The following is a 53,114-nucleotide window of genomic DNA, read 5'->3' as shown; positions in this document are numbered from 1 at the left end:
GAAAACAACTTGTACTGGCGTTGAAATGTTCCGCAAACTGCTGGACGAAGGCCGTGCGGGTGAGAACGTTGGTGTTCTGCTGCGTGGTACTAAGCGTGACGAAATCGAACGTGGTCAGGTACTGGCTAAACCAGGTTCAATCAAGCCACACACTACTTTCGAATCTGAAGTGTATATCCTGAGCAAAGATGAAGGTGGCCGTCATACTCCATTCTTCAAAGGTTACCGTCCACAGTTCTACTTCCGTACAACTGACGTAACCGGTACTATCGAACTGCCAGAAGGCGTTGAGATGGTAATGCCAGGTGACAACATCAATATGATCGTTACTCTGATTGCTCCAATCGCAATGGACGAAGGTCTGCGTTTCGCAATCCGTGAAGGCGGCCGTACTGTAGGTGCTGGTGTTGTTGCTAAAGTGATCGCATAATTTTTTTAATGTGTTCATTTTGGAAGGGCATCGATAGATGCCCTTTTTATACGTTGTCTTAAGAAGAACCTATCTCATCAATAGTTGTCGATGGGTACATCAAATAACTGTACTGAATTATTGGTGAGATAGGCTCTGATACAACGGATAGGCTTTGGTATCCACCTGTTTTCAGACAAGCAGCTTTAAGAGAACTCTTCTTAATAAGTTCGTTTTCGGGCAAACGGATACAAAAAGTCCTGCTGAATTATGACGCCGAGTCAGATACAATTACAATTATTTTTGGGTTCGGTCTGATTTGTTTTGCTCTTGCGAGGCAAGCTGGCTATCTATTTACATCATAGTTACTTACATATAGTTACAGGTTGGTTTATGAGTGCGAATAGCAATGCTCAAGAAAGCGGGCGTGGTCTTGATATAGCAAAATGGCTATTGGTAGCAGTGCTGCTGGTGGTTGCTATTGTGGGTAATTACTATTACCGGGAGTATAACCTGCCCCTGCGCGCGATAGCCGTTGTTGCTATTGTTGCCCTTGCAGGAGCAGTTGCATTGTTGACTGCGAAAGGTAAAGCTGCATTAGCATTTGCCCGCGAATCTCGCGTCGAAATGCGTAAAGTCATTTGGCCAACTCGCCAGGAAGCCCTGCATACAACACTGATTGTTGCAGCAGTAACGGCTGTCATGTCGCTGATTTTGTGGGGGCTTGATGGTATTCTGGTGCGTTTAGTTTCATTTATTACAGGCCTGAGGTTTTAAGAATGTCTGAATCCCCAAAAAAGCGTTGGTATGTCATACAGGCATTTTCTGGGTTTGAAGGTCGCGTAGCCCAATCTCTGCGTGAACATATCAAATTACACGATATGGAAGACTCTTTCGGTGAAGTTATGGTGCCGACAGAAGAAGTTGTTGAGATCCGCAGTGGCCAGCGTCGTAAAAGCGAGCGTAAATTCTTCCCGGGCTATGTCTTGGTACAAATGGTAATGAACGATGCAACATGGCATCTGGTTCGCAGTGTACCTCGCGTAATGGGTTTTATTGGCGGTACATCTGACCGTCCTGCACCAATCAGTGATAAAGAAGTCGATGCGATTATGAATCGTCTTCAGCAGGTTGGTGATAAACCACGTCCAAAAACTTTGTTCGAACCAGGCGAAATGGTCCGCGTCAGCGATGGTCCATTTGCAGACTTCAATGGTGTTGTAGAAGAAGTCGATTACGAGAAGAGCCGCCTGAAAGTTTCGGTTTCTATCTTTGGTCGTGCTACGCCAGTTGAGCTGGATTTCAGTCAAGTCGAGAAAGCTTGATTTGATGCTTAATTGAGCTATTTTGCTTGCAAAGGGTGTGAAATTAGCATACAATTTCGCGCCTTTTGTTTTTGTTCGGGGGCTATTTTAGTTTATCCGAATAGGCAATAAGTCTGATGACAGACATAATTTTTGTGGTTTTGCCTGATTTAGTTATTAGGCGGGGCCTGAAACGTTAGGGGAGCCTCTTTCCAGAGGCGATAATACCCATATAGAGGAAATATAGATGGCTAAGAAAGTACAAGCCTACGTTAAGCTGCAAGTTGCAGCGGGTATGGCTAACCCAAGCCCACCAGTTGGTCCAGCACTGGGTCAGCAGGGTGTTAACATCATGGAATTCTGTAAAGCGTTCAATGCTAAAACTGAAAGCATTGAAAAAGGCCTGCCAATTCCAGTTGTTATTACTGTTTATGCAGACCGTTCTTTCACTTTCGTTACCAAAACCCCACCAGCGGCCGTTCTGCTGAAAAAAGCAGCTGGCGTTAAATCTGGTTCCGGCAAACCGAACAAAGACAAAGTTGGTAAAGTAACCAGCGCTCAGATTCGTGAAATTGCTGAAACTAAAGCTGCGGATATGACTGGTGCTGACGTTGACGCGATGATGCGTTCAATCGAAGGTACTGCTCGTTCCATGGGCCTGGTAGTGGAGGGTTAATCAATGGCTAAACTGACTAAGCGCATGCGCACTATTCGTGAAAAAGTTGATGCAACTAAGCAATACGACATCAACGAAGCCGTTGCTCTGCTGAAAGAACTGGCTACTGCTAAGTTCGTAGAAAGCGTTGACGTAGCTGTTAATCTTGGCATCGATGCTCGTAAATCTGACCAGAACGTTCGTGGCGCAACTGTACTGCCACACGGTACCGGTCGTTCAGTACGTGTTGCTGTATTTACCCAGGGTGCAAACGCTGAAGCGGCTAAAGCTGCTGGCGCAGAACTGGTAGGTATGGAAGATCTGGCTGAACAGATTAAGAAAGGCGAGATGGACTTCGACGTAGTTATCGCATCTCCAGATGCAATGCGCGTTGTTGGCCAGCTGGGTCAAATCCTGGGCCCACGTGGTCTGATGCCAAACCCGAAAGTTGGTACTGTAACTCCTAACGTTGCTGAAGCTGTACAGAACGCTAAAGCTGGTCAGGTTCGTTACCGTAATGACAAGAACGGTATCATCCACACTACCATCGGTAAAGTTGACTTTGACGCTGACAAACTGAAAGAAAACCTGGAAGCTCTGCTGGTTGCGCTGAAAAAAGCGAAGCCATCTTCAGCTAAAGGCGTTTACGTTAAGAAAGTTAGCCTGTCCACTACCATGGGCGCAGGTGTTGCGATTGACCAGTCTGGTCTGAACACCGTAACAGCTTAATAATTTAGGCTGAAAGCGAATAACGCTTTACCTCAGCGTCAGATTTGTCTAAAATCTGACGCTTCGAATTTGACTGAACAGATTTATAACAATTTATAATAATTGGTACATAAAATTTGTTCAGGGCAAATCACAGTTTTCGGTTGGAGCTTGGCCTAATCCAAGCCCCGTCCAAGACCGCAGGCGTAAGTACGTAGATAAATTACTTACTTAATATCCTGCGTAGACGGTGACAGAGCCAAATGAAATTTAATTTCTGGATTCTGCTCACCGTGTTTCAGCGCTCAGGCATATTTCATGTTCTGAGTGAAGTGAGTCCCGGGTTTGCCCGGTTAATCCAGGAGCAAGAAGCTAATGGCACTAAATCTTCAAGACAAACAAGCGATTGTTGCTGAAGTCAGCGAAGTAGCCAAAGGCGCGCTGTCTGCGGTTGTTGCGGATTCTCGCGGCGTTACTGTAGATAAAATGACTGAACTGCGTAAAGCAGGTCGCGAAGCTGGCGTTTACATGCGTGTTGTTCGTAACACTCTGATGCGTCGTGCTGTTGAAGGTACTGAGTATGAGTGCCTGAAAGAAGCGTTTGTTGGTCCAACCTTGATTGCTTTTTCTAACGAACATCCGGGCGCAGCTGCTCGTCTGTTCAAAGATTTCGCGAAAGCGAACCCAGCATTCGAGATTAAAGCAGCAGCCTTTGAAGGTGAGTTTATCCCAGGTTCGGACATCGATCGTCTGGCTACACTCCCAACTTACGAAGAAGCAATCGCACGCCTGATGTCAACCATGAAAGAAGCCGCTGCAGGCAAACTGGTTCGCACTCTGGCTGCGCTACGCGATCAGAAAGAAGCTGCTTAATTGCTTATTTCCTTCGTTGCTTTTTAACGTATAAATTATTTCTGAATTTTAGGAACACTTGTTATGTCTATCACTAAAGAACAAATTCTGGACGCAGTTGCAGAAATGTCTGTAATGGACGTTGTTGAACTGATCAGCATGATGGAAGAAAAATTCGGCGTTTCTGCTGCTGCAGCTGTTGCTGTAGTTGGTGGTGCTGCTGAAGCAGTTGAAGAAAAAACTGAATTCGACGTAATCCTGACTGGCGCTGGCGCTAACAAAGTTGCTGTAATCAAAGCAGTACGTGGCGCAACTGGCCTGGGTCTGAAAGAAGCTAAAGACCTGGTTGAAAGCGCACCAGCAGCACTGAAAGAAGGCATCAGCAAAGACGACGCTGAAGCTCTGAAAAAATCTCTGGAAGAAGCAGGTGCTTCTGTTGAGATCAAGTAAGATCAGTTTGAAGTTCGCAGCCTGATTTTCAAGGCTGGCGGCTGGCGATTTTTTAATCGCCAGCCTTTTTGCGCTGTAAGGCAGCTTGTCGTTTTGTAAGGACTTTGTTTTACAAGGATTACTTTACAAAAAGATTGCCTTACAGAGCACATGCAGGGTGTTAGTAGCATTTCACACTGTTTGGCTACTCATCAACCCAAAATACTCCTTCCTATTGACGACTTAATATACTGTGTTCTCAGCTACGATCCACTCGGGTAGCTCGGTAGTAAGGTAACGCAATGAAATGATTTAAGAGTAATAGCAATGAGTATTACGGAAAATATTCTATTTTCTGTTCGAAAAAATAGTGTTGCAGAGTGCTGTCCTTAAGGGCGGACAGAGTGGGTCACTTATCAGCGAGCTGAGGAACCCTATGGTTTACTCCTATACCGAGAAAAAACGTATTCGTAAGGATTTTGGTAAACGTCCACAAGTTTTGGATGTACCATACCTTCTTTCTATCCAACTTGACTCGTTCCAGAAGTTTATCGAGCAAGATCCTGAAGGCCAGAATGGACTGGAAGCGGCCTTCCGTTCTGTGTTCCCAATTCAGAGCTACAGCGGCAGTTCTGAACTGCAATATGTAAGCTACCGTCTTGGCGAACCTGTTTTTGATGTTCAAGAGTGTCAGATCCGTGGCGTGACTTATTCCGCTCCACTGCGCGTTAAACTGCGTCTGGTGATTTATGAGCGTGAAGCGCCTGAAGGCACAGTAAAAGACATCAAAGAACAAGAAGTCTACATGGGTGAAATTCCACTCATGACTGATAACGGTACTTTCGTTATCAACGGTACTGAGCGCGTAATCGTATCTCAGTTACATCGTAGCCCAGGCGTTTTCTTTGACAGCGATAAGGGTAAAACCCATTCATCCGGTAAGGTACTGTATAATGCACGTATCATTCCTTACCGTGGTTCATGGCTGGATTTCGAATTCGATCCTAAAGATAACCTGTTTGTGCGTATCGACCGCCGTCGTAAATTACCGGCTTCGATTATTCTGCGCGCGATGGATTACACGAGCGAAGACATTCTGAATCTGTTCTTCGACAAGACCACGTTCGAAATTCGCGACAACAAATTGCAGATGACTCTGGTACCAGAACGTCTGCGTGGTGAGACAGCTTCATTTGATATTGAAGCGAACGGCAAACTTTATGTTGAAAAAGGCCGTCGTATCACTGCACGTCATATCCGCCAGTTAGAAAAAGATCAGGTAGACCGCATTGAGGTGCCTGTTGAATATATCGCGGGTAAAGTTGTTGCAAGAGATTACATCGATCAGAATACGGGTGAAATCATCTGTGCTGCTAACATGGAACTCTCTTTGGATCTGTTGGCACGTTTGAGCCAATCTGGTCATAAAACCATTGAGACCCTGTTCACCAACGACTTGGACCACGGTGCATACATCTCCGAGACTCTGCGTATTGATCCAACCAACGACCGCCTGAGCGCATTGGTTGAAATCTACCGCATGATGCGTCCGGGTGAACCACCAACACGTGAAGCAGCAGAAAACCTGTTTGAGAACTTGTTCTTCTCTGAAGATCGTTATGATCTGTCTGCTGTTGGCCGTATGAAGTTCAACCGTTCACTGGATCGTGAAGAGATTGAAGGTTCCGGTATCCTGAGCAAAGCTGACATCATTGATGTCATGAAGAAGCTTATCGATATCCGTAACGGTAAAGGCGAAGTGGATGATATCGACCACTTGGGCAACCGTCGTATCCGCTCCGTTGGTGAAATGGCTGAAAACCAGTTCCGTGTAGGTCTGGTACGTGTAGAGCGTGCGGTGAAAGAGCGTCTGTCTCTGGGCGATCTGGATACCCTGATGCCTCAGGATATGATCAACGCTAAGCCAATTTCAGCAGCAGTGAAAGAGTTCTTTGGTTCCAGCCAGCTGTCTCAGTTTATGGACCAGAACAACCCACTGTCTGAAATCACTCATAAACGTCGTATTTCTGCTTTGGGCCCGGGCGGTCTGACCCGTGAACGTGCAGGCTTTGAAGTTCGAGACGTACACCCGACTCACTATGGTCGTGTATGTCCAATCGAAACGCCTGAAGGTCCAAACATCGGTCTGATTAACTCCCTGTCCGTTTATGCTCGTACCAACGAATATGGTTTCCTTGAAACCCCTTATCGTTTAGTACGTGATGGCGTGGTAACAGATGAGATTCATTACCTGTCAGCGATTGAAGAAGGTAACTACGTTATTGCGCAGGCTAACTCCGCACTGGACGAAGAAGGCCACTTCATCGAAGAACTGGTAACTTGCCGTCATTATGACGAATCCAGCTTGTTCAGCCGTGATCAGGTTCAGTACATGGACGTTTCGACACAACAGATCGTGTCCGTAGGTGCTTCCCTGATCCCATTCCTTGAACACGATGACGCCAACCGTGCATTGATGGGTGCGAACATGCAACGTCAGGCGGTTCCAACTCTGCGTGCAGACAAGCCGCTGGTCGGAACAGGTATGGAGCGTGCGGTAGCAGTTGACTCTGGTGTAACCTCCGTTGCTAAACGTGGCGGTGTGGTTCAGTACGTTGACGCATCCCGTATCGTGATTAAGGTTAATGAAGATGAAATGTACGCTGGTGAAGCGGGCATTGATATCTATAACCTGACCAAGTACACCCGTTCTAACCAGAATACCTGTATCAACCAGATGCCATGTGTATCTCTGGGCGAAATGGTAGAACGTGGTGACGTTCTGGCTGATGGTCCATCCACCGATTTGGGTGAGCTGGCACTGGGTCAGAACATGCGCGTGGCGTTCATGCCATGGAATGGTTATAACTTCGAGGACTCCATCCTCGTATCTGAACGTGTTGTTCAGGAAGACCGTTTCACTACTATTCATATTCAGGAACTGGCTTGTGTATCCCGTGATACTAAACTGGGGCCTGAAGAGATCACTGCTGACATCCCTAACGTAGGTGAAGCAGCGCTGTCTAAACTGGACGAATCCGGTATCGTTTATATCGGTGCGGAAGTGAAAGGTGGCGACATTCTGGTCGGTAAAGTGACACCTAAAGGTGAAACTCAGTTAACGCCAGAAGAAAAACTGTTGCGTGCGATCTTTGGTGAAAAAGCGTCTGACGTTAAAGATTCATCACTGCGTGTACCAAACGGTGTTTCCGGTACTGTTATCGATGTACAGGTCTTTACCCGTGATGGCGTAGAAAAAGACAAGCGTGCTCTGGAAATCGAAGAAATGCAGTTGCGTCAGGCGAAGAAAGACCTGACTGAAGAACTGCGTATTTTCGAAGCTGGTCTGTTTGCCCGTATTCGTACCGCACTGGTTGCCGGTGGAATTGAAGCGGAAAAATTAGACAAGCTGCCACGTGAGCGCTGGTTAGAACTGGGTCTGGCTGATGAAGATAAACAGAATCAGTTGGAACAGTTGGCAGAACAGTATGACGAACTGAAAGCTGAGTTCGAGAAAAAACTGGATGCTAAACGCCGTAAGATCACTCAGGGTGATGATTTAGCACCTGGCGTACTGAAAATCGTTAAGGTTTATCTGGCAGTGAAACGTCAGATCCAGCCTGGTGATAAGATGGCAGGTCGTCACGGTAACAAGGGTGTAATCTCTAAGATCAACCCAATCGAAGACATGCCTTACGATGAAAACGGTACTCCTGTTGACATCGTACTGAACCCGCTGGGCGTACCATCACGTATGAACATCGGTCAGATTCTGGAAACTCACCTGGGTATGGCGGCGAAGGGCATTGGTGACAAGATCAATGCAATGCTGAAACAGCAGCAGGAAGTTGCCAAACTGCGTGAATTTATCCAGAAAGCTTATGATCTGGGTGATGACACCCGTCAGAAAGTTGATTTGAATACTTTCACTGACGACGAAGTCATGCGTCTGGCTGAGAACCTGAAAAAAGGTATGCCAATCGCAACGCCAGTCTTCGACGGTGCGAAAGAGACTGAAATCAAAGAGCTGTTGCAACTGGGTGGCCTGCCGACTTCCGGTCAGATCACACTGTTTGACGGCCGTACTGGTGAGCAATTCGAGCGTCAGGTAACCGTTGGTTACATGTACATGCTGAAATTGAACCACTTGGTTGATGACAAGATGCACGCCCGTTCTACCGGTTCTTACAGCTTGGTTACTCAGCAGCCGCTGGGTGGTAAAGCACAGTTCGGTGGTCAGCGTTTCGGGGAGATGGAAGTGTGGGCACTGGAAGCATACGGTGCTGCCTATACTCTGCAAGAAATGCTTACCGTTAAGTCTGATGACGTTAACGGTCGTACCAAGATGTATAAAAACATCGTGGACGGTAACCACCAGATGGAACCAGGTATGCCGGAGTCTTTCAACGTATTGCTGAAAGAAATCCGTTCCTTGGGTATCAACATCGAGCTGGAAGACGAATAATAAATCATCGTTTTCCGCTGGCACTGCCCGCCTTATGTTGAAATAACATAGGATCGGGCAGTCTGCCAGCCAGTGGTTACACTGGTTACAAGGGGGGAGTGGCATGGGCCACTCACCTAACAGGTCTAACTCCGACAGGAGCCATTTCGTGAAAGACTTATTGAAGTTTCTGAAAGCGCAAACCAAGACCGAAGAGTTTGATGCGATCAAAATTGCTCTGGCCTCTCCAGATATGATCCGTTCGTGGTCATTCGGGGAAGTAAAAAAGCCGGAAACCATTAACTACCGTACGTTCAAACCTGAGCGTGACGGTCTTTTCTGTGCGCGTATTTTCGGGCCGGTAAAAGATTACGAATGCTTGTGTGGTAAATACAAGCGCTTAAAACACCGTGGTGTGATTTGTGAGAAGTGTGGTGTTGAAGTCACTCAGACTAAAGTTCGCCGTGAACGTATGGGTCACATTGAACTGGCATCTCCGACTGCTCACATCTGGTTCCTGAAATCACTGCCATCCCGTATCGGCTTGCTGCTGGATATGCCACTGCGCGACATCGAACGCGTACTGTACTTCGAATCCTATGTGGTTGTAGAAGGCGGCATGACCAGTCTTGAGCGCAGTCAGATCCTGACTGAGGAGCAGTATCTGGATGCACTGGAAGAGTTCGGTGATGAGTTCGACGCAAAAATGGGTGCAGAAGCGATCCAATCTTTGTTGAAAAACATCGATCTGGAAAACGAATGTGAAACTCTGCGTGAAGAGCTGAACGAAACTAACTCTGAAACCAAGCGTAAGAAACTGACCAAGCGCATCAAGCTGCTGGAAGCTTTCATTCAGTCTGGTAACAAACCAGAGTGGATGGTTCTGACTGTTCTGCCAGTTCTGCCACCGGATCTGCGTCCATTGGTTCCTCTGGATGGCGGCCGTTTCGCAACGTCTGACCTGAACGATCTGTATCGTCGCGTTATCAACCGTAACAACCGTCTGAAACGCCTGCTGGATCTGGCTGCGCCAGACATCATCGTACGTAACGAAAAACGTATGTTGCAGGAAGCGGTTGATGCATTGCTGGATAACGGTCGTCGTGGTCGCGCAATCACAGGTTCCAACAAACGTCCTCTGAAATCCCTGGCTGACATGATCAAGGGTAAACAGGGTCGTTTCCGTCAGAACCTGTTGGGTAAACGTGTTGACTACTCAGGCCGTTCTGTAATTACCGTAGGTCCATACCTGCGCCTGCATCAGTGTGGTCTTCCTAAGAAGATGGCACTGGAGCTGTTTAAACCATTTATCTACGGCAAGCTGGAACTGCGTGGTCTGGCGACTACCATCAAAGCAGCTAAGAAAATGGTTGAGCGCGAAGAAGCGGTTGTATGGGATATCCTTGATGAGGTTATCCGTGAGCATCCGGTTCTGCTGAACCGTGCACCAACCCTTCACCGTCTGGGTATTCAGGCATTTGAACCGGTTCTGATCGAAGGTAAAGCTATTCAGTTGCACCCATTGGTGTGTGCGGCTTATAACGCCGACTTCGATGGTGACCAGATGGCTGTTCACGTACCGTTGACACTGGAAGCCCAGTTGGAAGCGCGTGCGCTGATGATGTCTACCAACAACATCCTGTCTCCGGCGAGCGGTGAACCAATCATCGTTCCATCTCAGGACGTTGTACTGGGTCTGTACTACATGACCCGTGACTGTGTTAACGCGAAAGGCGAAGGCATGGTTCTGACCGGTCCTAAAGAAGCAGAACGCGTATACCGCGCAGGTCTGGCTTCTCTGCATGCCCGTGTCAAAGTTCGTATCACTGAAGAAGTGAGAGATGGCGAAGGCAACGTTACGGTTAATACAGGTCTGGTTGATACCACTATCGGTCGTGCCATCCTGTGGATGATTGTACCGCGTGGTCTGCCATATTCACTGATTAACCAGCCACTGGGTAAAAAAGCAATCTCTAAGATGCTGAATACCTGTTACCGTGTGCTGGGCCTGAAACCAACCGTTATCTTAGCTGACCAGACCATGTATACCGGTTTTGCTTACGCTGCCCGTTCAGGGGTATCCGTAGGTATTGACGACATGGTTATTCCTGAGAAGAAAGAAGGCATCATCGCGGAAGCAGAAGCTGAAGTTGCTGAAATTCAGGAACAGTTCCAGTCAGGTCTGGTAACTGCGGGCGAACGCTATAACAAAGTTATCGATATCTGGGCGGCGGCAAACGAACGTGTTGCTAAAGCGATGATGGAAAACCTCTCTTCTGAAACTGTGATTAACAGCAAGGGCGAAGAAGAACAACAGGTTTCCTTCAACAACATCTTTATGATGGCCGACTCCGGTGCTCGTGGTTCTGCTGCTCAGATTCGTCAGTTGGCGGGTATGCGTGGTCTGATGGCAACGCCAGATGGCTCCATCATCGAAACCCCAATCACCGCGAACTTCCGTGAAGGTCTGAACGTACTTCAGTACTTCATCTCAACCCACGGTGCTCGTAAAGGTCTTGCGGATACCGCACTGAAAACTGCGAACTCCGGTTATCTGACCCGTCGTCTGGTTGACGTTGCTCAGGATCTGGTTGTTACTGAAGATGACTGTGGTACTCATAATGGCATCATGATGACTCCGGTTATCGAAGGTGGTGACGTTAAAGAACCTCTGCGTGAGCGTGTACTGGGTCGTGTGACTGCGGAAGACGTTCTGAAACCGGGTTCTGCGGACATTCTGGTTCCACGTAACACTCTGCTGAACGAAAAATGGTGTGATCTGTTAGAAGAAAACTCCGTTGACAGCGTGAAAGTACGTTCTGTAGTTAGTTGTGAAACTGACTTCGGTGTCTGTGCGAACTGTTACGGACGTGACCTTGCTCGTGGTCATATCATCAACAAAGGTGAAGCAGTTGGTGTTATCGCGGCACAGTCAATCGGTGAGCCGGGTACACAGCTGACGATGCGTACGTTCCACATCGGTGGTGCGGCATCTCGTGCGGCAGCAGAATCCAGCATTCAGGTACGTAACAAAGGTCAATTGAAACTGACCAACGCGAAATTCGTTACCAACTCAGCGGGCAAACTGGTTATTACTTCCCGTAATACCGAATTGCGCCTGATTGACGATTTCGGTCGTACTAAAGAAAGCTATAAAGTGCCTTACGGCTCCGTATTGTCAAAAGGTGATGGCGAGAAAGTTGCCGGCGGTGAAACCGTTGCTAACTGGGATCCACACACCATGCCAGTCGTGAGTGAAGTGTCCGGTATCATCCAGTTCTCTGACATGGTAGATGGCCAGACCATTACCCGTCAGACAGACGAACTGACCGGCCTTTCATCACTGGTGGTTCTGGACAGTGCAGAGCGTACCGGTAGCGGTAAAGACCTGCGTCCGGCATTGAAAATCGTTGATGCTCAGGGTAACGACGTTCTGATCCCAGGTACAGATATGCCTGCTCAGTACTTCCTACCGGGTAAAGCGATTGTTCAGCTGGAAGATGGCATATCTATCTCTGCGGGTGACACGCTGGCGCGTATTCCTCAGGAATCTGGCGGTACTAAAGATATCACCGGTGGTCTGCCACGCGTTGCAGACCTGTTCGAAGCACGTCGTCCGAAAGAGCCTGCTATCCTGGCAGAAATCAGCGGTATCGTTTCCTTCGGTAAAGAAACCAAAGGTAAACGCCGTCTGGTAATCAGCCCACTGGATGGTAGTGATGCTTACGAAGAGATGATCCCTAAATGGCGTCAGCTCAACGTATTCGAAGGTGAGGTTGTTGAACGTGGTGACGTGATCTCCGATGGCCCAGAATCTCCACACGACATTCTGCGTCTGCGTGGCGTTCATGCCGTTGCTCGTTACATCACTAACGAAGTTCAGGAAGTTTACCGTCTGCAAGGCGTTAAGATTAACGATAAACACATTGAAGTTATCGTTCGTCAGATGCTGCGTAAAGTGACCATTGCAAGCGCGGGAAGCTCTGAATTCCTTGAAGGCGAGCAGGTTGAATACGCACGCGTTAAAGTTGCTAACCGTAAACTGGATCAAGATGGCAAAGTCCCTGCGACCTTCCACCGTGATTTGTTGGGTATTACCAAAGCATCACTGGCAACAGAATCCTTCATCTCTGCGGCGTCGTTCCAGGAAACAACCCGCGTACTGACTGAAGCAGCGGTTGCTGGTAAACGTGATGAATTGCGTGGCCTGAAAGAGAACGTCATTGTGGGTCGTCTGATCCCTGCGGGTACAGGTTATGCTTACCATCAGGATCGTATGCGTCGTCGTCACCAGAACGAAGTGGTTGAAGCACCACAAGTGACTGTTGACGAAGCCACTGCAAACCTTGCTGAATTGTTGAACGCAGGTTTCGGTAGTAGCTCCAACGAGTAATACCATGATGAGTAGGATACATCATTCGTATCACTAATCATAAAATGCCCTCTCTGGTAGAGGGCATTTTTATTTTGGATGGAAAACAGAATGAGACAAATCGTTAATGTTGCTGCCATGATTTTCTTGCTGTCATTCTTCTTTTTCTCTAATCAGGTCGCAGCGTATCAGCCTGATGGGGAAAGCTATCGTTATATGGAGGTAATCAGAGACAGCGAAATTTATGCCTTGATCGGAGAACATGTGATTCAGGTTGGCATCTTCAGGAAAGGGCAGAGCCTGAAAGTAGCTCAGGATGAAGGAGAAGACAGTGATTATTACGTATTTAGGTTTGGTAATGGGAAAGGTTACATTGCTAAAAACCATTTAAAAGAAATAAAAAAAGCCTCATTTCCCCGTGATCCTTTCCCCATCTTCAATAATAAAATCACTCAGGGTTTAGCTACCTTTCAGTCAACGAAGGTTTACAGCACGCTGAAAGCCGATAGTAAGCCAATTGCAGTACTGGCAGCAGATCTCCGTTATCCAATTCAGGATAAGGTACAGGATATTAAGCATAATATCTGGTATGAAATTAATCTGGGAGGACGTCTGGGTTATATTCGTGCTCAGGATGCTGAACAGGATAATGGCATACCCGTGCTGACATACCATCATATCCTTGAGGAGAAAGAGAATAAGCGTTTTCTGCACACATCAACAACCACATCTTTGAACGCCTTCAGTAATCAAATGGATTACTTAAAACAGGCTGGTTATACCACGATTTCACTCTATGAGCTGGAAGGGTACTTGAAAGGAGTAGTTAACCTGCCGGCGAAAGTCGTTGCTTTGACTTTTGATGATGGATTGAAGTCAGTGTATCGGTATGCTTACCCAATACTGAAAAAAAATGAACAAAAGGCGACACTTTTTATCATTTCATCCCGAATCAAACGCCATCCTCAGAAATGGAATCCCAATAACCTACAATTTTTGAGTCTTAATGAATTGTTATCTATGCAGGATGTTTTTGATTTTCAATCCCATACTCATTTCTTGCATCGATTAGGTAAAAATAAGAAGCCCATATTATTCAAGCGTTCATACCGGAATATTCTGTATGATTTCGAACGTTCTCGCCGGGCATTATCACAATTTAACCCCCATGTAATTTATCTTTCCTACCCTTTTGGCGGCTATAATATGTCAGCGATGAAAGCGGCTAGAAATGCAGGTTTTCATTTGGCGGTTACAACTGTGCAGGGAAAAGTTAAATTGGGAGATAATCCTTTTTCCTTGAGACGGTTATATATATTGCGGACAGATTCCATTGAAAAAATGGCGAAAATGATAGCCAATAAACCAAGAGATATTCCTTTTTCTAAGATAAATAGTAAAAAATGATATATTTAGAACGATTATTAAAATAAGTATATAGAACTCACTGTATTAATGGATTTTTATTAGAAATATCACAGTTCGCTATTTTTGATCATGTTTTCATGAAATAATACCCTGTCAGTTTAACTTCAAAATATTATATATTATTGTTTCCATTTAATTATTAAATTATGTGGAGGTGAAAGTGAATATTGACGGTTCTTGTAATGTATTGATAATCTCCTTTGATGGTGTTCCGATGTCCGGAATTGTTGTTGAATCAATTAAACTTGCAGGTTTTTTGAAAAACAGTAAGAAAAGAATTTTCATGGATTTAGGTTATGATATAAAAATTGATAAAGGAAATTTTAATAAGGAATATAAAGATGAGTGCTCATTATTTGGTGAGTTATTAGAATTGGTTAGAGTTGTAAATATTTTTTATCTTCCTGATTATAATATTAATTTTCTTACTGATGTTTTTGATGTCATGATAAGAAATAATAAAGTGATTGAAGATGGTGAATTAAGAAACTTAAAAGAAAGGGTCGAAAAAGTTTCTGATGCGCTTTCGGATTCAATTCTGGAATTCTGGCTGGAAAATCGTATTGGTTATCTCATTGTAGAAAATGGAACTATTCCAGAAAATATTGTTTATACCAAAGCCTTGTATAAAGCTATCGATAAATATGGGCAACAATTTGATCTTGATAAATTTGTTTTTTGGCGTGATCATGATTTGATGTGGAATAGTGAGACATCCGCTGAGAAATATGGCGCACCACCTTACGAATTTGCAATAAAACCTGTTGACTCACCGTATATAAAATACTTTACTTTAAACCAGACTTCAAAATCACATTTATTAGAATGGTGTGGATATGATTTAGATATCAATGTCCTACCTAATAGTTATGACTTTGAACGCCTGACTTCTAGGAAAAATATCAGGCATCGATTTGGTATCAGTAAAAATGATGTGGTTATATCAAGAATCACCAGGATTATTCCACAGAAGAGATTGGACAGAGATATTATCCTGATCAAAGAGCTTAACAGACTATTCAGTCAGGATGATATAAAAATATATTTACTTGTGGCGGGTAATATCAATGAAGATGTATGTCATTATCATCAGTTAAGAGATATGGTGAAAAATTATGATGTAGAAGATTATGTTATCTTTGTCGGTAGCTTATGCCATGATTTTTACCATAATACATCCGAGTTTACAGTTGAGGATCTGATACATTCAGCAGATTTAATATCATTCTTGACTTCATATGATTATGATAGCTACGGGAACCCTATCGGGGAAGCAATCTGTCAAAGTAAATGTTATATCACGACCAGCTATGAATATTATGATGAGGTGTATGGTAATAAGGGTTTCCTTTCTCCAGTGATGAATATCAGCAAAGAAAATGATGGAGTGCCGGATAAAGAGTTTATTAATGAAGTTTATGCATTTCTCAAAGATCCAGTAAATATGAAAAGATATGCGGAGCATAATTACAAATTAGGAAGGGAGTTATTGTCTCATCGTATTCTGGATGACATTTTCTTTTCAGATAAAAGGTGAATATGATGAATGAAGTGATGGAAAAAGATGTCGTTATTTCTGTTGTGTTACCTGTCTTTAATGAAGAGAAAAGATTGAATATTGTATTAACTTCTCTTTTTAACCAATATGATGAATCAGGGGAATTAAATAAGGACACTTATGAGGTTGTTATAGTTGATAATAATTCAACAGACAACTCCCTGAACGTTATTAAAGAATTTAGAGAAGCTAATCCGTTATTGAATCTGTATGTTATAGAAGAAAAAGAGCAGGGGGTTTCTTCCGCCAGAAAATGCGGAATGGATTTTGCCAGTCAGAGGAGTAAAGAGCGGGATAATAAATATCAGCTGGAGCAACGTTTTTATATTCTGTCTGCTGATGCAGATTGTACGGTTGATAACCAATGGATTTATCAGCTCATAAAAAAAATGACGATGGATAAGGCTGATTTGGGGACGTGTAATTATTTCTATGATCCCGAAAAGTTTTTACATCGTCCTGTTTTGTATGAACAGATAAGAAAGACATTACTTTGTCGTGAGTTTTCTTTCTCTCTATTTGGTGGGTTTCCTGATGGTAAAGGTTTTGCTGTTGAAAGGGACTTATACGATAAGGTGGGTGGCATCGAAATTTTTTACCAATTACATGATGGCGCGTTTGTGCAACACCTGTCGGATGACTGGGATTTCGGTATTAAAGTTATTGCTTATGGTGGTAAGCCAACTTATGCGCACTACTCCAGAGTTGAGATTAATAGCAGGCGGGTCGATAATTTGCTGGGTGAAGTGATCATCGGCAAGGCTTATGGGGCTGATGGCATTATAACCATGAAAGATATCCGACCACCGGATGAAAATATACCGTATGGAGATCTCACACCAGAAGAAGGGAAAATGGCATGGGATTATTCTATTAAAGATTATGTACCTAAAAATATTATATTACCTTTATTGCTTAATCCTGATTTATTACAGAAAGACGCCATCATTGATTTTTTTACGGCTCTGGTGGCTCAGAAACTGTATGAACGCATTCATGAAATAAAATCGACCGCCCGTATTATCGATTTTAAACCGATACACGCTTATAAAACGCCATCCTACCGGCTTTATTTCGAATTCAGACAGCAAATATTCGCCAGCCTGCGTAAACATGTGGATCAAAGTATAGGTTATCCGCCGGAGTTACCGCCTTGTCTCGACGCTATTCTGAAGCAGCAGCCAGATAAATTTATTAATTATGTTTACTACTTCTGTGAGGACAGGGAATCAGGAACAGCCCATAACTATTTTGCTAATGGAGGGGTTTTCTGATGATAGAGCAAGCACTGTATTCACTGAATAAGATAGACGAAAAATATCCACGGCCCGATATTATTGATGTACTTTCTGATAAGCGTAATCAATCCCTTCTTTCTTATGTTTATCGTGACCCATTCGGGTGTCATATTTTTCCCGGAGATATTGAAAATTACCCGCATCAACGTTTTCTTGAAGCATTGAATAGTGAACTTTCTACCGGATATCCCATTCATCTCTGGGCCTATATACCTACCTGCCGATATATTTGCCATTTTTGCCAGTTTCCTAAGATTGTGGTCAGGACACACAGAGAAGAGTCATCTCAGGTATTTAAGGAAGTCGTCGACCTCAATATCATGGAAGCCAGAATGTGGTTACAAAAAGTGCCTAATCTGGCGAGTGTGCCAATCGGTGAATTTAATATTTTCGGAGGGACTCCATCGCTATTACCTTTTGATGAATTGGAACGGTTAATGGTGTTTTATCGGGAACACTTTAACTTTAGTCATGCAACACTAAGATTCGAAGGAGAGCCGGGCACTTTAGACAGCCATTATCTGGCTTTTCTGCACAAACTAGGGTTCAGTAAACTGTCTTTTGGTGCTCAGTCTTTCAACGATGATATTATTTATTCTTCTGGCAGGAAGCACTCTTCCTGGGAATGTTTTGAGGTAATAAAAAACGCCAGAGAAACCGGTATTGAGTGGACCAGCGTAGATTTAATTTATGGTTTATTACAACAGAGAGTTGAAGATGTTGAGTATGACATCAGAAAAGCGCTGGAACTGGAGTTGTCTCATATTGTCTGCTCGAAGCTGCATATAAAAGATTTCATGGAAACGCGGACCGGTGTCTCAGAGGAAAAAAAAGCCTTGTGGCAAAAGAAAATGGTGCCAATTGAAATTACACCAGTTGAAACAACATCTGCTGGAACAAACCGTATTGATACCGGAGCCAATAAAGGCAGTAAACTTTCTACAAATATGTTTCCAAGCCTTGGTGAGCAATATCAGATGCGCAATGTTATCGATAATTTATTTGATAGCCATTACTCTGAACATCCGACAATGTATTTTTATCGCAAAGATACAGAGCCAGAAAAGTGGAAAGGCATTATTACTGATCAGGATAAACAACATCCGGAAGTTGCTATTGGATTGGGTGGCAGTTCTAAATGCCGTTCCGCTGAAATGGTGAACCTCACCGATTACAAGTGTTATCGCGAAGCAGTGAATAATCATATTTTGCCTGTTGCTTCTGTGACGGGTATGTCAGCAGAAAGGCAGGAAGCGAATGCTATTAAAATGGCGTTATCGACCTGCCAGCCGGTAGACAATGATATTCACCGGCAAAGATTTGGTCATGCGATAAAAGAAAACAAACGTATTTATAATAAATTATGTGATTTGGCAGAGCGTCAGTTGCTATTTTTTGATGATGACAAAATTAAACTCACGCGTAGTGGTAAAGTACTGGTTGAGTCAATCGTAAATACAGAATTTAATGACTAAATATGATGAGTAATAATGATTAAAGCCATCCGTTTTCTTCCTACTAAACGGGTGGCTTTAATTTGTACCGGTTCAGGTAGATCTTTTACTCTTTATCATTTTGATAAATGTTTCTCGTGCACTTGATGAACCAAGGCGTTCAGCTTCATCTAACAGAGTCAGTGCCTTATTTATATCTCCATTTTTGATCGCTTTCTTGATAGCCTCATTGAAGTGCTGTTCTGTTTCACCGGAAATAGATTTAGGCACCCTATTAGGATTTGGATCTACAAAAGTATGATCAGCTAATACGTTTTCGGTAGTTCGTTCTGACGTCACTTTCAGCGTTAAAATTCCGGTATCAGTATGGCGAGCTATTGGGTCTGGAATATTGGGAACCGCGTTACCTACTCCCTGAGCATAGGCTTTGGCTGGGTCAACCATTTTTGTCGATGTTTGCAGGTCTGCATGGGTAGTGTAAATCAGCAAATATATATTTTTCTGCCCTGATACTGGCGTTATTTTTAATGTTCTTTCAACCCGTTCCCCCGAGAAGATCCCCGGTTGTTGATAGGAAAAAGAATGGCTTGCATAAAGTGCAACAGGCTGAAATTTTTCATCAAATACCAACACGTTAGGTAAATAGACCTGCTTATCTTTTATCAGGCTGCTCAACGTGATTTTCAGGGCACCCTGACTGGCCGGTAAAGCAAGAGTGGCAATTGCTCCCTGAATATTTCCTTCGTTAATCTGAGGTGAAGTCTGACTGAGTACAATTGTGTGCATTGCTGGGAGCTTCATCGGTTTCCATACCTGCTTCTGTAAAACAGAAGCAGGTATGGAATAAGCTACGTTGTTGCTTACTTCCGGGTTAATCATAGTCTTCTCAGAGACAGTACCTGCGGCATAAGCTACTAAGGGGAGGCTTATGCAGGAGAGAATACTGTAATAGAAGAGAGTAATTAGTTTGGTTTTCATCGTTTCACCCTTAACCACAATCACCACCAGGCTTCAAATTGAGCACCAAACGTGAACTCATCATTCTTACCACGGCTGAAATGGTGCTCAGTTGTATCACGATAAGCTAACCCATCGTTATAACCGGGAGTTTTGTTGGCATAACCCCATTTTTCATTCCATTTAGCATAAGTGGTGTACAAACGAATCGCCGGACGGGACCAGATGCTATCGCCTGCCTGCCATTGTTGGGCCAGAGTGATTTTGTACTGGTCGTTAATCGCTTTGGTACGCTGAGATTTGACATTATCGTAGCCAACCTCCATTAACGTACTCATGGTTGGTGTCCATTTGTACATCGGGCGGATACCGGCGGTATACCAAGTGGTGCCGTTACGATTGTCGCGATCAATATTTTGGTACATAGCGACGTACATTAAGTCCCATTTTTCAGCCAGATTGATGGCTCCATGATTTATCACGCGCAGCATATGACCATTATTGTCGGTACTGGCTCCCGCGGAACGACCATTATTATTGGAAGTCATAGAGTCAGTCGCATACTGAACAACAAGTTTATTGAACCCATCCAACATGCTTTGGGTATGTTCAGCCGTCAGCATTATCCCATCTTTAGAAGCGTTTTTGGCCAAATGATAACCCTTACGTGGATTAGCCCGCCCGTAATCAACACCTAATTCGAGTACACCACCGCTGTTGATGGGGAGATCAGCAAGCCGGGCATCAAAAACATCATTAGAGGTTTCGGTATTTTGATTTTTATTATCAACCCAGTGATATGAACCGCCACTTTCAGTATTGCGTGTCACGGCGAGAGAAAGTTTGCCAAAATCAAGGTCAATATTTTCCAAACCGGCTCCGGGACCAGAAATATCCCAATAATAGAAATCGATCATATGTACATCATGACGTTGATAAAAACGCTTACCGGCCCACAGTGTTGAACCTGGCAACCAGTCAATCAGGTTAGTTCCCTGTACATTCACTTCACGGAATACTGGGTTGACCGATTCATTATCGCTTTTCTGAGCCGCGCTGTAGGCCAGATTAGTATCGAAATAGAAGCGTTTATCTTCTTGTTGCCATAGTGCTTGCCCCAATTTTAATTCAGCATAGGTTTCACATTCATTTCCGAGGCGGTATTTACTCTGTGCCCCTGTACTTTGAGCACATTTTTGCTCACCGCCACGTCCTGTCCAGCCGATACCTGAACGGGCATAACCGTGGAAGTCTACCGCAGCGGCCTGCATGGAAAATAATCCAGCAAGCAAAGGTAATGAGAGAGGTAAGATGCGCATAATTGTTCTCCTGTTATTTTTTTATAGCGAGGTTTTAAACCCCTGGTTCTCTGTATAGGCGCCGGCATGCTGTTCCGTCTTCCCGAAACAGATGACAACGATGAGGGGCTAATCCGATAGTGAAGGTCGCCCCTTCTTCTACAAGAACAATATCAGGCTGGAGATAAACGAGATTTTGACGGATGGTTGATATGTGGATATGGATATGAGTTTCACTTCCTAACTGCTCTACTATCTGTACAGTTCCTGTCAGCGTTACGTCAGCGACATCGCTGGGTAAAAGGTGTTCCGGTCGGATACCCAGAGACACATTACTCCCGATGGTAACTCCCTTACTTTCTACCGGAAGCCAGACATGTTGCCCATTAGGCAGGCTGATCTGTACTTGATCAACAGCGGTTGCAGAGACTTTGACTGGTAAGAAATTCATCTTTGGAGAACCCATGAAGCTGGCTACAAAACGGTTAGCCGGGTAGTGATAAATTTCGAGAGGTTTACCAACCTGAGCAATATTGCCGGCATCCAATACAACGATTTTGTCTGCTAATGTCATGGCCTCGGTTTGATCATGGGTGACGTAGATCATGGTGCGTTGTAGACGCTTATGCAGACGTGAAATTTCGATACGCATCTGAACTCGCAGGGCAGCGTCCAGATTGGAGAGAGGTTCGTCCAGTAGAAAAATATTGGGTTCGGCGACCAGAGTACGGCCAATAGCCACTCGCTGACGCTGGCCACCGGATAGTGCTTTTGGACGGCGATCCAATAGATGAGCTAGCTGGAGAGTTTCTGCGACTTTCTCTACCCGTTTTTGAATCTCACTTTTTTTAATACCTGCCAGTTTCAGGCCGAAAGACATGTTATCTGCTACGGATAAATGGGGGTAAAGTGCATAAGATTGAAAAACCATGCCGATACTACGTTTAGCGGGCGGTACATCATTTATTACTTGGCCTGCAATCAGCATTTCACCGGACGTAACATCTTCCAGACCGGCAATCATTCTTAATAAAGTCGATTTTCCACATCCCGATGGACCAACAAAAACCACAAATTCCCCTTCATCAATCTCAAGATTGATATTTCTGGAAATAACATTTTCACCATAAGCCTTAGATACATTACGAAGTGTGACGCTGGACATGTGTTTCCCTCGGAGTTGCCATCCTGGTTTGTAGTGAAAAGTAGATGGCCGGATTGTGTGCAAAATAACAGGAATAAAAATCCTCCATTTTATCGTTTTTTATGGAGGAGGGATTAGGAGGATGAGATTAGTAGGATTACAAAATCCCTTGATATTTCACGAAATAAAATGTGATTTTAGTTCCAGAAATTGGTGCGTTTTTAAGGCTGGTGGCATGGTTTACAGTGCTTTTGTAATCACGTTCACACTCATTTGATGAGAGGCGTAGACAGGGGGAGGATGAGTCTGCTTTCTATTAATTGCACACTGTGAAATATTTTCTGGCGGTGTAGTGAAAAATTCATCTTAAATCAGCAAATACTGAAAAGGACGGAATGATGACAAAAAGAATCTCAAAAATAGGTGCTCGTGCACTGATGCTTTCCGTTTTATCTACATGGGTACTTTCTGTTCCTGCTTTCGCAAAACTGGAAGAAGGTAAGCTGGTAATTTGGATCAATGGGGATAAGGGATATAACGGTCTGGCGCAGGTTGGTGACAGATTTATGCAGGATACGGGAATTTCAGTCAGTGTTGAACATCCTGATAAACTGGAAGAAAAATATCCTCAGATTGCGGCGGTGGGAGATGGTCCGGATATCATTTTCTGGGCACATGACCGCTTTGGGGGCTACGCACAGTCGGGATTACTGGCGGAGGTTACGCCTGATAAGAATTTTATGGACAAACTATTTCCCTTTACCTGGGATGCAGTTCGTTATGAAGGCAAATTGATTGGCTACCCTATTGCGGTTGAAGCTCTTTCTCTTATTTACAATAAAGACTTAGTTAAGTCACCACCCTTAACATGGGAAGAAATTCCTATGTTAGATAACGAGCTAAAAAAGCAGGGGAAAAATGCGATCATGTTCAATCTTCAGGAGCCTTATTTCGTCTGGCCCCTGATTGCTGCTGATGGTGGATATGCTTTTAAGAGGCAGGGGGATACCTACGATATTAAAGATAGCGGGGTAAATCATACTGGTTCTAAAGCCGGTCTGGAATTTTTAGTCAGTCTGGTAAAAAACAAACACCTTAGTGCTGATACCGATTATTCCATTGCTGAAGCTGCCTTTAATAAAGGTACGACAGCAATGACTATTAATGGTCCTTGGTCATGGGGGAACATCGACAAAAGTAAAATTAATTACGGTGTTACTCTGCTGCCGACTTTTAAAGGCCAACCTTCTAAACCTTTTGTTGGCATTTTAAGCGCAGGAATTAACGCAGCCAGCCCCAATAAAGAGCTGGCCAAGGAGTTTTTGGAAAACTACCTGCTGACTAATGATGGCTTAGCAATGATGGATAAAGATAAGCCGCTGGGTGCGGTAGCGTTGAAGTCTTATCAGGATATTCTTGCCAAAGATCCACGCATTGCTGCCACGATGAACAATGCCAAGAAAGGTGAAATCATGCCGAATATTTCACAAATGAGTAGTTTTTGGTACGCCATGCGTAGTGCAGTACTTAATGCAATCAGCAGCCGACAACCTGTAGATGCGGCTCTCAATGATGCAGAGGCTCGAATTGTAAAATAAACGTGCATTAGTCTTCTTCTTTTGAAGGAGGCTTTTTATTTATCGGAGGAAAGATTTTCTCATTGAATCTCAGTAAAACAGGTTCGTGGGAATAGGCTCGCAGGTAATAAATTTCTAGTAACAGGAAGTGCATAATGTCAGCAAGGTTGAACAAAAATGTATGGTGGCCACGTTCTGTCCTGAAATGGTTTGCGGTGGGGCTGAGCCTGTTTTTTACCGGTTATTTGATTGTGTTGATGTACGCACAAGGGGAATACCTGTTTGCGATTCTGATACTGGTATTACTGGGTAGTGGTGTTTATGTTTTCGCTAATAGTAAGTCTTATGCCTGGCGTTATACCTACCCGGGTATTGCTGCGATGTTATTGTTTGTTCTGTTCCCGCTTGTTTGTACCATTACGATTGCTTTTACAAACTATAGCAGTACCAACCAACTTACCCTTGAGCGGGCTCAGGCTGTATTGATGAGTAGACAATATCAAACAGGCCAGTCATTTAATTTCAAACTTTACCCCCAGGATCAACAGTGGATTTTGGTATTAAATGTCGCTGATAGTTCGAATGTATTGGTATCTGAGCCTTTTTCTTTATCTGATAAAGAAAAAATCATTCTACCATTATATGAACAGGTAACCCCCTTTAATCATGACGCTGCCACGTTGCGTACCATTACGCAGAACCGGCAGGCATTAGGGCAAATAACAGTACTTCTGCCGGATAACAGTAGATTGCGCATGAGTTCTTTACGGCAGTTTTCCGGTATACATTCCCTTTATGCTCTGGAGAAAGATGGACACACCCTCATTAATAATCAGACAGGTGTCAAATATCGCCCGAATATGGAGACGGGTTTTTACCAATCCATTGATGCAAAAGGGGAATGGGGTAATGAGACGTTGAGTCCGGGGTTTACGGTTTCCATTGGTTGGAAAAATTTCCTGCGGGTTATTCAGGATGAAGGGATTCAAAAACCTTTTCTCTCCATTTTTGTCTGGACGGTGCTCTTTTCTCTGTTGACGGTAATATTGACTGTGGCACTGGGCATGATTCTGGCTTGCATTGTGCAGTGGGACGCTCTTAAAGGCAGAGCTATTTATCGTGTATTACTTATCTTACCGTATGCTGTACCTTCCTTTATTTCTATCCTGATTTTTAAAGGATTATTTAACCAGAGTTTTGGTGAGGTGAATCTACTGCTCAATGGGCTGTTTGGTTTGAAACCGGATTGGTTTACTGACCCGACTCTGGCCAGGACCATGTTGATTATTGTTAATACATGGCTGGGGTATCCCTACATGATGATCCTTTGTATGGGGCTGCTGAAAGCGATACCTGATGATCTGTACGAAGCCTCCGCGATGGATGGTGCAGGGCCGCTACAGAATTTCCGCTATATCACTTTTCCTTTGTTAATTAAGCCTCTGACACCATTGATGATTGCCAGTTTTGCTTTTAACTTCAATAATTTTGTTCTTATTCAATTGCTTACCAACGGCAGGCCGGATCATGTTGGGACAACGACACCAGCGGGTTATACCGATCTATTAGTCAGCTATACCTATCGTATTGCTTTTGAGGGTGATGGAGGGCAGGACTTTGGATTAGCAGCGGCGATAGCAACGTTAATCTTCTTGTTGGTGGGGGCTTTGGCAATCATTAATCTGAAAACGACACGAATTAAATTTGATTGATTAAGGAGGTAGTGGCATGGCGATGGTCCAATCTAGATCACAGCGGTGGCGAATATGGGCAACGCATATATTCATGCTGATTTTTATCGCCTCGATTTTATTTCCATTACTCATGGTCATTGCTATCTCTTTACGACCGGGGAATTTCGCGACGGGCAGTTTGATCCCTGAGTCGATTTCTTGGGAACACTGGAAACTGGCGCTGGGTTACAGTGTTGAATCCTCTGATGGGCGCATTACTCCTCCTCCGTTCCCAGTAATACTGTGGTTATGGAACTCTGTAAAAGTCGCATTAATTACTGCGACTGGCATTGTTGCGTTGTCAACAACGTGTGCTTATGCTTTTGCTCGTATGCGTTTTCGTGGCAAAAACACCTTATTGAAAGGCATGCTGATTTTTCAAATGTTTCCCGCTGTTTTGTCATTGGTGGCCTTGTATGCTTTGTTTGATCGTTTGGGGGAATATATCCCTTTTCTCGGTCTGAATACCCACGGTGGTGTGATTTTTGCCTATCTGGGAGGAATTGCGCTGCATGTGTGGACGATAAAAGGCTATTTTGAAACGTTAGATCGTTCTTTAGAAGAGGCGGCCATGCTGGATGGTGCTACATCGTGGCAGGTTTTCCGTTTGATATTGTTACCGCTTTCTGTACCGATATTAGCAGTGGTATTTATCCTGTCTTTTATTGGTGCGATTACTGAAGTACCAGTTGCATCGTTATTGTTAAGGGATGTGGATAATTACACATTAGCTGTGGGGATGCAGCAATATCTCCACCCACAAAATTACCTCTGGGGTGACTTTGCCGCCGCCGCTGTACTTTCTGCTATACCTATTACAGTAGTTTTCTTGCTTGCCCAGCGTTGGTTAGTTGGGGGATTGACTGCTGGTGGTGTGAAAGGGTGACGGTCTGTTTGAAATTTATCAAAGAGTAAAGATAAAGCAAAACTTCGTACCTGAATAAAGGGTACGAAGTTCAATATTTTTTGCCTGTTTTGTCTGTTGTTATGACACTCTTCTTCTGTGCTTATCTATTGTTTCCAATAAATTATTTATGTCTGTATTTTTGAACATGTCTTCCAATGTGACGGTTAATTTACGTCTCCAATTAGGATATTCCATAGTTGTACCCGGGACATTGACCGGATTTTCCATACTCAGCCAGTCCTCAGGTTGTAAGCCCAACAAGGCACTGGTACAGCTAGCGAGATAATAGTGTATTCCTTGATTAACGGATGTTGGTATCTGTGATGAAGATATTTTTGGCTGCAATGAGGTAAGCGTGTTTGCTATATTTGCTGATTCGGAGAGATAACCATGATGATTTAAACTCTGTAATAGCTTTTGCTTACAATGTTCGCGTTCATTATATAACTCAGTGAGTAATGCCTTATCAGGATATAACCCAATTGATTCACCCAGTTTCAGATCACCACTTTGCCAAAACCCACCTAATGTCGGTAAATCATGGGTAGTGATAGTTGCCATGGCCTGTGTCTGATATTTCTCAGGTGGTTTAAATTCACCTTGCCCGTCGCGCTCGAAATAAAAAACCTTATAAGAATAGATACCACGGTCACGTAATTTTCCAACAATCTCTTCTGGTACTATTCCTAAATCTTCGCCTATCACCATGCAACAATGGCGCTGGCTTTCCAATGCCAGTATCGCCAGTAAATCATCAACAGGATAATGGACATAAACGCCTTGAGCTGCGGTTTCTCCCTGAGGGATCCACCAAAGCCTGAGCAGTGCCATAACATGATCAATGCGTAATGCTCCACAGTGCCGCATATTACTACGCAGTAATTGAATAAAAGGCTGATAATTCTGAGCCTGTAATATATGAGGATTCATTGGAGGAAGCCCCCAATTTTGCCCTAGTGGTCCCATGATATCAGGCGGCGCACCAATAGATGCTTCCATACAATAGAGTTCCCGGTTACCCCAGGTTTCTGAACCACCTTGCGCCACGCCAACAGCCAGATCACGATAAATACCAATCGGCATAGCATGGTTCTTACTTTCACGTAAACAATCAGCCAGTTGCCTGTCTGCAATCCATTGTAACCAAAGAAAGAACTCCACTTCTTGTGGGTGAGAGTGACAAAACTTCAGTACAGTATCACTATCTGGGTCGCGGTATTTTTCAGGCCAGATGGGCCAACCCCAATAGGTGTGACTTTCACTGTATAGTTTGTAATGTAGAGCATCATAGACAGCCTGAGAGTACAGGCTTTTACCACCTTGATTAATGAATTGACGGAATGAGAGATATAGGGGATCGGTATCATTTCGAGTATTGAATTGTTGATAAGCCAAACGCAACGCTGTCATTTTCAGTGCCATCACACTGGAATAGTCAACCCATTCTGTTTGGCGAACACTCTGAATTCTGTGCTGGGTTTCCGGCATCATCCACCACTCTTGAGCATTGGCACTGGATTGGAAATCTTCTACCTGACTGACATCAATATAAATGATATTCAACCAGTGGCGGGATGAAGGGCTATAAGGGCTGGCGTTTTCAGGCATGACAGGATACATCGCATGTAGCGGGTTTAGGCCAATAAAAGCGCCGCCGCGTTGTGCCAGTTCCCGTAACATTTTTTTCAGATCGCCAAAATCACCCATTCCCCAATTAGTTTCGGATCGCAGGGTATAAAGCTGGATGCAGGCTCCCCACAATTTGCTTCCTTTTATCAGTGATTCTGGTTCGTAACAGCGTTCCGGAGCGATGATGATCTGCATAACATGGCGTTGTACCGCGTCTTTGGGGCTTGATGAAGGGATTAAACTAAGCGTGTGATAACCCAAAGGCAAAGAGGCTGGCAGTGTCAGTTGATATTGGCAATTTCCACGCAGGTTTATCCCTTGTTCTGTCTGTATTTGCCACTGATATTGGGCAGAGGTATTCAGATTAAAAGTGAATGACTGGCCAATAATTAATACTTTCACTGTGGGTAAGGTTGAAACTGATGGATCAGAAACCGGCCTTTTGACCGGTATATTTTCCCCCATGGCTTGCAGGATCCTATGCCTTATCTGAGAAGGAATAGCCTGTGGTTTGCCATAGGCATTAATATATTCAGTGACAATACCAGCTTCTGTTGCTAAATCATCGAGGCTTTTGTTTTCCATTATGATCTTCTATTTTACCTGCTTAACCTGCCAGATACGTTGTTGATAATCCTGAATAGTTCTGTCGGAACTGAATGTTCCCATACGGGCAGTATTAAGGATCGTACGTTGTGTCCAAGACGGGATATTACGGTAGAGTTCATCAATTTGCTGATGTGCGGCACCGTAAGAAGCAAAGTCAGCTAATACTAAATAAGGGTCACCACCATCGATCAGGCTGTGTAGCATTAAATCAAATGCCTGTTTATCTCCATGGCTGAACTCACCGCTGGCGAGAGAATTCAGTATTTGTTGTAATTGCTTATTTTGTTGGAGAATATTTTGGGGGTCATAGCCCTCTCTCAGTAAGGTTTTTGCTTCTTCTACTGTATGTCCAAAGATAAAAATATTGTTGTTGCCAACCTGTTCGGCAATTTCGACATTTGCACCATCCAGAGTTCCAATAGTTAGTGCTCCGTTCAAGGCAAGTTTCATGTTACCAGTACCGGAGGCTTCTTTTCCTGCTGTGGAGATTTGTTCTGATACATCGGCAGCTGGGATCATCAATTCAGCTTTCGAAACATTGTAATCAGGAATAAAGGCAATTTTTATGCGATCGCGTACGATCGGATCATGGTTGATTTTTGCGGCTGCGTGATTGATAGCTGAAATAATATTTTTTGCCAGATAGTAGCCGGGAGCTGCTTTAGCCCCAAACAGGAAAACACGCGGGTAAATATCCAGTGCCGGATTTTCCTGAATCTGTCGATAAAGTGAGAGGATATGCAGCAGGTTCAAATGCTGGCGTTTGTACTCATGCAGCCGTTTGATCTGTACATCGAAAATGGCATGAGGGTCTAGCTTAAGCCCCATTGTTTTATTGATGTAGTTGGAAAGGCGGATTTTATTGTTCTGTTTGACGGTGCGATAAGCCTCACGAAAAGCAGCATCAGCAGAGTAGGGTTCGAGTCTTTTTAGTTCAGTAATATCACTGAGCCATTCATGGCCTAATGTCTGATCAATCAGTGAAGAGAGTGCTGGATTACACTGTCTTAACCAGCGACGAGGTGTAACGCCATTGGTAACGTTATGGAATTTTTGAGGCCACAATTGGTGATATTCAGGGAAGAGATCCGTCACAATTAAAGATGAATGTAATGTGGCAACACCGTTAATCGCAAAGCAGGCTACAACACAAAGATTAGCCATTCTTACCTGATTATCATGGATGACTGCCAGTTTTTCCCATATTTGTTGGTTACCCGGCCAGTTTTGTTCCACCGTTTGACGAAAACGATTGTTTATTTCTTGAATAATACGATGGTGGCGCGGCAGTAATTCGATGATGAGATGTTCATCCCAACGTTCCAAACCTTCCGGTAATAGGGTGTGGTTAGTATAAGCGAAGGTTTGCCCGGTAATGCTCCATGCTGTATCCCAATCTAGTTGGTGATCATCAATCAGCAGACGCATCATTTCAGGAATGGCGATTGTGGGGTGGGTATCATTGAGCTGTATCACTTCGTATTGCGGTAGCGCCTGTATTTTCCGACCAGCCAGCTGGTGACGACGCAGAATATCAGCTACAGCGCAGGCACACTGAAAATATTGCTGCATCAGGCGGAGGCGTTTTCCAGCCTGATGGTTATCATTCGGATAAAGAACTTTGGTCAGGCTGGTGGCTTCTATGCCCTGCTGTTCCGCATGAAGGAACTGCCCATCATTGAACAGTGATAAATCAAAGGGATTATCATATGTTGCTTGCCACAGGCGCAGCGGCTGTATAACACCATTATTATAACCAACGACAGGCAGATCCCACGCTTCCCCGGTCAGGGTAAAAGCCGGTCGCCAGATTTCACCACCATCGGTTGTTGTGACCACTTCACCACCGAAACTCACATTAACGTTTAGTTGTATATTGCGGTAAAACCATGGATAGGTATTGCGCTCCCAGTCATCCGGAGTTTCAATTTGTAACCCTTGTTCGAAGGATTGCCGGAACAGCCCATACTGATAATTAAGGCCGTAGCCGATTGCCGGTTGATTAATTGTCGCCATTGAATCAAGAAAACAAGCGGCCAGACGGCCTAAACCACCATTACCCAAGGCAGGATCAATTTCTTCTTCCAGCACATCACTTAATACCACACCATATTCGGCTAAATACGCCTGAACATCATCATACCAGCCAAGATTCAGCAGGTTGTTACCCGTTAAACGACCGATCAGGAACTCCATTGATATGTAGTTTACATGCCGTTGTTTGCCTTTTGAGCCATCAGGAAGGGGAAGATTATCAATTTGATGGTGATTATTTTGGCGATAAGCAGGCAGTAATTCCAAAAGAGTGGCACTGATAGTTTGCCACCACTGATGTGTTGTTATTCCCTGTGCTAAATCAAGGCCAAAGCGTTGTAACTGTCGGGTCAGCGCAGCCTGGAATTCGGCTTTATCAAGTTGGGGCTTTTTCATGGCGTCTTCATCCTGTCACTGAATAAGGAAAATATGCAGATTATTGAGTCTGATATGCTGAAGGTTCAGTGAACAAGAAACATCATCCTGTCAGGATATTCGCGGGGATGAGTATCAGGGCGTAGCTATTTTTTCGTGCGCTTTCGCAATTTATTCAGGAAAAAGAAACGTTTCAGTTAAAGAATGTGACAGGGTGCAACTTAACACAATCTAATCAATTAACCTAATTGCAAATGGCGCACGTTTCTCTAAATTTGGGTGTTTATTTATGAATGTTACTGATTTGTATTTCTCAATAACATGACAACAAGGTTACAGGGATCAGTTCTACTCATTGCTTGTGAGGGGAGGAAATCAATGCTTATCCCATCGAAACTCAGTCGACCCCTTCGCCTCAATCATATGGTCATGCGTGAGCGCCTGCTGGCGCAGCTCAATGAAGCACAGAATTATCGTTTGGTATTAGTAACCAGTCCGGCAGGATATGGTAAAACTACGCTGATGTCACAGTGGTCGGCAGGGCAGGGTAATCTGGGGTGGTATTCTCTGGATGATAGTGATAATCAGCCGGAGCGTTTTGCCAGTTATCTGATTGCTGCGATTCAACAGGCCACACAGGGGCATTGTGTCAAAAGTGAGGTTTTGGCGCAGAAACACCAGTATGCCAATTTATCGGCGCTGTTCGCACAGTTGTTTATTGAATTGAATGAATGGAAACAGTCATTGTTTCTGGTGATCGATGATTATCACCTGATAATAAATAATCTCATCCATGAAGCCATACGTTTTTTTCTCCGTCATCAGCCGGAAAATCTCACGCTGATTATTCTCTCCCGTCAATTACCGTCTCTGGGAGTTGCTAACTTGCGGGTACGTGAGCAATTACTGGAGTTTGACAGCCAGCAGTTAGCATTTAACTATCAGGAGGCTCAGCAATTTTTTGATAAACGTCTGCCCAGCCCATTGGATGCGGATAATTGCAGGCAGTTATGTCATGACGTGGCCGGTTGGGCAACAGCGTTGCAGTTGATTGCTCTGTCTGCCCGTCAGGCTGGTAATACAGCAGAAATATCGGCCAAACGCCTCTCAGGTATTAATGCTGGCCATTTATCCGATTATTTGGTGGATGAAGTTTTAAACCGTGTTGATCAGGGAACGCGAGAATTTTTATTGCGTAGTTCTATCCTGCGTTCAATGAATGATGGGTTAATTGTTTGTCTGACGGGCATGGAGAATGGTCAGCAACGCCTTGAAGATATTGAGCGTCAGGGGTTATTTATCCAGCGCATGGATGATTTCGGAGAATGGTTTTGTTTTCATCCCTTGTTCGCAACATTTCTTCGGCAGCGTTGTCATTGGGAAATGGCATCTGATTTGCCTAAGCTGCATAGTATGGCGGCAGAAGGCTGGTTGATGCAGGGGTATCCGGGAGAAGCCATTCATCATGCTTTGGCAGCAGGGGATACGAAGTTATTGTGCGATATTTTGCTGCAATATGCATGGGAACTGTTCAACCAGAGTCAACTGTCGCTACTGGAAGAGTGCATGAATGCGTTGCCTTATGAACAGCTCTTGGAAAACCCGCGTCTGGTGCTGTTACAGGCATGGCTGGCGCAGAGTCAGCATCGTCATTATGAGGTTAATGCGTTACTGAATCAGGCAGAGCAATCGTTGAAGCAAAAACAAATAACGATTGAGGCTGAACTACTGGGAGAGTTTGACGCGTTGCGTGCTCAGGTTGCGATTAATGATGGCCGACCGGATGACGCTGATTTACTGGCTGAAAAAGCACTGGCTGCTCTGCTGCCTGATAATGAATATGGCCGTATTGTCGCAATGTCAGTGAAAGGGGAAGTGTTGCACTGTAAGGGGGCGCTGTCTCAGGCATTAGCATTGATGAAGCAGACGGAGCAGTTGGCCCGCCGCTGTCATGTCTACCACTATGCTTTATGGGCATTATTACAGCAAAGTGAAATTTTACTGGCGCAGGGGTATTTACAGGGCGCTTATGAAACCCAAAAACACGCTTTTGATCTGGTTCGTGAACAACATATGGAACAGCTACCGATGCATGAGTTTCTGTTGCGTATTCGCTCCCAGCTTCTGTGGTGTTGGGCACGTATTGATGAATCAGAGGAAGCGGCCCGGCATGGTCTGGAGGTATTGTCTAACTTTCAGCCTCAGCAACAATTGCAATGTCTGTCTCAACTGGTGAAATGTTCGTTAATCCGGGGAGATATCGATAATGCCCGCCGCCATTTAACCCGTTGTGAAAATTTGTTGAGTAATGGGCATTATCATCGGGACTGGAGAACGAATACGGATAAATTGCGGATCATTATCTGGCAGCATCTGGAGGATCATATTTCAGTGGCTCAATGGCTGGCTCAGGCAGAAAAACCCGAAAGTTTCAGTAATCACTTCAATCAGAATCAGTGGCGTAATATTGCCCGTGCTCAGATATTGCTTGGTCAGTATGAAGAGGCGGAAAGCATTTTAAACATGCTGAATCAGTATGCGGTAAAACTGGAGTTGGTCAGTGATTTAAACCGCAATTTGTTGCTGTGCAACCTGCTCCACTGGCAGCTTGGTCGCAAGGCTGAAGCGCAACAGGTGCTGATAGAAGCGCTGAAATTGGCTAATCGCACGGGCTTTATCAGTCATTTTGTGCTTGAGGGTGAGTTGATGGCTCTGCAATTACGCCAGCTTATCCAGCTCAATATCCTGCCTGATTTTGAACAACATCGTGCACAGCGTATTCTGCGTGAAATTAATCGTCAGCATCGGCATAAATTTGCGCATTTTGATGAAACATTTGTTGAACAGCTTCTTACTCATCCTGATGTACCTGAACTTATCCGCAATAGCCCATTAACCCAACGTGAATGGCAGGTATTAGGATTAATTTATTCTGGTTACAGCAATGAACAAATTGCGACTGAACTGGAAGTGGCCGCGACGACGATTAAGACACATATCCGCAATCTGTATCAAAAAATGGGTATTACTCATCGTCAGGAAGCGATTCAACAGGCGCAGAATTTAATGAAAATGATGGGATTAGGTGTTCAGTAAAATGTTCTCAAGGTGATATCTCTGATGATTTCATAAATAAAAAGGGGCTACTGATGAATTTATCGCACTGTCATTGGCTTAATGAGCCTGCTTCATGGCAACGTCAGGATAATGCACTGAGCGTGGTAACTGATAATAAAACCGACTTTTGGCGTGATACATGGTATGGCTTTCAGCGCCACAGTGGCTATGTTTTTGGCTGCTATGTTGACGATTTACTTATTACCGAAGGGTTCACGTTTCAGCTCTGTATTGAAGGGCGTTTTGAGCAGTTATACGATCAGGCTGGCGTTATGTTGCTGGTGGATGAACAGCATTGGCTGAAAGCCGGTATTGAATATGCCGATGGCAAGGCAACAATCGGCAGTGTATTAACCTCTCCTTATTCTGACTGGGCGATGGGGATTTTTCCGGGTAACGCTGAGAAATTCTGGTTGCGGCTGACCTATCAGGAAGGTGCTATCCGGCTGCAATATTCCACAGATGGTAAGCAGTGGCCTTTGTTGCGGTTATCCCCTTTTACTATTAACCAACATAATGGGCAACGAGTGTTTGTTGGTGCAATGTGTTGTTCACCAGAAAGAGAAGGATTGCAGGTGAAGTTCTCTGAATTCAAGCTAATGCCAGCCTTGAACAAGCCTTTGCATGATTTGAGTTAGTGGAATGGCTACAAACCGGTCAGATAAAATGCTTTTATGATGGATTAATGCCCGAATATAAAAAGTAAAATAAAGGTATTACGGAAAAGGAGATGCAAATGGAAGATTTGTTGGAGTTTTTCGCGGCACTACTGGAGTGCATTTATCACATCATAAAATGCATACTTACATTTTTAAAATGGATAATGGAAAATATCTTTAATTTTTTTATGGTTATCGGGGTTTTATTCTGTATTGTCATTGCGGGAAGTATCGTTAAATTTATTTTTTATAGTAGCTTCTTGGTATTGGTTTTATCAGTTTGTAAATACCGAAAAAAAATAAAAAGATATCTGAATGAAAAAGGTTTCTTTAAATAAGTATAGAGGCGATTATCCCTCACCCAATGTGCTATGCAATGTGGATGAGGGACATGAGCTTATTTCTTATCCCTGCCTTCCCAAATAATTATCCCAATCTTTCCAGACTGGCTGTAAGCCCGATCTGACCAGTGCTTCGGCAACCTGTTGCACAGAGCGGTGGTCATTCGGAGAGAACTGCTCCAGTTCGTGATGATCACTTTCGACATAACCACCCGGCTGAGTCTTAGAACCAGCACTGACACTGTTTATCGCCAGAGGTACAACATGATCGCGGAAATAAGGTGACTCACGGGTAGAAAGTGAAAGTTCAACATCCGGTGCCAGCAGGCGGAATGCACAGATCAGTTGTACCAGTTCTGCATCATTCATCAGGGATGCGGGCTTAATCCCGCCAGCACAGGGACGCAGGCGTGGAAAGGAGATGGAATAACGGCTTTTCCAGAACTGTTTTTGCAGGAAAAACAGATGTTCTGCCACCATATAGCAATCAGTTCGCCAGTGAGGTGATAATCCGATTAATGCGCCCAGACCAATTTTATCAATGCCCGCCCGCCCTAGCCGCTCAGGGGTTTCCAGCCGCCAGTGAAAATCCTGTTTTTTTCCCTTGAGATGGTGCAACTGATAACTCGGTTCGTGGTAGGTTTCCTGATAGACCAGTACAGCATCTAATCCCAGTGTTTTCAGTTCGGCATATTCCTCTTGCGCCAATGGCTGAACTTCCATTGTGACTGAACTGAAATAGCGGTGTATTAAGGGAAGGTAATGGCGAAAATAATCCATGCCGACCTTTTTCTGATGCTCCCCTGTTACCAGCAGAATATGCTCAAATCCCAGCTTTTTCAGCGCCTGACATTCAGCCTCAATTTCCTGTTCATTGAGCGTCTTACGTTTGATGTGGTTACTCATGGAAAAACCACAATAGGTACAGTCATTGGCGCACAGATTGGAAAGGTAAAGTGGGATATAAAATCCCACGGTATTACCGAATCGCTGACGGGTTAATTGTTGTGCCTGCTGAGCTAATGGTTCAAGGTAGAGAAGGGCTGCGGGTGAGAGCAGTGCCATAAAATCATTCAGTGTCAGGCGCTCACTATTTAGAGCGTGCTCAACATCATGGCGGGTTTTACTATTGATGCTCAGCGTGATGTCATCCCAGTCCAACTGTTGCCAGCGATGGCGGAAAGTCTGCTCTGCCACGGTATTGCTGCTCATAAAGCCCCCAGAAAATCGGTCAGTGGACTGGAGGCTTCTGCATGGAATTTCTGGCTTGCCACTCCTGCCTGATGAGCGAGTTCGCCTGCTTCAATGGCGGTTTTGAATGCCTGCGCCATTTTAACCGGATTACGGGCAACGGCGATTGCAGTATTGACCAAGACAGCATCGGCTCCCATTTCAATGGCTGCCAGTGCATGGCTTGGAGCACCAATACCGGCATCGACAACCACAGGAACATTGGACTGCTCAATGATAATTTGCAGAAAATCCCGAGTGAGTAAGCCCTTATTTGAACCAATAGGCGCTCCCAATGGCATGACAGCGGCACAACCCACTTCTTCCAGACGGCGGCACAGAACCGGATCTGCGCCACAGTAAGGCAGAACTACAAAACCTTCCCTGACTAATTGTTCCGCTCCTTTCAGGGTTTCTATCGGATCAGGTAATAGATATTTCACGTCAGGGTGGATTTCCAGTTTGACCCAGTTAGTGCCCAGCGCCTCCCGCGCAAGGCGGGCAGCAAAAACCGCTTCTTCTGCGGTTTTTGCTCCGGAAGTATTGGGCAGGAGTTTAACCCCCAGCTCCTGCAAGGGAATGAGAATGCCATCATCTTTGCCTTGCAGGTCAATCCGTTTCATCGCCATTGTGACTAACTGGCTACCGGAGGTGCGAATGGCTTCAATCATCAGTCCGGCATTGGCAAATTTTCCTGTGCCTGTAAACAGACGGGAATGAAAGGTGGTATCAGCAATTTTTAACATGGTTAACCTCCGGCATTAGCCCCCCGCAATGGCCTGAAACAGCAGGATATTATCCCCGTCATTGAGCTGGTGGGTGCGCCATTCTGAGCGGGGGATGATGGTCTGGTTAATAGCCAGTGCAGTACCTGACTGGGTACGTTGCATATGTTCCAGTAATTGCTGAACTGTCATGGGATTATCTGTCGGCGTATCCAATGTGATCGTTTGATCGTTGACAATAATGTTCATGCGATTTCTGTTCCTGAAACGGTTTTATCTGTGCCTGCAGTTTTATCAATGATTGGGCGTGTTCCGCATACCGGACATTGTGGTGAGGGGGTTAGTTGTAACGTACTCCAGTTCTGTTTTCTGCCATCAAACAGTCGCAGTTTTCCATTCAGATAAGAAGGGAGACCCGCCAGCATTTTAATGGCTTCCAGCGCCTGTAACGTTCCAATCACACCGACCACCGGCCCTAAAACACCCGCAGTGCGGCAGTTACGCTGAGGCTCTTCCTGATCGGGATAGAGGCAGGCATAGCAGCCATGCTGATAAGGTGGTTCGAATACCATCAACTGACCACTGAAACCGACGGCGCTGCCACTGATAAGAGGTTTACCAGTTTCGATACAGGCGGCGTTAATAGCATGTCGGGTTGCCATGTTATCGCTACAATCCAGTATCAGATCGACCTGCCGGACGAGGTTTGTCAGTGATTTTTTATCCAGTCGTTCATTAATAACGGTTGTATTAACCAATGGGTTCAGATCAGCCAGTTTTTGTGCCGCCAGAGTGGCCTTACCTGCGGGAATATCAGCCGTGCGATAGAGGATCTGACGTTGCAGATTTGAAATATGTAATTTGTCATCATCGGCAAGATAAAGGTGCCCTACTCCTGCTGCCGCGAGGTAGAGTGAGGCAGGAGAGCCTAATCCCCCCATCCCGACGATTAACACTTTGCCGTTTTTTAATTTTTCCTGCCCGTCCGGGCCGATATCTTCCAGTAATAATTGACGGCTGTATCGCATAAATTCCTGATCGTTCAACATAAGCGCCTCCGATCATTTTCTTCAACGTTTTTGTCAGATGTCCCTTCAACTAAATGAAGCAACCTGGCTGTCGCCTGTCGCCAGTCTTTTGCTTTGGTGATAGCACTGACCAGCGCTACACCACCGACACCGGTCGCGACCACATCAGGGACTCGTTCCAGTGAAATACCACCAATAGCCACTGTCGGGAATTCAGGGGTGAGTGCTACCTGATGTTTCAGGGCGATTAAACCCTGTGGTGATGAGGGCATCTCTTTGGTTGTGGTCGGGAAGATATGCCCCAGTGCAATGTAGGATGGGCGCAAGGCTTTTGCCCGCGCCAGTTCCTGCTCGTCATGAGTGGAGATCCCCAGCCGAAGCCCGGCTTGTCGGATGGCACTGAGATCAGCAATATCTAAATCCTCCTGCCCCAGATGAACGCCATAAGCATGGTGTTTGATTGCCAGACGCCAGTAGTCGTTGATAAACAGGCGCGCGTTGTATTGCTTCCCTAACGCAATCGCCTGCCGAATGTCATGCTCTACCTGATCTTCGGGCAGATCTTTAATACGCAGTTGCAGCGTTCTGATACCGGCTTCCAGTAACCGCTCAATCCATATCAGTGAGTCCACCACGGGATATAACCCCAACCGGTGTTCGGTTGGAGCAAAGGAGGCTGTTTCAGGGCAAACGGTTTCAGATAAAATCGCTTCAGACTGATTTAACATCGTTGATATCCTCAGCCCGGTGATACAGTTCGCTGCCATGTATCCGAAATTCTTCGGACATCTGTTCCATACCCGATTGTTGTTCCAGTTTTGCGGCATAGTCCCGCACATCCTGTGTAATTTTCATTGAGCAGAATTTCGGCCCGCACATGGAGCAGAAATGGGCAACTTTACCGGATTCCTGAGGTAATGTTTCATCGTGATAAGCGCGGGCGGTGTCAGGATCAAGGGCCAGATTAAACTGGTCTTCCCAGCGGAATTCAAAACGCGCTTTTGACATGGCGTTATCGCGGATTTGAGCACCGGGATGGCCTTTCGCTAAATCTGCCGCATGAGCTGCGATTTTGTACGTGATTAGCCCTTGTTTCACATCTTCTTTGTTTGGCAGGCCAAGGTGCTCTTTAGGCGTGACATAACAGAGCATGGCACAGCCGAACCAGCCAATCATAGCTGCACCAATACCGGAGGTGAAATGGTCATAACCCGGCGCGATATCGGTTGTCAGTGGCCCTAATGTGTAGAAAGGCGCTTCGTGGCAGTGTTCCAGTTCTTCCGTCATATTGCGGCGGATTAATTGCATCGGAATATGTCCCGGCCCTTCGATCATCACCTGAACATCATATTCCCAGGCGATTTTGGTCAGTTCACCCAGTGTATGTAGTTCGGAAAACTGTGCTTCATCATTGGCATCCTGAATGGAACCGGGACGTAAGCCGTCTCCCAGAGAAAGGGAAACATCGTAGGCGGCACAGATTTCACAAATTTCACGGAAATGGGTATAGAGGAAGTTTTCCTGATGATGAGAGAGACACCATTTCGCCATAATGGAGCCACCACGGGAAACAATGCCTGTCAGTCGTTTGGCGGTCATCGGAACATAGCGCAGCAGAACGCCGGCATGAATAGTAAAGTAATCGACTCCCTGTTCCGCCTGTTCCAGTAACGTATCGCGGAACATTTCCCACGTCAGGTTTTCCGCAATGCCATTGACTTTTTCCAGCGCCTGATAGATGGGGACTGTACCAATTGGCACCGGGCTATTACGCAGTATCCATTCACGGGTTTCGTGGATATAGCGCCCGGTGGAAAGATCCATTACGGTATCCGCGCCCCAGCGGGTAGACCAGATCAGCTTCTCAACTTCTTCTTCAATGGAAGAGGTGACGGAAGAATTACCGATATTGGCATTCACTTTCACCAGAAAATTGCGCCCGATAATCATCGGTTCAGATTCTGGGTGGTTAATGTTGGCAGGAATAATCGCACGGCCCGCAGCGACTTCCTGTCGCACAAATTCCGGCGTAATGTTTTCCGGTAAGTTGGCACCGAAACTTTGCCCCGGATGCTGCTGGAGAAGCACTTCACCGCGGATACGTTCACGCCCCATATTTTCCCGCAGGGCGATAAATTCCATCTCCGGCGTGATAATGCCTTTACGAGCGTAGTGTAATTGGGTAACGCGTTCGCCAATTTTCGCTTTCAAAGGGTGGGGACGATGGTGAAAACGCAGATGATCCAGTCCGGCATCCGCTAGGCGCTGTTGGGTAAAATCAGAGCTGAGGGTTGTGACAGGCTCTGTGTCATTGCGCTCTTCAATCCACGGCTGGCGGATTTTCTGTAAACCTGCGTGTACGTCCAGTACGGCTTCAGGGTCGCCATAAGGGCCGGAAGTATCATAAACAGGTACGGGTTCATTTTCCTCAAATTGGGGCGCTTCTTTTGTCCCGCCAACCAGTGTAGGAGATACCTGAATTTCACGCATAGGAACCTGAATATCCTCGCGTGAACCTTCCAGATAGATACGACGTGAATTGGGGAAGGTAACACCCTGAATTGAATTGATAAATTCCTGTGCGGCATCCCGTTGGGCTTTACGTGGACGTGCCGGATGAGTTTTAGGGGAGATATCAGTTGTAGGGATAATATCTGCGCTGGAGGTGACGGTATCATTAGTAATAGCATTAGACATAGCAAATTCCTGACTGTGTGATCGCCTGTAATCAGGCTTAAGTTGAGAAAATTGCTTGTCTGGAGCTCGCAGGGAGTAATGATGATTGCTGAACAGTGTTATCTGGCAGAAGATCTGTACAGAAGCAATAAAGCATATCAGCAGAGGGATTACTCTTGTTCCCTTCGCGGGTATTAGCCCGATCAGGTTCTGCGGATCCCGAATAAACGGTCTCAGCCTGTGTCCACCGTGATATACGCTGAACGCTAGGCACTCCGACAAGAAAACACCCCAGAGTATAAAGGGGATTATGGAAACTGCAACCGGAAAACCGAGCCTTTTGTATTGGCCCGATGTCAGGTATTAATATTAATTCCGTGGCGCTAACGCCCAGCTCAATTGCTTCCAACCATGTTTTTCTGCTGCTGACTGCAATTTTACATCCGGATTCACGGTAAATACTTCACTGGCAAAGAAACACATCGGCAAGTCGTTCGATGAGTCTGTGTAAAAAGAGATATGTTGTGGCGATAAATTCTGTTCTGTCAGCCATTGCTGTAAGCGGGTAACTTTCCCTTCCCGGAAAGTTGGGACACCTTCAATATCGCCGGTATAACAGCCATCTTTCATGACCATATCAATCCCCATGGCGGTTTTTACGCCAAATACAGCCGCGATTTTTTTCACCACGAAAGAAACAGTAGCAGAAATGATAATGACGGGAATATTTTGTTGGCGGTAAATATCTAATTGTGTTTTCGCTGCGGGGTAGAAGAGAGGTTTGATTGTCGTTTCTACAAAATCTGTCAGCCAGATATCAACTTGTTCATGGGGTATTTGGCAGAGGGCTTGTAAACTGACTGACAGATATTCCTGCATATTCAGTTTCCCTGCACTGTAATCCGATATCATTTTCTGGTCTGCTTCTATAAAGCGGGGGTCAGTAATGATCTGCTTTTCCCATAAATAATTCGTCCAGAGTAGACTGGAATCCCCACGGATCAGGGTGTCGTCCAGATCAAATATGGCAACCTGCTGTGACATAGTTGTTATTCCTCAAATCTGAAATCGACAGGATAAGGTCGATTGAAAGAGAATCAAATATTTTATTGCTACGGCTTAATGAACACCCGAAAATATGCACATTCAGAAGCATTGTTAATATAACAGATTGCAGACAGAATACGATGAAGAGGAGTATGCTGTAATGATGTTAATCTTGGTTAACATTTAATTAACACTGACTTGGTTAATATATTCTTAATTAACGCAGCATATGACACAACACATGATGGAACCAATGATGCAAAAAAAACTGACAGGTATAGAACGAGGCTGGTGGATTGTCAGTCTTGAAAACAGAGTTTGGCTTCCGCAGGGAGACTTACCACTGGGTACTGCTGAGAGCTGGTCATTGCAGGGCCTTGTCGCCTACGTGATTGGCGAGTGGTTGGGAGAAGTAGTGTGGCTCATCCGTCATAAGATGGCATCAGAGATGTATTCTCCCCGCCGGATTGCAGAACAGGATCCTCAATTATTTCAGTTGGTAGGGCGCGGAGTCCAGTTGGCGGAGTTTTACCGCTCACATCGTTACTGTGGGTATTGCGGTCATGAAATGCAGCAGACTGAGCACGAGTGGGCCTGCCTGTGCCACCATTGCGATGAACGCTATTATCCGCAAATTGCTCCCTGCATTATTGTGGGTATCCGCCGTGAAGATCACATTCTACTGGCACAACATCAGCGTCATCGCAATGGTATTCATACCGTGCTGGCTGGGTTTGTGGAAGTGGGTGAAACACTGGAGGAGACGGTACATCGTGAGGTGATGGAAGAGAGTGGAATAAAAATCCGTAACCTGCGTTATGTGACTTCTCAACCGTGGCCTTTTCCTCATTCATTGATGATGGGGTTTCTGGCTGATTATGAGAGTGGTGATATTGAACATGACCCCGTTGAGCTGATCAGTGCGGATTGGTATCGATATGATGATCTTCCCCTGATCCCCGGGCCTGATACGATTGCCCGCCGTCTGATTGAGGAAACGGTCGCACTATGTCGTCAGAGCTGTCGCCAGTATTGATAGTGAATACTTACAAATCATGAGAGTTACCCGATTTTTTCTATCAGGTAACTCTCAGCCTTTAACTATATTTGATTATTTTTGTTCCGTAAGACCCCGGTTTTTCAGCATAGATTCAGTACTTGGTGGCTTACCTCGCCAGTCGATATACAGTTTTTCCAGATCTGTACTATTACCGCGTGACAGTATCTTATCGCGGAAAATCTGACCGTTTTCTTTTGTCAGACCGCCATGCTCGGTAAACCATGCAAACGCATCGTCGGCCAGCATTTCTGTCCACAGATAGGCATAATAACCGGCAGCATAACCACCGCCCCAAATGTGTTTGAAGTAACTGGAACGGTAGCGCGGTGGCACGTAGTTGAGGTGGATATTGTCTTCTTGCAAAGACGCGGCTTCAAATTTATTCACATCCTGCTGCGGCTTATCTGCGGCCAGCATATGCCAGTGCATATCCAGCAGTGCGGCTGATAGTAACTCGGTCATTTGATAACCTTTGTTAAACTTATCCGCCTGATTGATTTTATCCATCAGTGCCTGCGGCATGACTTCGCCAGTTTGGTAATGTCTGGCGTAATTCGCAAATACCTTGGGATCACGGGCCCAGTATTCATTAATTTGTGACGGGAATTCCACAAAGTCACGAGCAGTACTGGTTCCTGACAGAGTCGGGTATTCCTGATCAGCAAACATGCCGTGTAATGCATGTCCAAATTCATGAAATATTGTGATCACGTCATCATACGATAACAGTGCTGGCTGGCCCGGAGCCGGTTTAGTAAAGTTGGCAACGTTGTAAATTACCGGTTTGGTTCCGAAGAGTCTGGACTGATCGACAAAATTACTCATCCAGGCGCCACCGGCTTTATTGTCACGCTTAAAGTAATCGGAATAGAACAACGCCAGTTGTTGCCCGTCCTTATCGAAAACTTCATACACGTGGACATCGGGATGATAAACCGGAATGTCTTTACGCTCTTTAAAGGTAATGCCATATAGCAGGTTGGCGGCGTAGAACACGCCGTTATTCAGGACGTTATTCAGTTCGAAATAGGGCTTAATCTGGGACTCATCCAAATCATACCTTGCCTTGCGTACCTGTTCGGCATAGAACGGCCAATCCCATGCTTCCACTTTGAAGCCGCCTTTTTGCTGGTCAATCACGGCCTGAATATCTTTTGCTTCACGTTCAGCGCGTGCAGTTGCAGCAGGGACAATATCACGTAAAAACTTCAATGCGACTTCCGGTGTTTTTGCCATCTGGCTTTGCAGCTTCCATGATGCGTAATCTTTGAAACCTAGTATCTTAGCCTGCTCAGCACGGATTTTCGCTAATCGGGACAGCGTTTGGCGTGTGTCGTTATCATCCCCTTTTTCCGCTCGGTTCCACGATGCTTCGAATAACGCCTTACGTGTATCGCGATCTTTCAGATCTTGCAGAATCGGTTGTTGGGTTGTGTTCTGTAATACGAACAACCATTGATTATCCAGCTTACGCTCACTGGCAGCCTGTGCAGCCGCAGCCATTTCGCCATCGGATAGCCCGGCCAGCAGAGTTTTATCCTTAATCGTCAGAGCGCCATCTTTGGTTGCTGCTAACAATTTATTGGTAAATTGAGTACGAAGGGTTGCCGATTCCTGATTTAATGCTTTCATTTTTATTTTGTCAGCATCAGATAAATTGGCACCCGCTAATTCGAATTGCTTATAAATGACTTCTACCAGACGGAGCGATTCTGCGTCCAGATTCAGTTTTTCGCGCTGTTGGTAAATGGTTTTGATGCGATTGAACAGTTTACTGTTCAGCATAATCTCATCATTCATTGCCGCCAGCTTTGGTGACATTTCCTCACTGAGTTTTTGTAACCCGTCAGTCGTATTGGCTGAGGTCATCGCCCAAAATACGTTTGTTACCCGCTCCAGCGTTGTGCCGGATTTCTCCAGTGCGATAAAGGTATTTTCAAAGTCAGGCGGGGCGGGATTATTGGCGATCTTCTCCACTTCTTCCAGCTTCTGTTTAATACCGGCCGTGATTGCAGGTGAGTAGTCTGTTTCTTTTATTTTATCAAACGGAGGAGCCTGGAAGGGGAGTACGCTGGTATAGAAGAAAGGATTATTCTTATCTTGTTGTTGGTCAACTTCATTGATCACACTTACCTCCTTTATCTGACCACCAGATACGCTAGTGTGGCCAGAGCCCCGTTTATTTTCTTCGGCTTGTGCCTGAGTGCCTAATGCTAAGCCAATAGCCAGTACTAAAATGGATAAACGCATCAGTCGAAACTCCTCCATGTAAATTTTATAGGTTATTTATCAATAAAAATGACTTTATAAGAGCTTTGAGACAGTCGAGTGACGATGGCCGCTTAACTAAAGCCCATTAACGACTGTCAATTAACTAACGTAAACCAATTCATCCAACGATTAACTGAAAAGCGCGAACGGTGAAGGATTATGGCAATGTGAGATACCAGATTGCCTGTGCGCTACATATCTGTAACACAAGGTTAACATAATGAGAGCAATAGACCGGAGTGCCTAGCTCTTGTTCCTGGTTTTGTGAACCCATACATAAATTTTTTTCATCTTAGGTTGTTGATTGATGACCGAACGTTTATTTATTGGCAGTCACGACGGAAGTTAGGCTTTTGACGTGTTATCATGCGGGCGCTTTTTGTCGATAATCAAGGGAGCCTGTCATGAATGAGTTGAAAAACGACCGTTATCTGCGTGCCTTATTGCGTCAGCCAGTTGATATCACTCCGGTATGGATGATGCGGCAGGCAGGACGATATTTACCTGAATATAAAGCAACACGGCAGGAGGCGGGAGATTTCATCTCGTTATGCAAAAATACTGAACTGGCCTGTGAAGTGACTCTTCAGCCTTTGCGACGTTTTCCTCTGGATGCGGCCATTCTGTTTTCCGATATTTTGACCATTCCTGATGCAATGGGATTAGGGTTGTATTTCGAAGCTGGTGAAGGCCCGCGTTTTCAGTCGCCAATCCTTAACCATGCTGATGTAGAAATGTTACCTATTCCTGATCCGGAGATGGAGCTGGGTTATGTCATGGATGCTGTCCGTGCGATACGCAAGGCACTGGCAGGGCAGGTTCCTCTGATTGGTTTTTCCGGCAGCCCGTGGACACTGGCAACCTATATGGTCGAAGGCGGAAGCAGTAAGGCGTTTACTAAGATCAAAGCCATGATGTATGCTGAGCCGGCGATACTTCATCTGTTGCTGGATAAATTGGCTGATAGCGTTATTCTATATCTGAATGCTCAGATTAAAGCAGGCGCACAATCTGTCATGATTTTCGATACGTGGGGCGGAGTTTTGTCCCAGCGCGATTATCAGGAGTTTTCCCTGCGATATATGCATAAGATTGTCGATGGGCTGATCCGCGAGCATGAGGGCCGTAGAGTACCTGTCACCCTATTTACAAAAGGGGGAGGGCAATGGCTTGAGGCGATGGCTGCAACTGGCTGTGATGCTCTTGGGCTGGACTGGACAACGAATATTGCTGATGCACGCCGTCGTGTCGGAGATAAAGTCGCCCTACAGGGGAATATGGACCCATCTATGCTGTATGCTCAGCCAGCGCGGATTGAACAGGAAGTTTCGACTATCCTGCAAGACTTTGGTACAGGTAATGGGCATGTTTTCAATCTGGGGCATGGTATTCATCAGGACGTTCCGCCAGAGCATGCAGGGGCTTTTGTCGAAGCAGTGCACCGGTTATCAGCGAAATACCATCAATAAAATCTATGTACAACACTAAAGCACTACGTCAAGAACAGATAGAGAAAGCACAATTGGTGATTCGCCATGATGTGCTGCCAGCTTCTTTTATCCCGGAATTCATTGCAGGTGCTGACGTTGGGTTTGAAGAAAACGGCACGATAACCCGTGCCGCCATCGCTGTTTTACATTATCCCTCTCTTAAGCTGGCAGAATACCAGATCGCGAGAATGGCGACTGTACTTCCCTATATTCCCGGTTTACTCTCATTTCGTGAATATCCGGCATTGATCGCAGCATGGGGTAAGTTAAACTTACGTCCTGATTTGGTGATGGTTGATGGTCAGGGGATAGCTCACCCAAGACGTTTCGGCATTGCCAGCCATTTTGGGTTGTTGGTGGATGTTCCGACAATCGGGGTAGCTAAAAGTCGCCTTTGTGGTGAACATGCTCCTGTCGGAGAAGTGGTAGGAAGCCGTCAGCCACTGATCGATCATGGTGAACAGATAGGTTTGGTCTGGCGGAGTAAAAAAAGGTGTAATCCACTCTATATTTCCATTGGTCATAAGGTCAATATTGACAGCGCCATTGGTTGGGTTGAACACTGTATGAAAGGATATAGGTTACCTGAACCGACCCGTTGGGCTGATGGAATAGCCTCAAATAGAGCGTTTTTTAGGCAAACAATGCAGAAAAGTCTTTAATTGAGGCGGAAATATGTGGATATTCTTGATTTTCAGGTAAACTTCGGCGCAAATTAGGCATCATGAGTAACGACTAATGTTAAGAAACCCGATTCACCTGAGGTTGGAGAAGCTTGAAAGTTGGCAACATCTAACTTTTATGGCTAGTCTATGTGAGCGGATGTATCCGAATTATCACACGTTTTGCCATCAGACTGAGTTTGTTGATCCTGCACAATATCGCCGAATTCTTGATCTGGTGTGGGAAACATTAGTTGTCAAAGATGCAAAAGTAAATTTTGATAACCAGCTGGAAAAATTGGAAGCCATTATCCCATCAGCAGATAGCTATGATATTTATGGTGTGTATCCAGCAATTGATGCGTGTATTGCATTAGGTGAAGTCATTCATTCGCGTTTGAGTGGTTCAACGTTAGAGCATGCAATAGCCGTCAGTGAAATATCCATCCGTACTGTCGCCATGCTGGAAATGACGCAGGCTGGTCAGGAAATGACAGAGGATGAATTAAAGGCATTGCCTGCCATTGAAGAGGAATGGGATATTCAATGGGAGATTTACCGTTTATTGGCGAACTGCGAAGAACGGGACATAGAATTAATTAAAGGATTAAAGGCTGACCTCCGTGAGTGCGGAGTCAGCAATATCGGCATAAATTTAGAGCAATAAGTTATAAAACGTGACTTAGTGCTTGATTTGCCGGATTTAAAGACTTCACATTTGCCCTCACTCTGTTCTAAATTGAGGGCGAAAAGAAGTGGCTATCGGTGCGTGTATGCAGGGGTGCTGTCAAATCGGCATATCCGTCGCACTCGATGCTTTGCAAACGATAAACACACTGTAAGGATAATCTATGAATAAGACTGAATTAGTTGATGCAATCGCAGCAGGTGCTGATCTGACCAAAACTCAGGCTAAAGCTGCCCTGGAATCAACTTTGGCTGCAATCACCGAATCTCTGAAAAGCGGTGATGCAGTACAACTGGTTGGCTTTGGTACTTTCAAAGTTAATCATCGTGCAGAGCGTACTGGTCGTAACCCACAGACTGGTAAAGAAATCAAAATTGCAGCTGCAAACGTACCTGCTTTCTCTGCTGGTAAAGCTCTGAAAGACGCAGTCAAGTAATCGTATTGCGAAAAAAGAAAAAAGAGGGGAAGTCAACGCCCCTTTTGTTGATGATACAGGGGCTGTTAGCATTGGGGTTAATCTCATTGCTCAGCGCCTGCTCAGTCAAGCCGAAAGAACCCACTTTCGATGCCAGTGGCTTCATTACCGATGGCGGCGTTATCCGCTTATGGCGTCTGAATGATCAAAACAGTAAACCTCAGGTTATCATGAGCGTTTACAGCCCTTACCAACACAAAAACACCACTGTTACTTTCTACGAATACCGTCAGGGTCACTTATGGCAGATGCGCCGCAATGTATTTAATAATAACCCAACAGAAGAAATCCTGAGGTTAGATAAAAACGACAACGTTGTTTTTATGCAACGCGAGTTTGATGGGCATCGTGAGCAACTTTCCAACGATGACATCATCAGGTCATTGTTTGATGCCAGCCGAATAAAAGAAACCAGCGATGTACTCATTGCCGGGAAGGTAAAACTGATACAGGGGCACTGGCAGAACGGTGAAGTGACTACCTGTTCAGGGGAGAAAATATCTATTGAGTTTGACCCTCAGTCACAGGCATGGCTCGAAGAAAGAAGTAAAAACAGTCATGGCATACTCACCATTGCCTGGCTGGAAGCACCAGAAGGTAATCAGTTATTATTAGTTGCCAATGACGATTTTTGTCTTTGGGAGCCGACGAAAGATAAGCTGTAATCCAGTTACTTTCGTCGACTTTTTATTTCTGGCTTTTTTTCTGAATATCGTTATTTCAGACGAGCAATAGCACGGTAGCCAATGTCTTTGCGATAAAAGCAGCCTTTCCAGTTAATCTTTTCTGCGCTCAGATAGGCTTTTGTCTGAGCTTCCGCGATATTGTCTCCCAATGCTGTAACACACAAAACACGGCCACCGGCAGTGACCACGTCTTTATCTTTCAACGCTGTTCCGGCATGGAAAACTTTTTCATCCGCTTGTGGTTCATTGGATTGCGGTTCTTGATTCAGGCCACTAATGACATCGCCTTTAGAATAATCAGCCGGATAACCGTTTGCAGCTAGCACGATACCTAGTGCAGAACGGCTATCCCACTCAGAGGTTTTACTGTCTAACTGGCCTTTTGCTCCGGCAAGACACAGCTCCACTAAGTCGGAGCGTAGGCGCATCATAATAGGCTGTGTTTCAGGATCACCAAAGCGGCAGTTAAATTCGATGACTTTCGGTTCACCCTGTTTATCAATCATCAAACCGGCATACAGAAAACCGACATAAGTATTTCCTTCAGCAGCCATGCCTTTAATGGTCGGATAAATGACTTTTTCCATGACCCGCTGGTGGACCTCATCCGTGACTACAGGAGCAGGGGAATACGCCCCCATTCCACCAGTATTTGGCCCGGTATCACCATCACCTACCCGCTTATGATCTTGACTGGTTGCCATAGGAACTACATTTTTACCATCCACCATGACAATAAAACTGGCTTCCTCTCCATCCAGAAACTCTTCAATAACAATCCGGTGACCGGCATCGCCAAACGCATTACCTGCCAGCATATCTTTAACTGCATTCTGTGCTTCTTCCATTGTCATGGCGACAACGACGCCTTTACCCGCCGCTAGCCCGTCGGCCTTAATGACAACCGGAGCACCTGTTTTTTCCAGATAAGCGAGCGCGGGATTTATTTCGGTGAAATTCTGGTAAGCCGCAGTTGGAATATGATGGCGAGCAAGGAAATCTTTAGTGAAGGCTTTAGACCCTTCCAATTGCGCGGCGGCTTTAGTCGGGCCAAAAATTGTCAGCCCAGCCTGCTGGAAAGCATCAACCACGCCAATCACCAGCGGTGTTTCTGGCCCTACAATTGTGAGATCAATATGGTGGCTTTGAGCAAATGCCAGTAATCCCTCAATATCTGTTGCGGCAATATCCACATTTTTCAAATTAGGCTCCAGAGCCGTTCCTGCATTGCCCGGAGCAACGTAAACCAACTCTGCCAGCGGAGATTGTGCGGCTTTCCATGCAAGTGCGTGTTCCCGTCCACCACTACCGATGATTAGTATATTCATTATTATCTCTCATTATATACCCTTCGTCTTTTAAGTTGACTCTTTGTTGGCTGCACTCACTCACCCCAGTCACATAGTTATCTATGCTCCCGGGGATGAGTTTCCTTGCCGTCGCGATGCAACTTAAAATCCATTGGGTATAAGTGTTAGGGCTGGTTAGTGGCGGAAATGACGCATTCCGGTGAAAATCATGGCAATACCATGTTCATCAGCAGCCGCAATGACCTCATCATCGCGAATAGAGCCACCCGGCTGAATCACGCAAGTCACGCCGACAGAAGCCGCTGCATCAATACCATCGCGGAATGGAAAGAAAGCATCAGAAGCCATCGCACATCCCTGAACTTCCAGACCTTCATCACCGGCCTTAATTCCTGCAATTTTAGCGGAGTAAACTCGGCTCATCTGGCCTGCGCCAATGCCAATAGTCATATTATCTTTGGCATAAACGATAGCATTGGATTTAACGAATTTAGCCACTTTCCAACAAAATAAGGCATCCTGCATTTCCTGTTCTGTTGGCTGGCGTTTGGAAACAACCTGCAATTCTGCTTCTGTTACCATGCCTAAATCGCGATCCTGTACCAATAAACCACCATTAACGCGCTTGAAATCCAGACCGGCAACCGCTGAATTCCATTCGCCACATGATAGAACGCGGACATTTTGTTTGGTTGCCAGAATAGGCAGTGCTTCTTTATTAATAGAAGGAGCAATAATAACTTCGACAAACTGACGCTCAATAATGATTTTAGCCGTGTCAGCATCCAGTTCACGGTTAAACGCGATAATCCCGCCAAATGCAGATGTTGGGTCGGTTTTGAATGCCCGATCATAAGCAGTACGAATATCCGCTCCGATCGCCACTCCGCAAGGATTAGCATGTTTGACAATAACACAGGCGGGTTCGGAGAAAGTTTTTACACATTCCAGAGCGGCATCAGTGTCTGCGATATTATTATAGGAAAGTGCCTTGCCCTGTAATTGAGTTGCTGTAGCGACAGATGCCTCTGTGATCTTCTCTTCTATATAGAAAGCAGCATCCTGATGGCTGTTCTCACCGTAGCGCATATCCTGCTTTTTAATAAAGTTGAGATTGAGTGTGCGCGGGAATTTTCCTGATGGTTGATCGTTATCGCTGTGATAAGCCGGAACCAGTTTACCAAAATAGTTGGCAATCATACTGTCATAAGCAGCGGTATGCTCAAACGCTTTGATAGCTAAATCGAAACGGGTGGGTTGAGTGAGGGAGTTCTGATGGTTGTCCATTTCCTCAATAATCTTGTTGTAATCCTGTGCGTTGACAACAATCGCAACATCTTTATGGTTTTTGGCCGCAGAGCGAACCATTGTCGGGCCACCAATATCAATATTCTCTACAGCATCTTCCAGAGAGCAATCCGGTTTCGCGACGGTCTGGGCAAAGGGGTAAAGATTAACGACCACCATATCAATCGGTGCAATCTGATGTTGCTCCATCACTTCATTATCCTGCCCGCGTCTGCCAAGAATGCCGCCATGCACTTTGGGATGAAGTGTTTTCACCCGGCCATCCATCATTTCAGGAAAACCAGTATAGTCGGAAACTTCAGTGACATTCAGACCTGCCTCAGCCAACAGGCGAGCAGTTCCTCCCGTTGAAAGCAGTTCAACACCGCGATTAGATAAGGCCTTAGCAAATTCAACAATACCCGCTTTGTCAGAAACACTCAGCAGGGCACGACGGATTGGACGAAGCTGTTGCATTGGTGTGATCCCTTGGATTTCATCAAACAAGAATGTGTTATTGAGAAAAACATCTGCCATTTAGGTCAGAAAAGCGCCATTTCAAGAAAAAAATAGCTTTTCACAATAACATTTCGAAACAAGCAGAAAAAAGCACATGGCGATTTTTTCCGCTCAGATTGTAACGCAAACGTTTGCGCGATGCTCGACAATTTTTACCAAAATATCGCTCTGTTGATAACATTGTGTGTAACTTGGTATAAAACGGCCTTTTGCTGTGTAATGCAGCAAACGATAATTTTTTTCAAAAAAACTATTGTCAGGGCCGAAAAACTCCCTATAATGCGCCACCACTGACCGACGCTGAGCTGCAACACGCCGCGAAGGCCAGCGGAAGGAAAGCGAAATAAACGCTTGACTCCGGAGGCAAAAAGCGTAAGATACGCAGCCTCGCAACCCGGAACGAAAGGTTCGGTTGCCATTGCTCTTTAACAATATAATCAGACAATCTGTGTGGGCACTCGCAAGACACTATCGACATGCCGAAAGGCAAAAAAAGATTCAAGTCTTGAAGAGTGACTGAAACAGTTAATTCATTACGAACTAACAGTAACGATTCTTTGAGCATCAAACACTTTTAATTGAAGAGTTTGATCATGGCTCAGATTGAACGCTGGCGGCAGGCCTAACACATGCAAGTCGAGCGGTAACAGGAAGCAGCTTGCTGCTTTG

General features: G+C 45.1%; 40 protein-coding genes and 1 riboswitch. Of the genes, 24 read left to right on the top strand and 16 right to left on the bottom strand.

Annotation, left to right across the window (positions count from 1 at the left end; genetic code table 11):
- The 13 genes from AACS92_RS22250 to AACS92_RS22190 form a co-directional block, all read left to right on the top strand.
- The coding region (locus tag AACS92_RS22250; RefSeq protein WP_339373562.1) for an EF-Tu C-terminal domain-related protein at window positions 1–430 on the top strand (430 nt) is incomplete at its 5' end.
- A gap of 372 nt (window positions 431–802) precedes the next feature.
- Window positions 803–1,186 carry a preprotein translocase subunit SecE gene (gene secE / locus AACS92_RS22245; protein ID WP_099109246.1) on the top strand — a complete coding sequence of 128 codons (384 nt, stop codon included), beginning with the start codon at window positions 803–805 and terminating at the stop codon, window positions 1,184–1,186.
- Window positions 1,187–1,188: 2 nt separating this feature from the next.
- Window positions 1,189–1,734 carry a transcription termination/antitermination protein NusG gene (gene nusG / locus AACS92_RS22240; RefSeq protein ID WP_099109247.1) on the top strand — a complete coding sequence of 182 codons (546 nt, stop codon included), beginning with the start codon at window positions 1,189–1,191 and terminating at the stop codon, window positions 1,732–1,734.
- 226 nt (window positions 1,735–1,960) lie between these two features.
- Window positions 1,961–2,389 carry a 50S ribosomal protein L11 gene (rplK, locus tag AACS92_RS22235; protein ID WP_038237931.1) on the top strand — a complete coding sequence of 143 codons (429 nt, stop codon included), beginning with the start codon at window positions 1,961–1,963 and terminating at the stop codon, window positions 2,387–2,389.
- A 3-nt stretch (window positions 2,390–2,392) separates the two neighbouring features.
- Complete coding sequence (gene rplA, locus AACS92_RS22230) at window positions 2,393–3,097, top strand: 50S ribosomal protein L1 (protein ID WP_099109248.1); 705 nt, start codon at window positions 2,393–2,395, stop codon at window positions 3,095–3,097.
- Between the two features lie 354 nt (window positions 3,098–3,451).
- Window positions 3,452–3,949, top strand: a complete 498-nt coding sequence (gene rplJ / locus AACS92_RS22225) for a 50S ribosomal protein L10 (protein WP_099109249.1) — start codon at window positions 3,452–3,454, stop codon at window positions 3,947–3,949.
- Between the two features lie 63 nt (window positions 3,950–4,012).
- Window positions 4,013–4,378 (top strand): 50S ribosomal protein L7/L12, encoded by a 366-nt coding sequence (gene rplL, locus AACS92_RS22220; protein ID WP_045972989.1) that lies wholly within the window; start codon window positions 4,013–4,015, stop codon window positions 4,376–4,378.
- Window positions 4,379–4,793: 415 nt separating this feature from the next.
- A complete protein-coding gene (rpoB, locus tag AACS92_RS22215; RefSeq protein WP_099109250.1) occupies window positions 4,794–8,822 on the top strand; it encodes a DNA-directed RNA polymerase subunit beta in 4,029 nt (1,342 codons plus the stop codon).
- A gap of 148 nt (window positions 8,823–8,970) precedes the next feature.
- On the top strand, window positions 8,971–13,194 hold the full coding sequence (rpoC, locus tag AACS92_RS22210; protein WP_099109251.1) for a DNA-directed RNA polymerase subunit beta': 4,224 nt from the start codon (window positions 8,971–8,973) through the stop codon (window positions 13,192–13,194).
- 90 nt (window positions 13,195–13,284) lie between these two features.
- Entirely contained in the window at window positions 13,285–14,580 is a 1,296-nt protein-coding gene (locus AACS92_RS22205) for a polysaccharide deacetylase family protein (protein WP_099109252.1), read from the top strand.
- 181 nt (window positions 14,581–14,761) lie between these two features.
- On the top strand, window positions 14,762–16,138 hold the full coding sequence (locus AACS92_RS22200; protein WP_099109253.1) for a glycosyltransferase: 1,377 nt from the start codon (window positions 14,762–14,764) through the stop codon (window positions 16,136–16,138).
- 2 nt (window positions 16,139–16,140) lie between these two features.
- Window positions 16,141–17,433 (top strand): glycosyltransferase, encoded by a 1,293-nt coding sequence (locus tag AACS92_RS22195; protein WP_241537912.1) that lies wholly within the window; start codon window positions 16,141–16,143, stop codon window positions 17,431–17,433.
- Window positions 17,433–18,932: a radical SAM protein gene (locus tag AACS92_RS22190; protein WP_099109254.1), complete on the top strand. Its 1,500-nt coding sequence runs from the start codon at window positions 17,433–17,435 to the stop codon at window positions 18,930–18,932. The genes AACS92_RS22195 and AACS92_RS22190 overlap by 1 nt, the downstream gene beginning before the upstream one ends.
- A gap of 72 nt (window positions 18,933–19,004) precedes the next feature.
- On the opposite strand, the gene AACS92_RS22185 is transcribed toward AACS92_RS22190, so the two are convergent.
- The 3 genes from AACS92_RS22185 to malK are packed head-to-tail and all read right to left on the bottom strand — an operon-like array spanning window position 19,005 to window position 22,331.
- The gene (locus AACS92_RS22185; protein WP_099109285.1) at window positions 19,005–19,889 is read right to left on the bottom strand and encodes a MalM family protein; all 885 of its coding nucleotides are present in this window, start codon (window positions 19,887–19,889) and stop codon (window positions 19,005–19,007) included.
- Between the two features lie 20 nt (window positions 19,890–19,909).
- Window positions 19,910–21,187 (bottom strand): maltoporin, encoded by a 1,278-nt coding sequence (locus AACS92_RS22180; RefSeq protein WP_099109255.1) that lies wholly within the window; start codon window positions 21,185–21,187, stop codon window positions 19,910–19,912.
- 34 nt (window positions 21,188–21,221) lie between these two features.
- On the bottom strand, window positions 21,222–22,331 hold the full coding sequence (gene malK / locus AACS92_RS22175; protein WP_099109256.1) for a maltose/maltodextrin ABC transporter ATP-binding protein MalK: 1,110 nt from the start codon (window positions 22,329–22,331) through the stop codon (window positions 21,222–21,224).
- 377 nt (window positions 22,332–22,708) lie between these two features.
- Here malK and malE point away from each other — a divergent pair, with 377 nt between their 5' ends.
- The 3 genes from malE to malG all read left to right on the top strand — a co-directional run bounded on the left by malE (window position 22,709) and on the right by malG (window position 26,506).
- The gene (gene malE / locus AACS92_RS22170; RefSeq protein ID WP_099109257.1) at window positions 22,709–23,908 is read left to right on the top strand and encodes a maltose/maltodextrin ABC transporter substrate-binding protein MalE; all 1,200 of its coding nucleotides are present in this window, start codon (window positions 22,709–22,711) and stop codon (window positions 23,906–23,908) included.
- 134 nt (window positions 23,909–24,042) lie between these two features.
- Window positions 24,043–25,599, top strand: a complete 1,557-nt coding sequence (gene malF, locus AACS92_RS22165) for a maltose ABC transporter permease MalF (protein ID WP_099109258.1) — start codon at window positions 24,043–24,045, stop codon at window positions 25,597–25,599.
- 16 nt (window positions 25,600–25,615) lie between these two features.
- A complete protein-coding gene (malG, locus tag AACS92_RS22160) occupies window positions 25,616–26,506 on the top strand; it encodes a maltose ABC transporter permease MalG (RefSeq protein ID WP_099109259.1) in 891 nt (296 codons plus the stop codon).
- Between the two features lie 99 nt (window positions 26,507–26,605).
- Here the strand turns inward: malG and malQ are convergent, their stop codons facing one another.
- Both malQ and malP read right to left on the bottom strand, forming a co-directional pair.
- The gene (gene malQ, locus AACS92_RS22155) at window positions 26,606–28,741 is read right to left on the bottom strand and encodes a 4-alpha-glucanotransferase (RefSeq protein ID WP_099109260.1); all 2,136 of its coding nucleotides are present in this window, start codon (window positions 28,739–28,741) and stop codon (window positions 26,606–26,608) included.
- A gap of 9 nt (window positions 28,742–28,750) precedes the next feature.
- Window positions 28,751–31,195: a maltodextrin phosphorylase gene (gene malP, locus AACS92_RS22150; protein ID WP_099109261.1), complete on the bottom strand. Its 2,445-nt coding sequence runs from the start codon at window positions 31,193–31,195 to the stop codon at window positions 28,751–28,753.
- 357 nt (window positions 31,196–31,552) lie between these two features.
- On the opposite strand from malP, the gene malT reads away from it, so the two are divergent.
- Both malT and AACS92_RS22140 read left to right on the top strand, forming a co-directional pair.
- Window positions 31,553–34,270 (top strand): HTH-type transcriptional regulator MalT, encoded by a 2,718-nt coding sequence (malT, locus tag AACS92_RS22145; RefSeq protein ID WP_099109262.1) that lies wholly within the window; start codon window positions 31,553–31,555, stop codon window positions 34,268–34,270.
- 53 nt (window positions 34,271–34,323) lie between these two features.
- The gene (locus AACS92_RS22140; RefSeq protein WP_099109263.1) at window positions 34,324–34,929 is read left to right on the top strand and encodes a DUF1349 domain-containing protein; all 606 of its coding nucleotides are present in this window, start codon (window positions 34,324–34,326) and stop codon (window positions 34,927–34,929) included.
- A gap of 425 nt (window positions 34,930–35,354) precedes the next feature.
- On the opposite strand, the gene thiH is transcribed toward AACS92_RS22140, so the two are convergent.
- The 7 genes from thiH to AACS92_RS22105 all read right to left on the bottom strand — a co-directional run bounded on the left by thiH (window position 35,355) and on the right by AACS92_RS22105 (window position 41,994).
- The gene (gene thiH / locus AACS92_RS22135; protein WP_099109265.1) at window positions 35,355–36,503 is read right to left on the bottom strand and encodes a 2-iminoacetate synthase ThiH; all 1,149 of its coding nucleotides are present in this window, start codon (window positions 36,501–36,503) and stop codon (window positions 35,355–35,357) included.
- Window positions 36,500–37,267: a thiazole synthase gene (locus tag AACS92_RS22130; protein WP_099109266.1), complete on the bottom strand. Its 768-nt coding sequence runs from the start codon at window positions 37,265–37,267 to the stop codon at window positions 36,500–36,502. Before AACS92_RS22130 ends, thiH begins: the two co-directional genes overlap by 4 nt.
- Before the next feature lie 15 nt (window positions 37,268–37,282).
- Window positions 37,283–37,495, bottom strand: coding sequence for a sulfur carrier protein ThiS (gene thiS, locus AACS92_RS22125; protein ID WP_099109267.1), 213 nt, complete (start codon window positions 37,493–37,495; stop codon window positions 37,283–37,285).
- Window positions 37,492–38,295, bottom strand: coding sequence for a HesA/MoeB/ThiF family protein (locus tag AACS92_RS22120; RefSeq protein WP_099109268.1), 804 nt, complete (start codon window positions 38,293–38,295; stop codon window positions 37,492–37,494). Before AACS92_RS22120 ends, thiS begins: the two co-directional genes overlap by 4 nt.
- Window positions 38,289–39,002 carry a thiamine phosphate synthase gene (gene thiE / locus AACS92_RS22115; protein ID WP_099109269.1) on the bottom strand — a complete coding sequence of 238 codons (714 nt, stop codon included), beginning with the start codon at window positions 39,000–39,002 and terminating at the stop codon, window positions 38,289–38,291. Before thiE ends, AACS92_RS22120 begins: the two co-directional genes overlap by 7 nt.
- Window positions 38,986–40,971, bottom strand: coding sequence for a phosphomethylpyrimidine synthase ThiC (gene thiC / locus AACS92_RS22110; RefSeq protein ID WP_099109270.1), 1,986 nt, complete (start codon window positions 40,969–40,971; stop codon window positions 38,986–38,988). The genes thiE and thiC overlap by 17 nt, the downstream gene beginning before the upstream one ends.
- A gap of 142 nt (window positions 40,972–41,113) precedes the next feature.
- A riboswitch (TPP riboswitch) is annotated at window positions 41,114–41,238 on the bottom strand.
- Window positions 41,239–41,319: 81 nt separating this feature from the next.
- Window positions 41,320–41,994, bottom strand: a complete 675-nt coding sequence (locus AACS92_RS22105; protein ID WP_099109271.1) for an HAD family hydrolase — start codon at window positions 41,992–41,994, stop codon at window positions 41,320–41,322.
- Window positions 41,995–42,253: 259 nt separating this feature from the next.
- Here AACS92_RS22105 and nudC point away from each other — a divergent pair, with 259 nt between their 5' ends.
- On the top strand, window positions 42,254–43,033 hold the full coding sequence (nudC, locus tag AACS92_RS22100; protein ID WP_099109272.1) for an NAD(+) diphosphatase: 780 nt from the start codon (window positions 42,254–42,256) through the stop codon (window positions 43,031–43,033).
- A gap of 75 nt (window positions 43,034–43,108) precedes the next feature.
- On the opposite strand, the gene dcp is transcribed toward nudC, so the two are convergent.
- A complete protein-coding gene (dcp, locus tag AACS92_RS22095; RefSeq protein WP_099109273.1) occupies window positions 43,109–45,307 on the bottom strand; it encodes a peptidyl-dipeptidase Dcp in 2,199 nt (732 codons plus the stop codon).
- 425 nt (window positions 45,308–45,732) lie between these two features.
- Between dcp and hemE the strand changes: the two genes are divergently transcribed.
- The 5 genes from hemE (at window position 45,733) to AACS92_RS22070 (ending at window position 49,308) form a co-directional block, all read left to right on the top strand.
- Complete coding sequence (gene hemE / locus AACS92_RS22090) at window positions 45,733–46,797, top strand: uroporphyrinogen decarboxylase (protein ID WP_099109274.1); 1,065 nt, start codon at window positions 45,733–45,735, stop codon at window positions 46,795–46,797.
- A gap of 5 nt (window positions 46,798–46,802) precedes the next feature.
- Complete coding sequence (gene nfi, locus AACS92_RS22085; protein WP_099109275.1) at window positions 46,803–47,480, top strand: deoxyribonuclease V; 678 nt, start codon at window positions 46,803–46,805, stop codon at window positions 47,478–47,480.
- 76 nt (window positions 47,481–47,556) lie between these two features.
- Complete coding sequence (locus AACS92_RS22080) at window positions 47,557–48,147, top strand: YjaG family protein (RefSeq protein ID WP_099109276.1); 591 nt, start codon at window positions 47,557–47,559, stop codon at window positions 48,145–48,147.
- 184 nt (window positions 48,148–48,331) lie between these two features.
- The gene (gene hupA / locus AACS92_RS22075) at window positions 48,332–48,604 is read left to right on the top strand and encodes a nucleoid-associated protein HU-alpha (RefSeq protein WP_099109277.1); all 273 of its coding nucleotides are present in this window, start codon (window positions 48,332–48,334) and stop codon (window positions 48,602–48,604) included.
- Between the two features lie 50 nt (window positions 48,605–48,654).
- A complete protein-coding gene (locus tag AACS92_RS22070; protein WP_099109278.1) occupies window positions 48,655–49,308 on the top strand; it encodes a DUF1481 domain-containing protein in 654 nt (217 codons plus the stop codon).
- Between the two features lie 50 nt (window positions 49,309–49,358).
- On the opposite strand, the gene purD is transcribed toward AACS92_RS22070, so the two are convergent.
- The 3 genes from purD to AACS92_RS22055 all read right to left on the bottom strand — a co-directional run bounded on the left by purD (window position 49,359) and on the right by AACS92_RS22055 (window position 52,864).
- Window positions 49,359–50,657: a phosphoribosylamine--glycine ligase gene (purD, locus tag AACS92_RS22065; protein WP_099109279.1), complete on the bottom strand. Its 1,299-nt coding sequence runs from the start codon at window positions 50,655–50,657 to the stop codon at window positions 49,359–49,361.
- A gap of 156 nt (window positions 50,658–50,813) precedes the next feature.
- Window positions 50,814–52,403: a bifunctional phosphoribosylaminoimidazolecarboxamide formyltransferase/IMP cyclohydrolase gene (purH, locus tag AACS92_RS22060; protein WP_099109286.1), complete on the bottom strand. Its 1,590-nt coding sequence runs from the start codon at window positions 52,401–52,403 to the stop codon at window positions 50,814–50,816.
- Window positions 52,404–52,597: 194 nt separating this feature from the next.
- Window positions 52,598–52,864, bottom strand: coding sequence for a hypothetical protein (locus tag AACS92_RS22055; RefSeq protein ID WP_193756892.1), 267 nt, complete (start codon window positions 52,862–52,864; stop codon window positions 52,598–52,600).
- Window positions 52,865–53,114: the final 250 nt, after the last annotated feature.

It is taken from the genome of Xenorhabdus sp. KJ12.1 (assembly GCF_963876495.1).
GTDB lineage: Bacteria > Pseudomonadota > Gammaproteobacteria > Enterobacterales > Enterobacteriaceae > Xenorhabdus > Xenorhabdus stockiae.
This window is presented reverse-complemented; position numbering and strand designations above follow the sequence as displayed.

Coding starts and splice junctions, on each gene's coding strand:
- AACS92_RS22080 (WP_099109276.1), top strand. CDS start 47,557: ATGTTAAGAAACCCGATTCACCTGAGGTTGGAGAAGCTTGAAAGTTGG.
- dcp (WP_099109273.1), bottom strand. CDS start 45,307: ATGCGTTTATCCATTTTAGTACTGGCTATTGGCTTAGCATTAGGCACT.
- rpoB (WP_099109250.1), top strand. CDS start 4,794: ATGGTTTACTCCTATACCGAGAAAAAACGTATTCGTAAGGATTTTGGT.
- nudC (WP_099109272.1), top strand. CDS start 42,254: ATGCAAAAAAAACTGACAGGTATAGAACGAGGCTGGTGGATTGTCAGT.
- hupA (WP_099109277.1), top strand. CDS start 48,332: ATGAATAAGACTGAATTAGTTGATGCAATCGCAGCAGGTGCTGATCTG.
- AACS92_RS22185 (WP_099109285.1), bottom strand. CDS start 19,889: ATGAAAACCAAACTAATTACTCTCTTCTATTACAGTATTCTCTCCTGC.
- malQ (WP_099109260.1), bottom strand. CDS start 28,741: ATGGAAAACAAAAGCCTCGATGATTTAGCAACAGAAGCTGGTATTGTC.
- AACS92_RS22205 (WP_099109252.1), top strand. CDS start 13,285: ATGAGACAAATCGTTAATGTTGCTGCCATGATTTTCTTGCTGTCATTC.
- rplA (WP_099109248.1), top strand. CDS start 2,393: ATGGCTAAACTGACTAAGCGCATGCGCACTATTCGTGAAAAAGTTGAT.
- secE (WP_099109246.1), top strand. CDS start 803: ATGAGTGCGAATAGCAATGCTCAAGAAAGCGGGCGTGGTCTTGATATA.
- AACS92_RS22070 (WP_099109278.1), top strand. CDS start 48,655: ATGATACAGGGGCTGTTAGCATTGGGGTTAATCTCATTGCTCAGCGCC.
- AACS92_RS22130 (WP_099109266.1), bottom strand. CDS start 37,267: ATGTTAAAAATTGCTGATACCACCTTTCATTCCCGTCTGTTTACAGGC.
- AACS92_RS22120 (WP_099109268.1), bottom strand. CDS start 38,295: ATGTTGAACGATCAGGAATTTATGCGATACAGCCGTCAATTATTACTG.
- purD (WP_099109279.1), bottom strand. CDS start 50,657: ATGAATATACTAATCATCGGTAGTGGTGGACGGGAACACGCACTTGCA.
- thiS (WP_099109267.1), bottom strand. CDS start 37,495: ATGAACATTATTGTCAACGATCAAACGATCACATTGGATACGCCGACA.
- nfi (WP_099109275.1), top strand. CDS start 46,803: ATGTACAACACTAAAGCACTACGTCAAGAACAGATAGAGAAAGCACAA.
- AACS92_RS22055 (WP_193756892.1), bottom strand. CDS start 52,864: ATGGCAACCGAACCTTTCGTTCCGGGTTGCGAGGCTGCGTATCTTACG.
- AACS92_RS22195 (WP_241537912.1), top strand. CDS start 16,141: ATGATGAATGAAGTGATGGAAAAAGATGTCGTTATTTCTGTTGTGTTA.
- malG (WP_099109259.1), top strand. CDS start 25,616: ATGGCGATGGTCCAATCTAGATCACAGCGGTGGCGAATATGGGCAACG.
- malF (WP_099109258.1), top strand. CDS start 24,043: ATGTCAGCAAGGTTGAACAAAAATGTATGGTGGCCACGTTCTGTCCTG.
- rplJ (WP_099109249.1), top strand. CDS start 3,452: ATGGCACTAAATCTTCAAGACAAACAAGCGATTGTTGCTGAAGTCAGC.
- rplK (WP_038237931.1), top strand. CDS start 1,961: ATGGCTAAGAAAGTACAAGCCTACGTTAAGCTGCAAGTTGCAGCGGGT.
- nusG (WP_099109247.1), top strand. CDS start 1,189: ATGTCTGAATCCCCAAAAAAGCGTTGGTATGTCATACAGGCATTTTCT.
- AACS92_RS22140 (WP_099109263.1), top strand. CDS start 34,324: ATGAATTTATCGCACTGTCATTGGCTTAATGAGCCTGCTTCATGGCAA.
- purH (WP_099109286.1), bottom strand. CDS start 52,403: ATGCAACAGCTTCGTCCAATCCGTCGTGCCCTGCTGAGTGTTTCTGAC.
- malE (WP_099109257.1), top strand. CDS start 22,709: ATGACAAAAAGAATCTCAAAAATAGGTGCTCGTGCACTGATGCTTTCC.
- rplL (WP_045972989.1), top strand. CDS start 4,013: ATGTCTATCACTAAAGAACAAATTCTGGACGCAGTTGCAGAAATGTCT.
- thiH (WP_099109265.1), bottom strand. CDS start 36,503: ATGAGCAGCAATACCGTGGCAGAGCAGACTTTCCGCCATCGCTGGCAA.
- AACS92_RS22180 (WP_099109255.1), bottom strand. CDS start 21,187: ATGCGCATCTTACCTCTCTCATTACCTTTGCTTGCTGGATTATTTTCC.
- malK (WP_099109256.1), bottom strand. CDS start 22,331: ATGTCCAGCGTCACACTTCGTAATGTATCTAAGGCTTATGGTGAAAAT.
- malP (WP_099109261.1), bottom strand. CDS start 31,195: ATGAAAAAGCCCCAACTTGATAAAGCCGAATTCCAGGCTGCGCTGACC.
- thiE (WP_099109269.1), bottom strand. CDS start 39,002: ATGTTAAATCAGTCTGAAGCGATTTTATCTGAAACCGTTTGCCCTGAA.
- malT (WP_099109262.1), top strand. CDS start 31,553: ATGCTTATCCCATCGAAACTCAGTCGACCCCTTCGCCTCAATCATATG.
- AACS92_RS22190 (WP_099109254.1), top strand. CDS start 17,433: ATGATAGAGCAAGCACTGTATTCACTGAATAAGATAGACGAAAAATAT.
- thiC (WP_099109270.1), bottom strand. CDS start 40,971: ATGTCTAATGCTATTACTAATGATACCGTCACCTCCAGCGCAGATATT.
- hemE (WP_099109274.1), top strand. CDS start 45,733: ATGAATGAGTTGAAAAACGACCGTTATCTGCGTGCCTTATTGCGTCAG.
- AACS92_RS22105 (WP_099109271.1), bottom strand. CDS start 41,994: ATGTCACAGCAGGTTGCCATATTTGATCTGGACGACACCCTGATCCGT.